The organism is Frondihabitans sucicola (genome assembly GCF_030296615.1).
GTDB lineage: Bacteria > Actinomycetota > Actinomycetes > Actinomycetales > Microbacteriaceae > Frondihabitans > Frondihabitans sucicola.
In genome coordinates, this window is record NZ_AP027732.1 from 1578108 (window position 1) to 1635778 (window position 57671).

48 protein-coding genes, 1 tRNA gene and 8 pseudogenes (2 of these 57 cut by a window edge) are annotated in these 57671 nt (G+C 69.0%); 28 read left to right on the forward strand and 29 right to left on the reverse strand.

What is annotated here, in order from left to right; genetic code table 11:
* From QUE79_RS08245 to QUE79_RS08255, 3 genes are all read right to left on the reverse strand, one after another.
* Positions 1-2168, reverse strand: the 5' portion of a protein-coding gene (locus QUE79_RS08245) for a glycoside hydrolase family 2 protein (protein ID WP_286346241.1). The gene continues 334 nt to the left of window position 1, outside the view; 2168 of the gene's 2502 nt are visible here — the first part of the coding sequence; the start codon lies at positions 2166-2168; the stop codon falls past the left edge of the window.
* 87 nt (positions 2169-2255) lie between these two features.
* Entirely contained in the window at positions 2256-3281 is a 1026-nt protein-coding gene (locus QUE79_RS08250) for a LacI family DNA-binding transcriptional regulator (protein ID WP_286346242.1), read from the reverse strand.
* Between the two features lie 117 nt (positions 3282-3398).
* Positions 3399-4076 (reverse strand): hypothetical protein, encoded by a 678-nt coding sequence (locus tag QUE79_RS08255; RefSeq protein ID WP_286346243.1) that lies wholly within the window; start codon positions 4074-4076, stop codon positions 3399-3401.
* A gap of 154 nt (positions 4077-4230) precedes the next feature.
* On the opposite strand from QUE79_RS08255, the gene QUE79_RS08260 reads away from it, so the two are divergent.
* From QUE79_RS08260 to QUE79_RS08270, 3 genes are all read left to right on the forward strand, one after another.
* Positions 4231-4557, forward strand: a complete 327-nt coding sequence (locus QUE79_RS08260; protein WP_286346244.1) for an L-rhamnose mutarotase — start codon at positions 4231-4233, stop codon at positions 4555-4557.
* A 74-nt stretch (positions 4558-4631) separates the two neighbouring features.
* Positions 4632-5603, forward strand: coding sequence for an SGNH/GDSL hydrolase family protein (locus QUE79_RS08265; RefSeq protein ID WP_286346245.1), 972 nt, complete (start codon positions 4632-4634; stop codon positions 5601-5603).
* Positions 5600-5854 (forward strand): GAF domain-containing protein, encoded by a 255-nt coding sequence (locus tag QUE79_RS08270; RefSeq protein WP_286346246.1) that lies wholly within the window; start codon positions 5600-5602, stop codon positions 5852-5854. The genes QUE79_RS08265 and QUE79_RS08270 overlap by 4 nt, the downstream gene beginning before the upstream one ends.
* 111 nt (positions 5855-5965) lie before the next feature.
* On the opposite strand, the gene QUE79_RS08275 is transcribed toward QUE79_RS08270, so the two are convergent.
* From QUE79_RS08275 to QUE79_RS08290, 4 genes are all read right to left on the reverse strand, one after another.
* Complete coding sequence (locus QUE79_RS08275; RefSeq protein WP_286346247.1) at positions 5966-6946, reverse strand: epimerase; 981 nt, start codon at positions 6944-6946, stop codon at positions 5966-5968.
* Positions 6939-7670, reverse strand: coding sequence for a DUF4166 domain-containing protein (locus tag QUE79_RS08280; RefSeq protein ID WP_286346248.1), 732 nt, complete (start codon positions 7668-7670; stop codon positions 6939-6941). Before QUE79_RS08280 ends, QUE79_RS08275 begins: the two co-directional genes overlap by 8 nt.
* A 26-nt stretch (positions 7671-7696) precedes the next feature.
* Positions 7697-7885: a YegP family protein gene (locus tag QUE79_RS08285; protein WP_286346249.1), complete on the reverse strand. Its 189-nt coding sequence runs from the start codon at positions 7883-7885 to the stop codon at positions 7697-7699.
* A 136-nt stretch (positions 7886-8021) separates the two neighbouring features.
* Positions 8022-8378, reverse strand: a complete 357-nt coding sequence (locus QUE79_RS08290; protein ID WP_286346250.1) for a hypothetical protein — start codon at positions 8376-8378, stop codon at positions 8022-8024.
* Between the two features lie 206 nt (positions 8379-8584).
* Between QUE79_RS08290 and QUE79_RS08295 the strand changes: the two are divergent.
* Positions 8585-12447, forward strand: a pseudogene (locus QUE79_RS08295) (AAA family ATPase).
* 7 nt (positions 12448-12454) lie between these two features.
* On the forward strand, positions 12455-12658 hold the full coding sequence (locus tag QUE79_RS08300) for a hypothetical protein (protein WP_286346251.1): 204 nt from the start codon (positions 12455-12457) through the stop codon (positions 12656-12658).
* A 118-nt stretch (positions 12659-12776) separates the two neighbouring features.
* Here QUE79_RS08300 and mscL read toward each other — a convergent pair whose 3' ends face one another.
* The 3 genes from mscL to QUE79_RS08315 all read right to left on the reverse strand — a co-directional run bounded on the left by mscL (position 12777) and on the right by QUE79_RS08315 (position 14334).
* Positions 12777-13280, reverse strand: coding sequence for a large conductance mechanosensitive channel protein MscL (gene mscL / locus QUE79_RS08305; RefSeq protein WP_286346252.1), 504 nt, complete (start codon positions 13278-13280; stop codon positions 12777-12779).
* A gap of 69 nt (positions 13281-13349) precedes the next feature.
* Positions 13350-13736: an FmdB family zinc ribbon protein gene (locus QUE79_RS08310; RefSeq protein WP_286346253.1), complete on the reverse strand. Its 387-nt coding sequence runs from the start codon at positions 13734-13736 to the stop codon at positions 13350-13352.
* 16 nt (positions 13737-13752) lie between these two features.
* Positions 13753-14334 carry a 5-formyltetrahydrofolate cyclo-ligase gene (locus QUE79_RS08315; RefSeq protein WP_286346254.1) on the reverse strand — a complete coding sequence of 194 codons (582 nt, stop codon included), beginning with the start codon at positions 14332-14334 and terminating at the stop codon, positions 13753-13755.
* A 51-nt stretch (positions 14335-14385) separates the two neighbouring features.
* On the opposite strand from QUE79_RS08315, the gene galU reads away from it, so the two are divergent.
* From galU to QUE79_RS08335, 4 genes and pseudogenes are all read left to right on the forward strand, one after another.
* Positions 14386-15279, forward strand: coding sequence for a UTP--glucose-1-phosphate uridylyltransferase GalU (gene galU, locus QUE79_RS08320; RefSeq protein WP_286346255.1), 894 nt, complete (start codon positions 14386-14388; stop codon positions 15277-15279).
* Positions 15280-15310: 31 nt separating this feature from the next.
* Positions 15311-15947: pseudogene (locus QUE79_RS08325) on the forward strand (GNAT family N-acetyltransferase).
* 201 nt (positions 15948-16148) lie between these two features.
* Positions 16149-17252 (forward strand): hypothetical protein, encoded by a 1104-nt coding sequence (locus tag QUE79_RS08330; RefSeq protein ID WP_286346256.1) that lies wholly within the window; start codon positions 16149-16151, stop codon positions 17250-17252.
* Positions 17253-17475: 223 nt separating this feature from the next.
* Positions 17476-17548: transfer RNA gene (locus QUE79_RS08335), tRNA-Ala, on the forward strand.
* Positions 17549-17833: 285 nt separating this feature from the next.
* Here the strand turns inward: QUE79_RS08335 and QUE79_RS08340 are convergent.
* Positions 17834-18238: an ASCH domain-containing protein gene (locus QUE79_RS08340; RefSeq protein ID WP_286346257.1), complete on the reverse strand. Its 405-nt coding sequence runs from the start codon at positions 18236-18238 to the stop codon at positions 17834-17836.
* Positions 18239-18330: 92 nt separating this feature from the next.
* Between QUE79_RS08340 and QUE79_RS08345 the strand changes: the two are divergent.
* The 4 genes and pseudogenes from QUE79_RS08345 to QUE79_RS08360 all read left to right on the forward strand — a co-directional run.
* Positions 18331-18462: pseudogene (locus tag QUE79_RS08345) on the forward strand (ABC transporter ATP-binding protein); the annotation flags it as partial.
* Between the two features lie 202 nt (positions 18463-18664).
* Positions 18665-19237, forward strand: a complete 573-nt coding sequence (locus tag QUE79_RS08350; protein ID WP_286346258.1) for an AAA family ATPase — start codon at positions 18665-18667, stop codon at positions 19235-19237.
* Positions 19234-20025, forward strand: a complete 792-nt coding sequence (locus QUE79_RS08355; protein ID WP_286346259.1) for an ABC transporter permease subunit — start codon at positions 19234-19236, stop codon at positions 20023-20025. The genes QUE79_RS08350 and QUE79_RS08355 overlap by 4 nt, the downstream gene beginning before the upstream one ends.
* A 122-nt stretch (positions 20026-20147) precedes the next feature.
* Positions 20148-20435 carry a hypothetical protein gene (locus QUE79_RS08360; RefSeq protein WP_286346260.1) on the forward strand — a complete coding sequence of 96 codons (288 nt, stop codon included), beginning with the start codon at positions 20148-20150 and terminating at the stop codon, positions 20433-20435.
* Positions 20436-20605: 170 nt separating this feature from the next.
* On the opposite strand, the gene QUE79_RS08365 is transcribed toward QUE79_RS08360, so the two are convergent.
* Both QUE79_RS08365 and QUE79_RS08370 read right to left on the reverse strand, forming a co-directional pair.
* Positions 20606-22567: an ABC transporter ATP-binding protein gene (locus tag QUE79_RS08365; protein ID WP_286346261.1), complete on the reverse strand. Its 1962-nt coding sequence runs from the start codon at positions 22565-22567 to the stop codon at positions 20606-20608.
* On the reverse strand, positions 22564-24297 hold the full coding sequence (locus tag QUE79_RS08370; protein WP_286346262.1) for an ABC transporter ATP-binding protein: 1734 nt from the start codon (positions 24295-24297) through the stop codon (positions 22564-22566). Before QUE79_RS08370 ends, QUE79_RS08365 begins: the two co-directional genes overlap by 4 nt.
* Positions 24298-24388: 91 nt before the next feature.
* Here QUE79_RS08370 and QUE79_RS08375 point away from each other — a divergent pair, with 91 nt between their 5' ends.
* Together QUE79_RS08375 and QUE79_RS08380 are read left to right on the forward strand one after the other, a co-directional pair.
* Positions 24389-25930, forward strand: a complete 1542-nt coding sequence (locus QUE79_RS08375) for a DUF7059 domain-containing protein (protein WP_286346263.1) — start codon at positions 24389-24391, stop codon at positions 25928-25930.
* Between the two features lie 315 nt (positions 25931-26245).
* Positions 26246-28806: pseudogene (locus QUE79_RS08380) on the forward strand (DEAD/DEAH box helicase).
* Positions 28807-29433: 627 nt separating this feature from the next.
* Here the strand turns inward: QUE79_RS08380 and QUE79_RS08385 are convergent.
* The 8 genes and pseudogenes from QUE79_RS08385 to QUE79_RS25385 form a co-directional block, all read right to left on the reverse strand.
* Positions 29434-29961 (reverse strand): ribonuclease H family protein, encoded by a 528-nt coding sequence (locus QUE79_RS08385; RefSeq protein WP_286346264.1) that lies wholly within the window; start codon positions 29959-29961, stop codon positions 29434-29436.
* Between the two features lie 171 nt (positions 29962-30132).
* Positions 30133-30963, reverse strand: a complete 831-nt coding sequence (locus tag QUE79_RS08390) for an aldo/keto reductase (protein WP_286346265.1) — start codon at positions 30961-30963, stop codon at positions 30133-30135.
* Between the two features lie 148 nt (positions 30964-31111).
* Positions 31112-32322 (reverse strand): annotated as a pseudogene (locus QUE79_RS08395) (MFS transporter).
* 30 nt (positions 32323-32352) lie between these two features.
* Positions 32353-33312, reverse strand: coding sequence for a DUF5054 domain-containing protein (locus QUE79_RS08400; protein ID WP_286346672.1), 960 nt, complete (start codon positions 33310-33312; stop codon positions 32353-32355).
* Positions 33261-33593 (reverse strand): annotated as a pseudogene (locus tag QUE79_RS08405) (DUF5054 domain-containing protein); the annotation flags it as partial. The pseudogene QUE79_RS08405 and the gene QUE79_RS08400, both read right to left, overlap by 52 nt.
* Positions 33594-33835: 242 nt before the next feature.
* Positions 33836-34381: pseudogene (locus QUE79_RS26295) on the reverse strand (glycoside hydrolase family 38 N-terminal domain-containing protein); the annotation flags it as partial.
* On the reverse strand, positions 34378-36348 hold the full coding sequence (locus QUE79_RS08410) for a glycoside hydrolase family 38 C-terminal domain-containing protein (protein ID WP_286346266.1): 1971 nt from the start codon (positions 36346-36348) through the stop codon (positions 34378-34380). The pseudogene QUE79_RS26295 and the gene QUE79_RS08410, both read right to left, overlap by 4 nt.
* A gap of 268 nt (positions 36349-36616) precedes the next feature.
* Positions 36617-37147, reverse strand: a pseudogene (locus tag QUE79_RS25385) (glycoside hydrolase family 38 N-terminal domain-containing protein); the annotation flags it as partial.
* Between the two features lie 977 nt (positions 37148-38124).
* Here QUE79_RS25385 and QUE79_RS08425 point away from each other — a divergent pair.
* Both QUE79_RS08425 and QUE79_RS08430 read left to right on the forward strand, forming a co-directional pair.
* Positions 38125-38709 carry a substrate-binding domain-containing protein gene (locus QUE79_RS08425; protein WP_286346269.1) on the forward strand — a complete coding sequence of 195 codons (585 nt, stop codon included), beginning with the start codon at positions 38125-38127 and terminating at the stop codon, positions 38707-38709.
* A gap of 142 nt (positions 38710-38851) precedes the next feature.
* On the forward strand, positions 38852-40633 hold the full coding sequence (locus QUE79_RS08430; protein WP_286346270.1) for a class I mannose-6-phosphate isomerase: 1782 nt from the start codon (positions 38852-38854) through the stop codon (positions 40631-40633).
* Positions 40634-40686: 53 nt separating this feature from the next.
* Here QUE79_RS08430 and QUE79_RS08435 read toward each other — a convergent pair whose 3' ends face one another.
* Positions 40687-41601: an ROK family protein gene (locus tag QUE79_RS08435; RefSeq protein ID WP_286346271.1), complete on the reverse strand. Its 915-nt coding sequence runs from the start codon at positions 41599-41601 to the stop codon at positions 40687-40689.
* Positions 41602-41708: 107 nt separating this feature from the next.
* Here QUE79_RS08435 and QUE79_RS08440 point away from each other — a divergent pair, with 107 nt between their 5' ends.
* The 8 genes from QUE79_RS08440 (at position 41709) to nrdF (ending at position 50125) form a co-directional block, all read left to right on the forward strand.
* Positions 41709-42701, forward strand: a complete 993-nt coding sequence (locus QUE79_RS08440; RefSeq protein ID WP_286346272.1) for a Gfo/Idh/MocA family protein — start codon at positions 41709-41711, stop codon at positions 42699-42701.
* A 141-nt stretch (positions 42702-42842) separates the two neighbouring features.
* Positions 42843-44099 (forward strand): ABC transporter substrate-binding protein, encoded by a 1257-nt coding sequence (locus QUE79_RS08445; protein ID WP_286346273.1) that lies wholly within the window; start codon positions 42843-42845, stop codon positions 44097-44099.
* Between the two features lie 3 nt (positions 44100-44102).
* A complete protein-coding gene (locus tag QUE79_RS08450; protein ID WP_286346274.1) occupies positions 44103-45017 on the forward strand; it encodes a carbohydrate ABC transporter permease in 915 nt (304 codons plus the stop codon).
* On the forward strand, positions 45017-45838 hold the full coding sequence (locus tag QUE79_RS08455; protein ID WP_286346275.1) for a carbohydrate ABC transporter permease: 822 nt from the start codon (positions 45017-45019) through the stop codon (positions 45836-45838). The genes QUE79_RS08450 and QUE79_RS08455 overlap by 1 nt, the downstream gene beginning before the upstream one ends.
* Before the next feature lie 371 nt (positions 45839-46209).
* Complete coding sequence (nrdH, locus tag QUE79_RS08460) at positions 46210-46443, forward strand: glutaredoxin-like protein NrdH (RefSeq protein ID WP_286346276.1); 234 nt, start codon at positions 46210-46212, stop codon at positions 46441-46443.
* Positions 46444-46465: 22 nt separating this feature from the next.
* On the forward strand, positions 46466-46882 hold the full coding sequence (gene nrdI / locus QUE79_RS08465; RefSeq protein ID WP_286346277.1) for a class Ib ribonucleoside-diphosphate reductase assembly flavoprotein NrdI: 417 nt from the start codon (positions 46466-46468) through the stop codon (positions 46880-46882).
* 38 nt (positions 46883-46920) lie between these two features.
* Positions 46921-49026 (forward strand): class 1b ribonucleoside-diphosphate reductase subunit alpha, encoded by a 2106-nt coding sequence (nrdE, locus tag QUE79_RS08470; RefSeq protein ID WP_286346278.1) that lies wholly within the window; start codon positions 46921-46923, stop codon positions 49024-49026.
* 97 nt (positions 49027-49123) lie between these two features.
* Positions 49124-50125, forward strand: coding sequence for a class 1b ribonucleoside-diphosphate reductase subunit beta (nrdF, locus tag QUE79_RS08475; RefSeq protein ID WP_286346279.1), 1002 nt, complete (start codon positions 49124-49126; stop codon positions 50123-50125).
* 437 nt (positions 50126-50562) lie between these two features.
* On the opposite strand, the gene QUE79_RS08480 is transcribed toward nrdF, so the two are convergent.
* From QUE79_RS08480 to QUE79_RS08510, 7 genes are all read right to left on the reverse strand, one after another.
* Complete coding sequence (locus QUE79_RS08480; RefSeq protein ID WP_286346280.1) at positions 50563-51435, reverse strand: hypothetical protein; 873 nt, start codon at positions 51433-51435, stop codon at positions 50563-50565.
* Positions 51435-51911 (reverse strand): hypothetical protein, encoded by a 477-nt coding sequence (locus QUE79_RS08485; RefSeq protein ID WP_286346281.1) that lies wholly within the window; start codon positions 51909-51911, stop codon positions 51435-51437. Before QUE79_RS08485 ends, QUE79_RS08480 begins: the two co-directional genes overlap by 1 nt.
* Before the next feature lie 95 nt (positions 51912-52006).
* Positions 52007-52318, reverse strand: coding sequence for a winged helix-turn-helix domain-containing protein (locus QUE79_RS08490; protein ID WP_286346282.1), 312 nt, complete (start codon positions 52316-52318; stop codon positions 52007-52009).
* Positions 52315-52761, reverse strand: a complete 447-nt coding sequence (locus QUE79_RS08495) for a hypothetical protein (RefSeq protein ID WP_286346283.1) — start codon at positions 52759-52761, stop codon at positions 52315-52317. Before QUE79_RS08495 ends, QUE79_RS08490 begins: the two co-directional genes overlap by 4 nt.
* 104 nt (positions 52762-52865) lie before the next feature.
* Positions 52866-53591, reverse strand: a complete 726-nt coding sequence (locus tag QUE79_RS08500) for an MgtC/SapB family protein (protein ID WP_286346284.1) — start codon at positions 53589-53591, stop codon at positions 52866-52868.
* Positions 53592-53628: 37 nt separating this feature from the next.
* Entirely contained in the window at positions 53629-54948 is a 1320-nt protein-coding gene (locus tag QUE79_RS08505) for an MFS transporter (protein WP_350271689.1), read from the reverse strand.
* A complete protein-coding gene (locus QUE79_RS08510) occupies positions 54906-55097 on the reverse strand; it encodes a hypothetical protein (protein WP_286346286.1) in 192 nt (63 codons plus the stop codon). Before QUE79_RS08510 ends, QUE79_RS08505 begins: the two co-directional genes overlap by 43 nt.
* A 194-nt stretch (positions 55098-55291) precedes the next feature.
* Here QUE79_RS08510 and QUE79_RS08515 point away from each other — a divergent pair, with 194 nt between their 5' ends.
* The 3 genes in view from QUE79_RS08515 to QUE79_RS08525 are tightly spaced (at most 55 nt apart) and all read left to right on the forward strand, a layout consistent with a single transcriptional unit that may run on beyond the window.
* A complete protein-coding gene (locus QUE79_RS08515) occupies positions 55292-56632 on the forward strand; it encodes an extracellular solute-binding protein (RefSeq protein ID WP_286346287.1) in 1341 nt (446 codons plus the stop codon).
* Positions 56633-56663: 31 nt separating this feature from the next.
* Positions 56664-57566 carry a carbohydrate ABC transporter permease gene (locus QUE79_RS08520; protein WP_286346288.1) on the forward strand — a complete coding sequence of 301 codons (903 nt, stop codon included), beginning with the start codon at positions 56664-56666 and terminating at the stop codon, positions 57564-57566.
* A gap of 55 nt (positions 57567-57621) precedes the next feature.
* Positions 57622-57671: the beginning of a carbohydrate ABC transporter permease gene (locus tag QUE79_RS08525; RefSeq protein WP_286346289.1), read on the forward strand. The gene runs 856 nt beyond the window's last position; the window shows 50 of its 906 coding nt (coding positions 1-50); its start codon is at positions 57622-57624; its stop codon lies off the right edge, out of view.

Genomic DNA, 57671 nt, shown 5'->3' on the forward strand with positions numbered 1-57671 from the left:
ACACCGGTCGCCGTCTCTGCGGCCAGGAGCTCCGCCCCGGGGTCGCCGGGCGTCGCCACCTCGGCCGGGATCCGCGCTCGGGCGGCACCGAAGCGATCCGCGATCAGCCGCACGGTGAAGCTCGCCTTCTCCGCTCCGTCGAAGCCGATGCGTCGGACGATGACCGATTCGCGCCACGTCTCGCCGCCGTCGTTCACGGCGATCACGTCGAGACCGTCGTCGTGCGGCTGGATCGTCAGGAGTCGGGTGCGCTGCGCCTCGCGCTGCCCGTACCAGGCCGGCTTGAGGCGCCCGTCGCCGTCGACCGTCGCCCAGCTCGTCACGGGCCAGCAGTCGTTGAGCTGCCAGACGATCGTGCCGAAGTTGCGCGGCCGCAGCGACCGGAACCACTCCACGCCCGCGCGCACCGCCCACGCCTGATTGAGCTGCATGGCGTAGTGCCAGTCGGCCATGTCCTGCGGCACGGGCAGGTGCGGCTCCAGCCCGCGCCGGAGCTTTCCGTTGCCGTCGTTGGCCTTCTGGTGGTGAAGGACGCCCGGAGACGTCGGCGTCATCGGATCGTCGCGCACCGATCGCCGGAGGGTCGACCAGGTCGGCGGAGCCTGCCAGCCGAACTCGCTCGCGAAGCGGGGCCGGTAGTCGCGATAGACGCTCCAGTCGCGCTCGTTCCAGACGTCCCAGATGTGCTGGAGGGCGTGATCCGGATCGTTCGGGTGGATCTCCATCGACCCCGAATACGGGCTGCCCGGCCAATACGGGCGAGCAGGATCGACCGTGCGGACGACGTCGGGAAGGGCGTCGAGGTAGTACCACGCGCCCCAGGGCCGATCACCCAGGAGGTCTTTCCAGCCCCAGTCCTCGTGCCCCCAGATGTTCTCGTTGTTGCCGTTCCAGAGCACGAGGCTCGGGTGCGGCATGAGCCTCGCCACGTTGTCGCGGGCCTCGGCGACGACCTCGTCGGCCAGAGCGGGATCCTCCGGATAGGCCGCGCAGGCGAAGAGGAAGTCTTGCCAGACGAGCACACCGAGTTCGTCGCAGACCCGGTAGAACTCGTCGCTCTCGTAGACGCCGCCGCCCCAGACGCGCAGCAGGTTGGTGTTCTGGCCGACGGCCTGCGTGATGCGCGCCCGCAGGCGCGCTTCGTCGACGCGCGGCAGGAAGCAGTCGTCGGGGATCCAGTTCGCTCCTCGAATCGGTACGGTCGCCCCGTTGACCTCGAGCACGAAGGCGGTGCCCTCGGCGTCGGGAGATGCGTCGAGCCGAATGGACCGGAAGGCGATCGTCGACGACCAGCGGTCGATCTCGTCGCCGGCGGCGTCGCGGAGCACGACGGTCAGGTCGGAGAGGGGTTGGTCGCCGAGCCCGTGGGGCCACCAGAGGCGGGGGCGGTCGACCGTGCCATCGACGGCCACGGAGGTGCCGCCCGCGAGAGGGGCCGAGCTCAGGAGGGAGCCGTCGACGGTCAGCTCCGCCGTCGCGCCCTCGACCACTCCGTCGATGTCGACGTCGACGTGGACCGCGCCCGTGGGACCCTCGACGGTGACCTGCGGGCGCACCTCGGCGATGCGGGCTCCGTCGTCGAGAAGCAGCCAGGCCTGCCTCCAGATGCCCGCCGTCACGAGGGTGGGCCCCCAGTCCCACCCGAAGTTGCAGGCGGACTTCCGGAGATAGTTGAAGGGAGCAGGGTAGGCGTTCGGGAGGCGTCCGATCCGCTCTCGCTCGGCTTCGCCGTAGGCCCACGCCGAGGCGACCCGCACGTCGAGCCGGTTGTCGCCCTCGACGAGGTGCCGGGTGACGTCGACGCTGTAGCGGCGGTGCATGTTGCGCGTGCGGAGCACTTCGGCGCCGTTGACGAAGACCGTCGCGACCGTGTCGAGCCCGTCGAACGCGAGTGTCGCTCGTCGACCGTCGGGCGAGTGCTCGACGACGCTCGACCAGACCCACTCCTGTCGCCCGATCCAGTCGAGGGACAGCTCGTTGCGATCGAGGTAGGGGTCGTCGATGAGCCCAGCGCGGAGGAGGTCGGTGTGCACCGTTCCGGGCACTTCGGCGGAGATCGGGAGGGCGTCGCGGACGTGACGCGGAACGGCCTCGTTCGGGATCGTGTCGGACGTCGTCTCACCGAGACTCACGGTCCACCCCTCGGTCAGGGGAATTCGCTGCTTCATCGCACCACCTGTCGCTTGATTGGAATGACTATACCGATAAAGTAGACGTGGAGCGACCGCAGGCATCGCGCGAATCGAGCGACACGGTCAGCTCGGCACCCGGGCCGTCGTCCCGCCGATCCGGAGGACGGGAGACGAGAAGTCGTGGCCGTCCTCGACGAATCCCGGTGCGAGATCGCCGTCCGCCGCACGGAGGAGGCTTCTCCCCGCTGCCGCGCCGAGAGCGAGGATGTCTCGCTCGATGGCCGTGATCGGAGGCTCGGCATAGGCGCTCAGCGCCGAACCGTCCCACGCAACGACCGAGAGCTGTGCCGGGACATCGAGACCGTGCCGCCTGGCGACCTGCAGGCCGATCACCGCCTGGAGGTCGCTGTCGAACACGATCGCCGTCGGACGATCCTCCCGTTCGAGGAGCGCCGCGGTGACCGCAGCCGTCGACTCGACGTCCTCCCCGCTGACGACGCGCGCCTCCATGCCCCGTTCCTCGGCGCCCGCGAGAAGGGTTTCGGTGCGGCGCTGCGTGTGCTGGAATCGGGCGGGCCCCGTCACGCGTGCCACGCGGCGATGGCCGAGCGACCCGAGATGCTCGAGGACCTCGGCCATCGCGCCGCCGTCGTCGCTGGCGAGGACAGGCAGACCCGGCGCCTCCGCTCCGAGCACGACGGCCGGGACGCCGAGCTCCTGCACGAGGTCGACGCGCGGGTCGTCGTGAACGAGGTCCGTGAGCAGCACGGCGTCGACGCGGCTGCCGCCGACGATGGTCCGGTAGACCTCGGTCTCGTCGGCGGGATCGCTCACCACGTGCAGGGCGAGCGTGGTCCGGCTGCCGACGAACGACGACTCGATGCCGGCGAGGAGGCGCATATAGAACGAGTCGTTTCCGACGTCCTCGGCGGGCCTCGTCAGGACGAGCCCCATCGCGTTCGCCCGACGCGCCGTCAGCGACATCGCTGCGGCGTTGCGCCGCCAGCCCAACTCGTCGGCGAGCTCTCGGATCCGGGCTCTGGTCGGCTCGGAGACGCCGGGTCTGTCGTTCAACGCGAACGAGACCGCCATCTTCGAGACGCCCGCGCGGGCTGCGATGTCTGCGATCGTCGGTCGTCTGCTCGCCATGCGCCGAGCGTAGCCGCCCGCGTGTGCCGTCAACGAAGTCCGCCGACCCCGGAACAGCTGTCGCGACGAACGCGGCGTGCTGTTCGGGAGTCGGCGGACTCGGTGGAAGGGGTACCGCTACTGCGCGATCTGAGCCGTGATCGTTGCGACTCCCACGAGCAGGTCGGCCTTGACGGCGTCGGTCTTGAAGGTCGTGTCGAGCAGCTTGGCCGCGTCGGCGGACACGTGCACGGTTGTGCCGGTCAGGATCGCGTTGTTGCCCTCGACCTGCAGCGGCTTCAGCGTGCCACCGTGCAGCGAGAACAGGTACGCCTGCGTGACGGCGACCTTGCCGTTGACCGAGACGTCACCGTAGAGCTTCGAGTTGCCGGGGTTCACGGTGAAGTTCGCCAGGGTGACCGTGGTGGATCCTGCGGTCAGCGTCAGGCCGGAGCCGTCGTGCTCCAGGATGCCCTGAACGTACGGGCGGTAGTCGCCCTTGGGCGACCAGTAGACGACCGAGCCGCCCGTGATCGGGAACTGGACGGTCGAGCCGTTCAGCTTCGCCGTGCCAGAGACGCCGGGGGTGAGGCCGAGGCTCTTGAGGGCGGCGAGGAAGTTGCTATCGAGAGCGACGCCGGTGTTTCCGCCGAAGATCTGCGGGACGGCGGCGACCGGGGCGGGGATCTTGGACGAGGAGGCGGCCAGGTGGACCGTGGGCGAGGCAGTGGCGGCGGTGACGCCGACTCCGGCGGCTCCTGCAATGAGGAGTCCTGCGGCGGCGAAGCTGATACCGGCTTTGGAGAACTTGCGCATTTTCTGTTCCTTCGTTGGACGAGAAGTGAACGTTCCAGCTACGTTCGGTGGGCGTTTGCCCGATGTCATGTATTCGCCACCGCCCTTTCTGCGGTTTGGTGTCGTCTCACCTCGTTATCGTTTCGTGACCCCGGCCCTGTGAAAGGATTCATCCATGACGACGCAAAGCTGCTTCCTCCTCCGCGTGCGACCCGACAGACTCGGCCCCTATCTGCAGGATCACCAGAACGTCTGGTCCGAGATGGAGGAGGCCCTGCGGCAGGCCGGCTGGTCGAACTACTCGCTCTTCGTCGACCGGGCCACGGGGCTGTGCGTCGGAACGGTCGAGACCGACGACCTGGAGGCCGCCCAGGCCCGCATGGCCGAGACCGAGGTCGACGCTCGCTGGCAGGCCGCGATGGCCGACTACTTCGAGCCCGTCGACGATCGCGTCGCTCCGGGTGAGAGCGTCGTGCTCGAGCGCTACTTCCACCTCGACTGAGCGGTTGTCCCCTCAAGAGCGGACTCCCCTTGGGGGATTGTCCGCTGGACGCCCCCGGGGCGAGACTCGGCCTCGTGCAGTCGTTTCTTCATCACGTCGTCCTCCCCTTCGTCCGAGGTCGCTACAGCGCCGTCGGCGGTCGGCTCAGCCTGCCCCGCCCCGACGACGCACCGCAGGCGCACGCACCGGGCATCGACCCGGACCGCCTCCTGATCTTCGGCAACGGAGCGGCGGTCGGCTGGGGTGTTCGCAGCCACGATCTCGCCCTGCCCGGCCAACTGGCACGCCGCCTCTCGGCGCTCACCGGTCGCGGCGTCGACGTCGACGCCGTCGCGGATCCGACTCTGACCATCGGTACGGCGGCCGCAGCCCTGCCGACCGAGCGTCTGGGCGAGTACGACGGGATCGTGATCGTCCTCGGGGTGAGCGACGCCCTCCGCCTCACCTCGGAGCGACGCTGGCGGCGCGGACTCCTGGCCCTGTTCGACGCGCTCGCGGCCGGCGCCCACGAGTCCGCGGAGATCCTCCTCGTCGGGATCCACCGACCCAGCTCGATCGCGGCCTTGTCCGTGCGAGAGGGCAGCATCCTCGACAAGCACGCCGCTCGCCTCGACGCCGTCACCCGCGAGCTCTGCGACGCTCGCGAACGTACCCACTTCGTCGTCCCGCCGGAGCTTCCCGAGGCGGCGGAGAAGGGCGCCTCGGCCGATCACGGTCGCGCCCGCGAGGGCTTCCGCCTCTGGGCCGAGGGCCACGCCGAACTCCTCGCGCCGCTCCTCGATCGCCACGTCGGCGAGGGGCGAACGGCCCGCACGGCGCGCCACCGACCGCAGAGCGACGAGACGCGCTTGGCCGCCATCCGCGCTCTCGGGCTGCTGGACTCGCCGCCCGAGAAGCGGTTCGACGACATCACCGAACGGGCGCGGATCCTCCTCGGCACAGCGGGCGCAGCCTTCTCGATCGTCGACGAGGACCGGCTCTACAACAAGTCGTTCTCCGGCGTCGGCAAGGTCGAGGTCCGCTCCGCGGGGCGATGTGCGCCGTGACGATCCAGAGCGGGATGCCCTTCGTGGTGCCGGACGTCTGGCACGACGACCGCTTCGTGACCCACCCGGCCGTGCGCTTCTACGCGGGGCACCCGGTCGAGACGCCCGACGGGATCCGAATCGGGGCGCTCTGCGTCACCGACCCGCACCCGCGCGGCGCCGACAGCGTCGACCTGGTGCTGCTGCGCGAGCTCGCGCTCTCGGTGCAGCGGGAGCTCGCCGCCACCGTCGCCCCCGGGGTCGCCGCCTGACCCCTCCCGAAATCGAAGGGGATTTTCGGGCAGGCTGCTTGAAGCCCGCATGCTCCGGCCCTCCCCGCGCGGATCCCCTTCGATTTCTGGCGGGGGAGGCTCCTGGGGCGTTTACGCAGCGGCGGAACGCTCGGCGACGATCGACTTGAGGGTCTCGTCGAGGTGGGGGTGCTCGAACTCGTAGCCGGCAGCCACCAGGCGTTCCGGCACGACCCAGCGGCTCTTCAATACCAGCTCGACCTCGGTGCGGATGGCGGCCGTTCCGAGCTCGAGCATCCAGCGCCAGGCCGGCAGCCCCAGCCGGACGCCGAGGGCGTGGCGGAGGTCGCGCATCATCGTGCGGTTGTCGCTCGGGTTCGGCGACGACAGGTTGACGACGCCTTCCAGCTCGGGGTGCGCGCGCAGGAACCGGATGCTGCCGAGCACATCGTCGATGTGGATCCAGCTGAACTTCTGCAGGCCGCCGCGCGCGCCGAACGCGTGGTATGTCCCGGCAGCCCGCCGCGCGGACGACGCCGGCCAGTGTCCGTCGATCTGCGGGCCGCCCAACCCGAAGCGGGCCAGGGTGATGAGCGGCACGAGAGCGCTGCCGTCTCCCAGCACGATCGCCATGCGCAGCGCCACCTTCCGGGTCTCGGGCAGGGACGATGCGAAGAACTCCTTCTCCCAGGTCGTGGCGATCGACACCGAGAAGCCCGTGCCGATCTCGCCGGTCGACTCCGTCATGGGGCGGTCTTCGGCGTGGCGGTAGATGGTCGCGGTCGACGAGTTGAGCCACAGGGGAGGAGGGGACGCCGCTGCCGCGATCGCCGTCGCGAGTTCCCGGGTGGTCTCGATCCTGGAGCGCAGGATCTCCTGCCGGTTCGCCTCGCCGTAGCGGCAGTCGACGCTCTTGCCCGCGAGGTTGACCACCAGGTCTGCTCCGTCGACCAGTCGGGTGATCGCCGCTGTGTCGCCCCAGGACGCGTCGGGCCCGCGACGACCGATCAGCTTCACGTCGGCGCCGTCCCGACGGAACGCCTCGGTGAGGGACGAACCGATGAATCCGCTCGCCCCGGCCAGCACGATGCGATCCTGCTTCTTCTCACTCATGCTGTCGTCCCCCTGTGGTGCCACCCGCGCGGTCGTCGGTGACGGTGTAGTCGAAGTGGCCCGCGTACTCGTAGATTCTGCCGATGACGGGCAGGCGCAGCACGACCGAGACGTGCTGTCGTCGCACGCCGTCGTCGAAACGCTCGACGAGTTCGACCGTGGGAGCGAGGGCGGGCAGGATCACGACGCGGCGCGGCCCGATCCGGACAGCGACCTCGTCGGAGTGCATCGTGAGCGCGCCGCCCTCCACGGAGGCGCGGAGCCGCGTGGTCAGGCGGCTCGCCCCGCCGAGCGTGTCGACGAGCTGCGGTCGGGCGTCCCCGGCCTGCCCACGGCCCGCGCCCGGTGCGCTCGCCGCCGTCGGCGCGACTCCCGCAGGCGGTTCCGCGGGCGTGACGGCCGTGATCGCGTCCAGCATCCGCCGCTCTCCGCGTGCGAAGTGGAAGGTCCGTACCGCCCTCACCCCCGTGACTCCCGCGGCATCGACCATCGGCCGGTTCTCGACCGTGAACGCGACGTCGCCCTCCCACGCCGGGAAGGCGATTCCGGCGCGCCCGAGCAGCCAGAGCGCAGGCCAGAGCCAGCGTCTCGGGGTCCCCGCCCGGTCGAACGTGCCCTGGCCCCGGCCCACGCTGCCCGCCGGGATCTCACCGAAGTAGGCGCGGAGTCTCGGGTGCAGCCCGTCGATCTCGGCCCCCAGGACGATCTCGTAGGGAGAAGCCATGCCCTGACGCTAACGCGCGCAGGGACTCAGGAGCGCGGGGTCCGGTCGTCGACGATCGCGTCTGCGGAGACTTTGCGGACCGCGTCGATACCGTTCTGCGCGGCGCCCTTGGTCGTGTAGCTCTCGGACGTGGCGATGATCTCGCCATTGGACGCCACCAGGTTGAAGTGGAACGAGCCCGACTCGGACTTGGTGAGAACGAATTTTCCAGCCATGTGTAAAACCCCTGTCGTTCGACGACCGGCCTCGTGAACCGGTGGAGCATCAGCATAGAGCCGCATCATGCCCCGTTGGGCTTTCTATTTCACAATTGTCGTCGTCAGTCGGAGAGCAGGACGGCGAGGGCGCTCTTCAGAGCCTCGCGGTCGCGGCGAAGCTTGGCGACCTCGGCCTCCAGCTCGGTGACACGAGCGTCGGCGCCGGCCGCGCGCGCGGGGAGCGGCGCGCGGGTGCCTCGGGCGGAGTGGGCGACGGTGCGGCCGACGTGGCGACACTCGCCGGGGCGGCTGCGGCGACGGGCTCGTCGGCCGGCGCGTTCGCTTTCTCCCAGGCGCGGATCCAGCCGCGCAGCGACTGCTCGCCGACCTCGAACTCGTCAGCCGTCTCGCGGATGATGCTGCGGTTGCCCGGCTCGGCCGAGCGTCGTTCGAGAACGCGTGCCAAGGAGGCGTCGCGTGTCTCGGACGTGTACTTCTGTTCGAAAGGCATGGTGAGTCTCCTGGTCGTTGTGACATGCATTCGGCTCGGGTTATATGCGCATATTATGCCCGTTAGCGGTATGGAAACGCCTGAGCGGCGAGAGCGCGGCGCGTTCGGGCCACGCGTGCCGCCGCGAAGGGCTCCCGAGCCCGGGCGACTGGGAAAAACCGCCCGTCCTCCCGGCATTCCGAGCTCGAACGCCTTAAGGTCGAGGTGTGTGGCGCGTGGACAGACAGCAGGACGACGGCGACGGAATCGATTCCGACGTGCCGCTCCGCGCGCCCGACAACACGACCGCCCCGCACACCCTGAGCCTGGGCGATCCGACACTTCAGGTGGGCAACGTGGCCGAACCGGTCTGGGACTCCTGGCGCAGCCGGCTGGCGGGCGTCGGCGGCGGTTCGACGCTGCTGCACTTCCGTGACGCGCCGCGGACGCGCATCGAGCTCAGCACGACCCATCCCGGCGGTCTGGCGCAGTTCATCACCGGCAAGACCACCCTCCTGTCGAGCCTCATCCGCGACGACCTGGCCCTCCGGACAGCGCGTCTCGCGGCCGGCGAGATCGCCGCCAAGGGCCTCGAACTCTCGACCGTGCGCGGCATCGACGCGATCCACCTCGCGATCGGCATCGCGCACTGGACCTTCTCGGGAGAGTCGTTCCGAGCGCCGCTCCTGCTTCGTCCTCTCGCGATCCGGCGCCACGGCCGCGATTTCGAGGTGAAGCTCCTCGGTACGCCGTTCCTCAACCCGGCCCTCGCCGACGCCCTGCGCGACCAGTTCGGCATCGCGCTCGACGCCTCGGCCTTCGTCGCTCTCGCCGACCGGGAGGGCTCGTTCACGCCCAACCCGGTGATCGATCGACTCCGCGGCCTCACCGCGCACCTCGACGGCTTCACCGTCCAACCCCGCCTCGTGGTCTCGTCGTTCGCCGACGTCGCGACCGACATGGTCGCCGACACCCGCGAGCTGAGCCACCCGGTGCTCGACGCGCTGGCCGGCAACCCGACGTCGCTGCAGCAGATCAAGGCCTCCTACCGGCCCGTCTCGCCGACTCCGCAAGACGAGCGGAGCCCCGAGACCGACACGCTCCTCCTCGACGCCGACAGCGAGCAGGAGAACGTGGTCGCCCAGATCACGGCCGGCAACTCGCTCGTCGTCAAGACGCTGCCCGGCACCGGCGGCACCCAGACCATCGTCAACACCATCGGCACGCTCGTCGCGCAGAACAAGCGCGTCCTGGTCGTCTCCGCCCGTCGTGCCACCCTCCGCGGCATCTCCGCCCGTCTGACCGAGATCGGCCTCCCCGGGGTCGCCGTCTCTCCCGACACCCTGCGCCGCGACGTCATCAAGGCGATCGGACGAAACGAGAAGGCGAAGCAGGCCGGAATGGCCGAGGTCGACGACGCCCTCGTGCGCCTTCGCCGCGTCCTGGTCGACTACCGCGGGGCCCTCAGCCGCAAAGATCCCGTCCTCGCGGTCTCGGTGCTCGACTGTCTCACCGAGCTCGCCCGTCTGGCGCTCCTCCCGTCGGCGCCGGCCACCACCGCGCGCCTCAGCAGGCACAGCGTCGAGTCGATGGTCGAGGGCGCGGCCGCGTCGCCGAGACCATGGTCGGTGCGGCGAACCTCGGCGAGTTCCGCTACGGCCCGGGCGACTCGCCCTGGTACGGCGCCCGGTTCGACGACGGCAACGGCACCGGCACGGTGACCGCGGGTCAGGCCCACCAGCTCGCGAAGAACCTGTACCACCGGGACGTGCCGCACCTGCTCGAGCGGGCGAACGAGGTCGTGGGTTCCACCCGGATGCGCCCGTTCGTGAGCATCCACGAGCTCGGCATCTACCTCCGGCTGCTCGCCGACGTCGGCGACACGCTGGACAAGTTCCTCCCGGTCGTCTTCGACCGCTCGGTCACCGAGCTGATCGAGGCGACCTCCGGGCACCGCGACGGCGACATGAGCGGCGCCAACCGGCGACGCCTGAAGAAGCTGGCGCGCGAATACGTCCGCCCCGGCATGCACGTCCCCGATCTCCACGAAGCGCTCGAGCGCGTCCAGCAGCAGCGAATCCTCTGGCAGCGCTATGTCGCGGCCGGCACCCCGCCCGAAGTGCCGACGGGCGTCAGCGACACCATCGCGCTCTACGGCCACGTCAGCGCGGACCTCGCGCAGCTCGACCGTCCGCTCGGCCTGTCCGGGGACGACCTCCTCGAGCAGATCGGCATCGACGAACTGCAGCAGAAGCTCGAGGTGCTGGCGGCCGAGAGCGACGTGCTCAACAACCTCCAAGAGCGCACCCAGCTGATGACGACGCTCCGCGACCTCGAACTCTCGCCGCTCATCACGGATCTGGCGAACCGCCACGTACCCGAGGCCCAGGTGGCCGCCGAGCTCGAGTTGGCCTGGTGGCGCTCGGCCCTCGAGTCGCTCCTCGAGGCCGACCGAGCGCTCCTCGGTGCCAACACCCCCATGCTCGACCGCCTCGAAGCCGACTTCCGGCTCGTCGACGAGGCGCACGCGGCGGGCAGCGCTCAGTCGCTGGGATGGCAGCTCGCCGAGAACTGGAAGCTCGGCCTCGTCGACTGGCCCGAAGAGTCGGCTCAGCTGAAGCAGCTACTGCGCCACGACCGGGTCAGCAGCCGTCTGCTGCAAGACGCCGCTCCGCATCTCTCGCGCGCCGTCGCCCCGGTCTGGATCGCGTCCCCGTACGAGGTGCACCGGATCGCCGACACCGTCCCCTTCGACACCGTGATCCTCGTCGACGCCGGCGCGACGACGCTCGCCGAGAACGTGGGCGCCATCCGCCGCGGTCGGCAGACGGTCGCCTTCGGCGACCCGGTGACCGAGACGCCCTCCGACTTCTCCATCGCGGTCACGCCGTTCGTCGACGATCAGCCGCCCGTCCGTCCGGCGCGGTCGGCCTCGAGCCCAGACGCCGACGACGAAGCCGACGGCGAGCACCACGACGCCGACTTCGACGCGGTGGCCACGGCCGAGTCGCGCCTCGAGCAACTCCACGAAGAATCCGCTCTCGCGCGCCTCTCCACGATCCTGCCCACCCTGTCGCTCACCCGCAGCTACCGCGCCGGCGGGGAAGACCTCGCCGAGCTCGTCAACCGCCGCTTCTACGGCGGCCGAATCGAGTCGCTGCCGTGGGCGGGCAGCTTCCTGGGGCACGGCAGCATCTCCCTCGACTACGTCTCGGGCGGCACCGCCGTTCCCGACCCCGAGTCCGGTGCCGTCGAGAGCGTCGACGCCGAGGTCGACCGGGTGACGGCGCTCGTCCTCGAGCACGCCCGCGTCCGTCCCACCGAGTCGCTGATGGTGCTGACGGCGTCGTCCAAGCACGCGATCCGCGTGCAGCAGGCTGTCCTCACCGCTGTCTCCGGGCACAAAGACCTGACCGAGTTCGTCGTCGGTGACCGCCGCGAACCGTTCATGGTCGCGACCCTCGAGCAGAGCGTCGCCCAGAGCCGCGACCACGTCATCTTCTCCATCGGCTACGGCCGCACTCCGCACGGCCGCGTCCTCAGCGACTTCGGCGCCCTCGGACAGCCCGGCGGGGAGCGCCTGCTCGCCGTCGCGATGACGCGCGCGCGCCGCTCCATGGTGATCGTGACCTGCTTCCAGCCGAGCGACATCGACGCCGACCGGATGGGCCACGGCACGGTCGCGCTCTCCGAGATCCTCAGCGAGGTGCAGGTGCGCACGACGGCCGAGCACGTCCCCGACGACAGCGACCCCATGCTGGTCGACCTGGCCAGGCGGCTCGAGGCCAAGGGAATCCCGGTCGCCCTGGGGCACCGCGGCAAGCTCGGCCTCGTCTGCGCGAACGACGGCGTCTGCGTCACGATCGAGACCGACTCGACCCTCGTCGAGTCGAGCCTTCGGGAGTCCCTGCGCGCGCGCCCCGAGATCCTGCGTCGCCTCGGCTGGCACTACGTCCGGGTGCACGCGTTCCAGCTGTTCACCGACCCCGACGCGGTCGCGACCAGGATCGCCGACGTGCTCGGCCTCGGAGCCTCCCACACGCAAGAGATCCCCGTGGTGTCCGCGCGGCAGCACGTCAACACGCACTAGAGGCGTCGTGAGCGACGAAAAGCAGGGGACGCAGGATCCTGCCCCCGCTTCTCCGGCGGAGGCTCCTCGCGGGGCGCGCCGCCGCGGCCGCCGCGTGACGACGGCACCGGTGCCGGGGAGCGACCCGACTCCTGCGCCCCTCGACCGCCGCGTCGACACGCACGACAACGACGCGCGGCTGAAGGCCGACAAGCCGCCGCACTGGGGCTGAGTGCGGGGCGTGCCGCGATACGTTTTGTGGACATCGATACCGGCCGCGGCCGGTATCGATGTCCGCAAACGCGTTGCGGCACGCCCCGCAGCCTCCGGCGGCCGGAATCACAGCAGGATCAGGCGGAGGGGATTCCGGGGACGCCGGTGGTGCCGGTCGGCGTCGGCGGGTCGACGGGCCCGGCGTGCGAGCCGTGCGTCTCGCCCAGCGAGCTGTTCTGCGCACGGAGCAGGTCGCGGATCTCGCTGAGGATCTCGACATCGGTCGGCGGGACGTCCTGCGGGGTGCCCTCGGTCTCTTTCTGCTTGGCGAACGCCGTCTTGAGGAGGTGGTTGATCGGCAGCACGAGGCAGAAGTAGACGACGGCGGCGATGATGATGAAGTTGATGGCAGCGCCGATGACGGCGCCGAACTTCAGCTCGGCGTGGCCTCCCGACACCGTCGGGATGGCGACCTTGAGGGCGTCGTCGAGCATCGTGGCGTTGAACAGGGCGCCGATCAGCGGGTTGAAGATGTTCGTCACGAGCGAGGTGACGATCGCGGTGAAGGCAGCACCGATGACCACAGCGACGGCCAAGTCGATGACATTGCCGCGCAGGATGAACTCTTTGAAGCCCTTCACGGGTACTCCTTCTTCTCGAGTGACGAAGTGTGAATCACCGTCGACTCAACCAGAAGCAGCGTACCGGCGCTAGGAGGAGGAGCTCGACCCGCCGGTGGACGGGCTGCTCTTGGCCGGCTTCGACGGGGAGGACGAGGCCGCCGCGGGGGAGGAGGTGGAGGCCGGTTTCGAGTCGCCCGACGACGAACCGCCCGATCCTGCGCCCTCGCTCTTCGACCCGCTGCCCTCGCTCCTCGACCCGGACGAACCGGAGCCGGAGTCTGCGCCCGAGGCAGGCTTCGCCCGCGAGTCGGTGCGGTAGAAGCCGGAACCGTTGAACGTCACCCCGACCGGGCTGAAGACCTTGCGGAGCCTGCCGCCGCAGACCGGGCAGACCGTCAAGGTGTCGTCGGTGAACGACTGGTGGATGTCGAAAGCGTTGTCGCACTCGGTGCAGCGGTAGGAATAGGTGGGCACGGGAACCTTTACAGGGCTAGAACCGGTGGATGCCGGAAGGAGTGACGACCCCGTCGACCGCCTGGTCGTGCCGTTCGCTCGGCACCGACTCGACGTACTCGGTGTCGAACACCACAGCATAAACCGGCGGCCGCTTCTCCATCGAACCGAGCGTCTTGTCGAAATAGCCCTTGCCCCAGCCCATCCGCATTCCCGAGTGGTCGATCTGAGCGGCGGGCACGACGATGAGGTCGACGTCGTTGATGGCCATCGGGCTCAGGACCTCGCCGACCGGCTCCGGCAGGCCGAACAGGCCCTCGGTCTCCGACTCGAAGTCGGTCGAGACCGCCCAGTCGAGCAGGCCGTCCTCGCGCGTGATCGGGAACAGCACCCGGATCCCCTGCTCGTTCGCCCAGTTGAGGAAGGGGCGGGTGTTCGGCTCGAACGCCGCCGAGAGGTACGCCGACATCGACGTGATGCCCAGCTCTTTGGCCAGCGAGACGAGGTTCTCGGTCAGCGTCTCGGTCGACGCGGAGGCCTCGGTTTCGGTCATCGCGCGGCGGCGGGAGCGGAGCTCTTTGCGGAGAGCGCGTTTGGCATCGCCAACGAGATCGGTCATGCCCGCAATCTTAACCGCACCGTAACGCCACAAATAGATACGCTGAGCGGCATGGGATTCACCATTTCTAAAGCCGTCATTCCCGCAGCAGGGTTGGGAACACGCTTCCTTCCCGCAACCAAAGCCATTCCGAAGGAGATGCTCGCGGTCGTCGACAAGCCGGCGATCCAGTACGTCGTCGAAGAGGCGGTGTCAGCCGGGCTCACCGACGTGCTGATGATCACCGGCCGCAACAAGAACGCGCTCGAGAACCACTTCGACCACGTGTCGGAGCTCGAGGAGAGCCTTCGCAAGAAGGGCGACCACGACAAGCTCGCGAAGGTCAACCAGTCCACCGACCTCGCCGACATGCACTACGTGCGCCAGGGCGACCCGCTGGGGCTCGGACACGCCGTGCTCCGCGCCAAGATGCACGTCGGGCGCGAACCGTTCGCCGTCCTTCTGGGCGACGACATCATCGACGCCCGCGACCCGCTCCTCAGCCGCATGATCGAGGTGCAGGGCACGAAGAACGCCTCCGTCGTGGCCCTCCTCGAGGTTCCGGAGTCGATGACCCACCTCTACGGTGTGGCCACCGTCGAGGCGACCGACGAAGACGACGTGGTGAAGATCACGGGCATGGTCGAGAAGCCGGCGCAGGGCGAGGCACCCTCGAACCTCGCCATCATCGGCCGCTACGTGCTGCGCCCGGAGGTCTTCGACGTTCTCGAGAAACAAGCACCCGGCAAGGGTGGCGAGATCCAGTTGACCGACGCCCTCGAGAAGATGGCGGGCGCCGAGGAGTGGACCGGAGGCGTGTACGGAGTCGTGTTCCGTGGCCGTCGGTACGACACGGGTGACAAACTCGACTACATCAAGGCGATCATCCAGCTCGCGAGCGACCGGGACGACCTCGGCTCGGAGCTCAAGCTGTGGCTCAAGGAGTTCACGGCCGGGCTGGAGTAGCCCGCCGGAAGAGTTAGGTAGAGACGAAGAAGTGACCACCATCCCCACGCTGGTGTCGGGTCGGGTCGGTATCCGGCCGCTGCGCCTGCGTGATACACGCGACCTCGATCGCGCGCTGGCGGAGAACCGCGCCTGGCTCCGCCAGTGGGAGGCCACGAATCCCCACGGTTTCACCACCATCGACGTGAGATCGAGCATCCGCTCACTGCAGACCAATGCGCGAGCGGGCTCGGCCTCCCGTTCGCCATCGAACTCGACCAGCGGTTCGTGGGGCAGCTCAACGTGTCCGGCATCACCTACGGTTCGCTCGCGTCGGCGACGATCGGGTACTGGGTGACGCAGTCCGCGGCGGGCAACAACGCCACCCCGACCGCTGTCGCGCTGGCGACCGACCACTGCTTCCAGCGGCTCGGGCTGCACCGCATGGAGATCTGCATCCGGCCCGAGAACGGGCCGTCGCTCCGCGTCGTCGAGAAGCTCGGCTTCCGCTACGAGGGCTGCGCCGCCGCTACATCCACATCAACGGCGACTGGCGCGACCACTTCTGCTTCGGCCTCGTCGCCGAAGAGGTGCCCGAGGGCGTGCTGCGCCGCTGGCACGAGGGCCGCGTTCCTCCCGGTCAGGGAACGGTGCCGCCCGAGGCGTTGGCTGAGGCTGGGCGCCGCTGAGTCGATGGGCGGCTGCGCCGCGCGGTCACCCTCGGGCCGCGGGAGTGCTCCCAGGCCTTCGGCCCGTCGTACCGACGTCTGCGTCGTGCCGAAGGGCGGCGGCGCCGCGCGGTCGGCGTGGGGCCTCGGATGCGCGGCTTCGACGCAACACACCCCGCGATGGGCGCGGCTCGGGCTGCTCGTCCTCCTACCCTTGCCAGCATGGGAATCGGGTCATGGGGTGGAGGCATCGTCCTCGGACTGGTCGCCGTGCTCTGGCTGGTGTACCTGATCCCGTCGTGGGCGAAACGCCAGCAGTACCTCGCGACCGAGCGCAACGCCGTCCGGCTGCAGCAGACGCTCCGCATCCTCGCGCAGACCGCCGAGCTGCCCGAAGAGGTCCGCGTCGAGGCCAACGCCAAGTCGGTCGCGAGCGCGCAGAAGATTCTTCGATCCGAAGAGGCAAAGCGCGAGACCATCCGCCGCGCCCAGGAGGCCGCCCGCCAGCGCGCCATCACCCGCGAACTCGCGGCGACCGCCCCCGCCCTTCGCGCCGCCGACGCAGAACCCGCACTCGCCGCCCGCCGCCTCCGCCGCACCCGGCTCGCCTCCACGCTCGTCCTCCTCGCCGGAGTCGTCGCGTTCGTCACGGGCCTGACCGTCTTCGGCTGGCTGATCGCGGTCGCCGGTGCCGTCGCCGGAGTCGGCTCCGTCGTGGTCCTGGCGCAGCTGGCGGCCGTCTCGAAGGCTCGTGCCCGCCGCGCGGTCGTCCAGCCGGTCCTCGCCGACGCTCCGGCCGCGCAGCCGTTCCAAGACTTCGCACCGCGTCAGAGCGCCGCCGACGACGAAGACGGGGCGCAGGATCCTGCCGGCTCGGCTTCCGAGCGCACCGCACGGCAGTGGACGCCCGTCGCCATGCCGCGGCCCCTCTACCTCCGTCGTGGCTCGGCGCGAGCCCTCGCCCGCTCCTCGGCGGTCGCGTCCTCGCCGACCTCCGACGCCGACTCCGACGCTCTGCGCGACGCCGCCACCCGGTCGGCGGAGGCGCTCCGAGCCCGCCAGGAGGCCGCGCGAGACGAAGCCCAGCGCCAGGCCCTGCGCGAGGTCGCTCGCGCGGAAGCGGCGCTGCAGTCGCACCGCGAGGTCGAGGCCCCTGCCGCTCCCGCCGCTCCCGCCGAGCCGGTCCGCATCGCCCCGGCGGCCCCCGCGGCCGTGACGCCGCCGCCTGCCCCGCAGAGTCGGTTCGCCCGCATGGGCTACGTCGACGAGGGCGACCTCGAAGAACTCCGGATCGACGAGATCCTGCAGCGCCGCCGCGCCGTCTGACGCTCTCCGTCGGCGTCGTGAGCGGGGAAGCGGCGTCGGCCGCTGATCGGGGTGCTCGGCATCCTGTTCGTCTTCACGTTCATCCGGAGACGCGAGGGCCTCTCTGCACGACAGCGAGGTGCACCTGCGCGAGGACCCAACGACCGGCGTAGCGTCCGCGAACGACCGAGACGGACGGTGGTCGGGGCGGGTCGCCGCGGGTGCTATCGTGGAACCGCAGTTTGGGGCTATGGCGCAGTTGGTAGCGCGTCTCGTTCGCAATGAGAAGGTCAGGGGTTCGAATCCCCTTAGCTCCACCGCACACAGCAGAAGGCGTGCCCGCCAGGGCGCGCCTTTTGTTGTGTGCGGTCGTGGCACAGCGATTCGAGGAGGAGAGAGGGCTTGCCCGAACGACGGGGTCCCCTTAGCTCGTGGCAGATGCTAGGGCGCGTCTCTCACCTCGCCGCGGGCCGTGTGTGCCCTGGATCGCGCAATCTGCGGCGGCGGATTCCTTGAAGGCCGCGGGCGGCCTCCTGCGTCACCCGCCGTGCAGCTCACGAGACCAGACCACACACGACCTGCGGCCAAGTGGGAGACACACCCTAGGGCGCAGCCGCCAAGAGCTCGAAGCGCAGGCAGACGATGAGTTCGTCGTCGGAGACGGGGGCGCCGGAGGCTCGGGACCAGAAGGCGCGGTGCTGGGCCCGCCAGTCGGCGAGGTCGACGAAGCCCTCGCCCTCGGCGTCGGCGAACTCCCACGGCACGTCGGCGAACGGCACGACGTCGACGCGCGTGATCCTGATCGAGGCCACGGGGGATCCTGCGTCATCGACCACCACGAGGACCTCGCCGAGGTGCTCGAGCTCCTCGCCCTCGTCGGCGTACTCGGCGAGGCGGCCCGCCGTCGCCGTCTTGGCGCCCGCGACGACGAGGCCGACGAGCTGCTGGCGCAGGGGGCCAGGGGTGCCGAACTCCATCACGCGTTCGTGGCCGCTGCGGGGAAACATGGTGCCACCGTAGCCCGGCGTCGCCGGCGAGACCGGGGCTCCACGCCGGATGGCGGACGACGTGGTAAGCCTGCGATCAGGAGGCGGAAGCGATGGTGCAGGAGCAGGGCCCGACCGCTGCGAGCGTGTCCGGGCTGGTGAAGTCCTTCGGGCGGACCGAGGCGCTCCGCGGCGCGACGTTCGAGGTTCCGAACGGGAGCGTGGTCGGCCTGATCGGGCCGAACGGCGCCGGGAAGACGACGGTCATGCGGATCCTGCTCGACATCGTCCGGGCCGGGGAGGCCGAGCGACCGTGCTCGGTCGCCCCTCGACGGACGCAGGATCGCAGACGCGTCGGCGGATCGGTTACCTCCCGGGGATCTCCGGCTGGAGGGGCGCATCTCGGGCCGGAGCCTGCTCGAACACTTCGCCGAGATCTCCGGGCCGGTGTCGCGCGGGGCCGCCGCCGGCCTGGCGGACCGGCTGCGGGTCGATCTCTCGGCGAGCGTCCGGTCGCTGTCGAAGGGGAACCGGCAGAAACTCGGGATCATCCAGGCCTTCCAGCACGCACCCGCCCTGCTCGTGCTCGACGAGCCCACGAGCGGCCTCGATCCCCTCATGCAGCGGGAGTTCCTCGCGCTGGTGAGGGAGGCGAGGGACGCGGGGTCCACGATCCTGCTCTCGTCGCATCAGATCAGCGAGATCCAGCAGGCGGCCGACGAGGTCGTCCTCCTGAAGGACGGTGAGGTCGTCGCGCGCAGCACCGTCGACGACTTGAGGGCGGCGGCGCCGAGGCACGTCGTCGTGCGGGCGGACGGGATCGACGCGGACGAACTGCGACTGAGGCTCGGGGCCTCGCTCACCGACGCGACGTTCGAGGCCGGGCGGGCGTCCGGGATCCTGCACGGCCCCGTCGCCGCGCTGGTCTCGTCGGTCGGCGCGCTGCCGGTGACCGACCTCGTCGTCGAGGAACCCGACCTCGAGCAGGTCGTGCTGGGCCGCTACGGAGGTGCGTCGTGATCGCGCTCTTCCGCAAGGTGTTCACCGACAGCGGGCTCGGGCTCCTGCTCTGGTGCGTCGTCATCGCCGCGCCGGCGGCCCTGTACCTGCCGCTGTTCCCGTCGATCGGCGGCAACGCGCAGATGCAGAAGCTGATCGACGGTCTTCCGGCCGCCCTCACCAAGACGATCAACTACCAGTCGATCAGCACCGGGTCCGGTTACACGCAGTCGACCTACTTCGGGTTGATCGGCTTCGTCCTGGTGAGCGTCGCCGCCATCCGGTGGGGCGCCTCAGCCATCGGAGGTGACGAGGAGACGGGGATCCTGGAGCTGACCCTGGCCCACGGGGTCACTCGCAGCGAGGTGATCGTGGCCCGCTACGCCGCCCTTCTCGTGCGGGTGGCGGCTCTCGCCGTCGTTGCGTTCCTCGTCGTCCTGGCGTTCGACGCGCCCGGAGACCTGGAGCTCGACCTCGGCCACCTCGCGGGCACCGCCGTCGTGTTCGGCGCCCTCGCCCTCGTGGCCGCGAGCGTGGCCTTCCTGTTCGGCGCCGCCTTCGGTCGCAGCGTCTGGGGAGTCGCCGCGGGCGCGCTGGTGACGGCGCTCGGGTACGTGTTCAACGCTCTCGGCAACCAGGAGGCGCGGCTCGAGTGGCTGCATCACCTCTCGCCGTACTCGTGGGCGTTCGGCGGTCAGCCGCTGTCGTCCGGGAGCTCCCTGGCGGGACTGCTCGGGCTGCTCGCCCTGTCGGCGGTGGCGTTCGTCGTCGCGCTCCTGGTCTTCCGGCGTCGCGACGTCGGGGTCTGACACCGCGCTGACTGCGGTCGTGGCGGCGGGGCGGCTGCATGCCCGCGACTCGTGGCGAGTCTGTGCGCCGGGCGTGTGCCCCCGGGTCGTCGGGCAGCGGGTTCCGCCCGTAGGCTGGCCGGGTGCCCGAAGACGAAGCGCAGCCCGCCCGAATCGAACTGATCCTCAGCCGTCCGCCCGTCGGCTGGTTCCCGAAGCCGACCGTCGTCGTCGGCGGGCGCGGACAGCCGGCTCAGTGGGGCACCGGCACCTGGCAGGTCGAGCCGGGTGCGACCATCGGCGTGTACCTGTTCAACCGAGTGTGGAGGTTCGGCGCAGCCGAGCTCGTCGCCGGCGGGCCGGGCACGACGCTCCGGTACCGCGCGCCGTGGCTGCCGTTCGGCCCGGGGCGCCTCACGTCCGTCGCCTGACCCGGCCGCCCTGTCGTCCTGCCCCCTGCCCCCCTGCCCCCCTGCCCCTCCTGAAATCGAAGGGGATTCTCGCCGACGACCCCCGCACTGCGGCAGAACAGGCCGTCCAGCGAAAATCCCCTTCGATTTCGGGGGAGGGAGGGAGGGAGGGAGGGTGGGGAGGAACGCGGCTACTCCTCCGCCACCGCACCCGCGAACTGCGCGTTGTAGAGCGAGTAGTAGGCGCCGCCTGCCGCGAGCAGCGACAGGTGCGTTCCCTGCTCGACGATCGTGCCGGCCTCCATGACCAGGATCAGGTCGGCGTCGCGGATGGTCGACAGCCGGTGGGCGATCACGAAGCTGGTGCGTCCCTGTCGGAGAGCGCTCATGGCCTGCTGCACGAGCAGCTCGGTCCGCGTGTCGACGGACGACGTCGCCTCGTCGAGGATCAGCACGCTCGGCCGGTTCAGGAACGCCCGGGCGATCGTGAGCAGCTGCTTCTCGCCGGCACTGACGTTCGATCCTTCGTCGTCGAGGACCGTGTCGTAGCCGTCGGGCAGCGACCGCACGAACCGATCGACGTAGGTGGCCTTCGCCGCGGCGACGATCTCGTCGTCGGTGGCGGTCGGCCGACCGTAGGCGATGTTGTCGCGAATGGTTCCGGCGAAGAGCCAGGTGTCTTGCAGGACCATGCCCATCCGGCTCCGCAGGTCGAGACGCGACAGGGAGGCGATGTCGACGCCGTCGAGCGTGATCCTGCCGGAGTCGACCTCGTAGAAGCGCATCATGAGGTTGACCAGCGTCGTCTTGCCGGCACCGGTCGGCCCCACGATGGCGACGGTCTGGCCGGGTTCGGCGACGAGCGAGAGGCCGTCGATCAGCGGCTTGTCGGCGACGTACCGGAACGAGACGTCGTCGAAGGCGAGGCGCCCCTCGGTGGGGCCGAGACGCACAGGATCCGCGGGATCCTGCGACTGCTCCTCGGCGTCGAGCACCTCGAAGACGCGCTCGGCCGAGGCGACCCCGGACTGCAGCAGGTTGGCCATCGAGCCGAGCTGCGTCAGCGGCTGCGTGAACTGCCGCGAGTACTGGATGAACGCCTGCACGTCGCCGATCTGCATCGCACCCGACGCCACTCGCAGGCCTCCGACGACGGCGATGGCGACGTAGACGAGGTTCCCGACGAACATCATCGACGGCATGATGATGCCCGAGACGAACTGCGCGCCGAAGCTGGCCTCGTAGAGCTCCTGGTTCTTCTGGCGGAACCGCTCCTCGACCTCGCGGTGCCGGCCGAAGACCTTGACGAGGGCGTGTCCGGTGAAGGCCTCCTCGACCTGCGCGTTCAGGGCGCCGGTGTGCGACCACTGAGCGACGAACAGCTTCTGCGACCGCTTCGCGATGACAGTGGTGATCAGGATCGTGAGGGGGATCGTCACGAGGGCGATCACCGCGAGCAGCGGGGAGACGACGAACATCATCACCAGGACGCCCACGACGGTCAGGAGCGACGTCAGCAGCTGGCTCATCGTCTGCTGGAGCGTCTGAGAGACGTTGTCGATGTCGTTCGTGACGCGGCTGAGCAGCTCGCCGCGGGGTGTCTTGTCGAAGTACGCCAGCGGCAGCCGGTGGATCTTCTCCTCGACGTCGGCGCGGAAGCGGAACACGGTGCGCTGGACCACGCCGTTCAGGAGGTACGACTGCAGCCAGCTGAACACCGATCCCGCGACGTACAGCGTCAGGACGAGCATCAGGATGTGCGACAGGGCGAGGAAGTCGATGCCGACGCCCGGCGTGAGGTGCATGCCGCTGAACAGGTCGGCGAGCTGGCCCTGGCCGCGGGCTCTCATCGACTGGATGACCTGGGCCTGGGTCTCGCCCGAGGGGAGGTTCTTCGAGAACGCTCCGGCGACGATGAGGTTCGTTCCGTCGCCGAGCAGGCGGGGGCCGAGGACGGAGAAGAGGACGCTGCCGATGGCGAGCAGGACGACGAGGGCTATCTTCGCTCGCTCGGGGAGGAGCCTGCGGAGCAGCCGCTTGGCGCTCGGGCCGAAGGCGAGCGACTTCTCGGCGGGCATCTGGCCGGCGAAGGGGCCGCCGCCGCCGGGCCCGCGTCGGGCGGGAGGACGCTGGGACGAGGAGGTGGTGCTCATGCCGCCTCCTCCGCGGTCAGCTGCGACGAGACGATCTCGGCGTAGGTCTCGTTCGAGGCGAGGAGGTCGTCGTGGGTGCCCTGCCCGACGATCCTGCCGTTCTCCAGGACGACGATCTGGTCGGCGTCGATGACGGTCGAGACCCGCTGGGCGACGATGACGAAGGTGGCTCCGTCTTCGTGCTCGCGGAGCGCTGCTCGGAGGCGGGCGTCGGTGGCCAGGTCGAGCGCCGAGAACGAGTCGTCGAAGACGTAGATCTCGGGACGCTTCACGAGGGCGCGGGCGATGGCGAGGCGCTGCCTCTGGCCGCCGGAGACATTGGTGCCGCCCTGGGCGATCGCGGCGTCGAGGCGGTCGTCCATCTTCTCCACGAAGTCGCGTGCCTGGGCGATCTCCAGCGCCCGCCAGAGCTCGGCGTCTGTCGCGTCGGGCTTGCCGTAGCGGAGGTTGGTCGCCACCGTGCCCGAGAACAGGTAGGGCTTCTGCGGGACCAGCCCGATCGTGGCCCAGAGCACGTCGGGGTCGAGTCGACGGACGTCGACGCCGTCGACGAGCACCTGGCCGTCGGTCGCATCGAACAGGCGCGGCAGCAGGTTGACGAGGGTCGTCTTCCCCGAGCCGGTCGACCCGATGATCGCCGTCGTCGTGCCGCGTCGGATGTCGAGTTCGACGTCACCGAGGACGGGTTGCTCGGCACCGGGGTAGGCGAATCCGACGCCGCGGAGCTGGATGGCTCCGCGGCCGGTGAGCTCGGTCACCGGGTCCGGATCGACGACGACGCTCGGCTCCGTGCGGAGCACCTCCGAGATGCGGTCGGCGCAGACGGCGGCGCGCGGTACCAGGATCGCCATGAAGGTCGCCATCATCACCGACATCAGGATCTGCAGGAGGTAGCTGAGGAACGCGGTCAGGGTGCCGACCTGAATCGACCCGTCGTCGACCCGGTAGGCGCCCAACCAGATCACGGCGACGCTCGAGACGTTCAGCACGAGCATGACGGTCGGGAACATGAGGGCGAACAGCCGCCCGGCTCGCAGGGCGGTGTCGGTCACCGCCGTGTTGGCGTCGGCGAACCGATTGCGCTCGATGTCTTCGCGGACGAAGGCCCGGACGACCCGGATACCGGTGAGCTGCTCCCGGAGGACCCGGTTGACCGTGTCGATCCTGGCCTGCATCTTGCGGAACTGGGGCACCATGCGGGTGATGATCAGACCGACCGCGATCAGGAGGACCGGCACGCTGATGGCGATGATCCAGGACAGCCCGGGCGACTGCTGGATCGCCAGGATGATGCCGCCGATGCAGAGGATCGGCGCCGAGACGAGCAGTGTGCACGACATCAGCACGAGCATCTGCACCTGCTGGACGTCGTTCGTGTTGCGCGTGATGAGCGACGGTGCGCCGAATTTCGTGACCTCGCGCTCCGAGAAGGCGGCGACGCGACCGAAGACCGCACCGCGGAGGTCGCGCCCGGTGCCCATGGCGGCCCGCGCGCCGAAGTAGACGGCGGTGATGGCGCACGCGATCTGCGCGAGAGTGATGAGGAGCATGATCAGGCCGAGCCGCAGGATGTAGCCGGTGTCGCCCGTGGCCACGCCGTTGTCGATGATGTCGGCGTTGAGCGTCGGCAGGTACAGCGAGGCGATCGACGAAGCGAGCTGGAACACGACGACTCCCGCGAGCAGCCGCCAGTGCGGCCGGAGGAATTGCCGGAGGAGAGGGAGGAGCATGGAGAACCTTTCGCGCGGGGTCGCACCGCGGATCCTGCGGGGGAGCCTAGTGAGGGCCGATCCCGGCCACAAGGTCGGGCAGGATGGTCGGGTGCGTTCCGATCTCCCCACCCGTCTCCGCCACGACCTCGACCGGTCGCTCTTCACGGTCGCCCGGCTGTCCGGCGCCGGCGCCTGGGGCGCCTCCGGCGGTGCGGCACTCTTCCGCGGAGAGCGGATCGCGGCCAGGCGAGCCCTCGCGAGCAGGATCCCCGCCACCGGCGAGGAGCGCGCGTCCGACACGCTCGCGCTGCTCTTCGTGCTCGGCTACCCGCAGTCCCGAGCGGACGTCGACGCCGCCCTGCCCACGCTGGGTCTCGGCGGGGCGGAGGCGCTCTCGCTGATCCAGGTCGACGGCGACACCGTGCGGCCCCTCGTCGACCTGCGGCCCTACTCGTTCGTCGACAGCGCCGGCGAGGTCACCTGGTGGATCGCCTCCGACCTCGGCGAGCTCGCCCTCCAGGGGCCGCTGCGCGAAGACCACGTGCTCGGCATCGGGGGCGCCTCGACGACGCTCAGCGGGCTCATGATCCCCCGCGCGGTCGACCGGGCCCTCGACCTCGGCACGGGCTGCGGCATCCAGGCGATGCACGTCGCCCGACACGCTCGTCACGTCGTGGCGACCGACATCTCCTCCCGCGCTCTCGACTTCGCCCGCTTCAATGCCGAGCTCAACCTCGTCGACGGCATCGAGTTCCGTCTGGGCGACCTCTTCGAGCCGGTCGCCGGCGAGACCTTCGACCACATCGTCTCCAACCCGCCGTTCGTGATCACGCCGCGGGCCGAGGGCGTGCCGGCGTACGAGTACCGCGACGGCGGCATGGTCGGCGACGCTCTCGTGGCGACGGTCGTGGAGCAGGTCGGCGCGCATCTCGCACCGGGCGGCGTCGCCCAGCTGCTCGGCAACTGGGAGACGGGCGGCTCGGGCAAGCGCGGCGCCTTCTCGGTCGCCGACTGGGTGGCCCGAGGCGGAGCCGACCTCGACGTGTGGGTCGTCGAGCGAGAGGTGCAGGACGTCGCGAGCTACGCCGAGACCTGGATCCGCGACGGAGGCACCCGGCCGGGCTCAGCCGACTTCGAGCGCCTCTACGAGGTCTGGCTCGACGACTTCGCCGCGCGTCAGGTGAGCGAGATCGGCTTCGGCTACGTGACCCTCCGCAGGCCGCAGGATCCCGAGGCGGCCACCACCACGACGATCGAGCGTCTCGCCGGCTCCCTCGGGTCGAACGACACCGGGCTCGGCGCGCACCTGCTCGAGGGCCTCGACGCGGTGGACGCCCTCCGTTCGCTCACCGACGACGAACTGCTCCTCACGACGCTGCGCGTCGCCGGAGACGTCACGGAGGAGCGCCACTACTGGCCGGGAAACGACGATCCCACGGTCATCAGCCTCCGCCAGGGCGGCGGCTTCGCCCGCACCGTCGAGTCGGGGACCGCGCTCTCGGCGCTCGTCGGCGCCTGCGACGGCGACCTCGGCGTCGGAGCGATCGTCGGGGCCCTGGCACAGCTGCTCGAGGCGTCCGAGGCCGACCTTCGGGCGGAGCTCCTGCCGCGCGTGCGAGAACTCGTCCGCGTGGGCATCCTGCGCCTCTGACGTCGCGTGCCCTGAACTGGGTCGTCTATCACCCACGAATCACCCCCGCTACCTATGCAAAGGCATATAGCCTAGGGATCGCTCTCGGCTGGTTACCGAGGCACCACGTCCAGTTCCGAACCGATCGCGCGGCAGTCACCTGATCCGATTCCGCTCGGTCGGCCTCGAGGACGTGCTGATGCGCCCCCAGTCCGCCTCGCGGCGTCGACGGGGGCGCATCTCTGTATCGCGGGACGAACGCGCGCTCCTGGCCACGCGCCGCCGGCCAAACACCTGGTCTCGCCCGCAGGCGCAGTAGGGCAGGATCGATGCATCATGTCGAATGCGCCTCTCGCCGCCCTGCTGTCCGAGTACTACGGGCCGAACGACACCACCGGCGACGGCACCTTCGACCCCGACACCGTCTACACCGACTTCGCCGCGTGGGCCGAGTCGCGCGGACTCCCGCTCTACCCGGCCCAGGACGAGGCCATGATCGAGCTCGTCTCCGGTGCTTCCGTGATCCTGTCGACGCCGACGGGCACGGGCAAGTCGCTCGTGGCCGCGGGCGCTCACTTCGTCGCGCTCGCCACGGGCAGGCGCAGCTACTACACCGCACCCATCAAGGCTCTCGTCAGCGAGAAGTTCTTCGCGCTCGTCGACCTCTTCGGCCCGGAGAACGTCGGTATGGTCACCGGCGATTCGTCCGTGAACGCCGATGCGCCGATCATCTGCTGCACCGCGGAGATCCTGGCCAACCTCGCTCTGCGCCACGGTGCGGCTGCCGAGGTCGGGCAGGTCGTGATGGACGAGTTCCACTTCTACGCCGACCCCGCGCGCGGCTGGGCGTGGCAGGTGCCGCTCCTCCTGCTGCCCGACGTGCAGTTCCTGCTCATGTCCGCCACCCTCGGCAACGTCGAGAAGATCAGCGACGACCTCGGCCGTCGAACCGGCGAGCCGGTCGCTCTCGTCACCGGCGTCGAGCGCCCGGTGCCGCTGCACTACTTCTACGCGACGACTCCCGTGCACGAGACCGTCGAAGACCTGCTCTCGACCGGCGAGGCTCCCATCTACGTCGTCCACTTCTCGCAGGCCGCCGCCCTCGAGCGGGCGCAGGCGCTGTCGAGCATCAAGATCGCCAGCCGGGAGCAACGCGACGAGATCGCCTCCCTGATCGCGGGGTTCCGTTTCTCCACCGGCTTCGGCAAGACTCTCAACCGCCTCGTGCGCGCGGGCATCGGCGTGCACCACGCCGGCATGCTGCCCAAGTACCGGCGGCTCGTCGAGCAGCTCGCCCAGCGCGGTCTGCTCCGGGTGATCTGCGGCACCGACACGCTCGGCGTGGGCATCAACGTGCCGATCCGGACGGTCCTGCTCACGGCGCTCACCAAGTTCGACGGCACCAGGATGCGCCAGCTCACCGCGCGCGAGTTCCACCAGGTCGCCGGGCGGGCCGGGCGGGCCGGTTACGACACCGCCGGAACCGTCACGCTCGAGGCCCCCGAACACGAGATCGAGAACCTGTCGCAGATCAAGAAGGCCGGCGACGACCCGAAGAAGAAGCGCAAGATCATCCGCAAGAAAGCCCCCGACGGCTTCGTGTCGTGGGGCGAGCCGTCGTTCTTCAAGCTGATCGAGGCCGAGCCGGAGCCCTCACCTCCAGCATGCAGATCACCCACGCCATGCTCCTCAACGTGATCGCCCGCGGCGGCGACGCCTTCGCGAACGTGCGGACGCTCGTCTTCGACAACCACTCGTCGAAGGCGCAGCAGTTCGCCCTCGCCCGCCAGGCGATCTCGATCTACCGGGCGCTGCGCGAGTCGGGCGTCGTCGAGCAGTTCCCCGGGATTCCGACCGCGGAAGACCCGGATCCTGCGCCCTCCATTCGCCTCACGGTCGACCTGCAACCGAACTTCGCCCTCAACCAGCCGCTGTCGCCGTTCGCGCTCGCCACGTTCGAGGTGCTCGACCCCTCGTCGGATTCGTATGCCCTCGACATGGTGTCGGTCGTCGAGTCGACCCTCGACGATCCGCGGCCGATCCTGTCGCAGCAGCAGTTCAAGGCCCGGGGCGAGGCGGTGGCGGCGATGAAGCAGGAGGGCATCGAGTACGACCAGCGCATGGAGCTGCTCGAGGAGGTCACCTGGCCGAAGCCGCTCGACGAGCTGCTGACGGCGCTGTTCGAGACGTACAAGGCGTCGCAGCCGTGGATCGGCGACTTCGAGCTCTCGCCCAAGTCGGTCGTGCGCGACCTGTACGAGCGGGCGATGACGTTCGGCGACTACGTGAACTTCTACGGGCTCGCCCGGTCGGAGGGACTCGTGCTCCGCTACCTGTCCGACGCCTACCGGGCGCTTCGACAGACCATCCCGAACGAGTCGAAGACCGACGACCTGCTCGACATCATCGAGTGGCTCGGCGAGCTCGTGCGGCAGGTCGACTCGTCGCTGCTCGACGAGTGGGAGGAGATGGTCAACCCGACGGAGATCGCGGCGGAGCAGGCCATCGTGCCGCCCGTTCTCCGGACGCTCACCGGCAACCACCGGGCGTTCCGCGTGCTCGTACGCAACGAGCTGTTCCGGCGGGTGCAGCTGGCGGCGCTCGACGACGCCGACGCTCTGGGCGAGCTCGACGCGGCGGCCGGCTTCGACGCGGACGCGTGGGGCGCGGCCCTCGACGGGTACTACGACGAGTACGACTCGATCGGCACCGGCCCGGGGGCTCGGTCCGCGGCGATGCTCGTCGTCACGGAGGGCCCGACCGCGTGGGAGGTGCGCCAGATCTTCGACGATCCCTCGGGCGACCACGACTGGGGCATCACCGGCACCGTCGACCTGGCCGAGTCGAACGAGCAGGGCCTCGCCGTGCTGCGCGTGACGGCCGTCGGCCCCGTCTAGCCCGGCCCCGCCGAGCCCGGCCCTGCCGTAAGACGTTTCCCGGACGATTCAACCTGCCGCGGCAGGGCGATTCGTCCGCAACTCGTCTCGTTTTTGCAGGATCGGTGTCCGGCGGCGAACACTTCGACGAGGATTCGGAAGAAGGACGCCGATCCCATCGGCGTGAGGGCGGATCGGCCGGGTAGGTCGCCCGGGGCGCGGTGCCAGTACCCGGCGCTCCCGAGGTCGAGGACGCGGAATGCCGCGCCGGCGACCACAGCGGCGCCCTCGAGGAAGCGCCACGTCTCCGACCACGCGCGCGAAGACGGGCGGGGCGGTCAGCGATCCGGGTACCGGGGCGGCCGCATCGCGCAGCCGCGTCTCGATGACGGCGTCGTCGAATTCGACGGGCTCCGGACCGTCGGCAAGCAGCCACGCCGGAGCGATGCCGTGCCACGAGACGCCTCGGCCGATGGCCCGGTTGGCGGGCAGGATCTCGATCAGCCGGCCGTACCCCTCGCGGCCGCACGTACTTCAGAAGGTCGCGTGCGCCTCGGAAGGCGGCACGCGCCTCGGAAGGCGGCACGCGCCTCGGAAGGCCGCACGCGCCTTGGAAGGCGGCACGCGCCTCAGAAGGCCGCACGTGCTTCAGAAGAGGGCGGGCGGCTCCGCAGCGGGAGCCGCGGCTTCGGCCGAGACGGTGGTGACAGGCTTACCGGGCCAGCCGGGGCCGGAGGGCACGGGCCCACGCCGCTGGAACGCCTCGGCGGCCGTGCGCGCGCGGATGTCGGCGGCCTCGTTCATGACGTGGCCGACGTGGCCGCGCACCCACTCGAACGTCACGCGGCGTCCCTGAAGAGCCTCGTCGAGCTCCTTGATGATCTCGACGTTCATCACGGGCTTGCCGTCGGCCTTGCGCCAGCCCTTGCGCTTCCAGCCGGCCATCCACTCGGTGCAGGCCTTGATCGCGTACTGGCTGTCGCAGAGGATCAGCAGGTCGTCGTCTTCATCGGCGGTCGCCCGGAGCAGTTCGAGCACGGCCGTCAGCTCGCCGACGTTGTTCGTGTTGCGGGGCCAGCCGCCGGCCGCCCAGCGGTCGTCGTCGACGTACCACGCCCATCCTGCGGGGCCGGGGTTGCCGAGGGCTGATCCGTCTGCTGCTGCTCGAATGGTCACCCGCCAACGCTACCGGGTGTCCCCTCCTCCCGAAATCGAAGGGGATTTTCGGCCGGGGGCCCGTCCTGGCCCGAGAACCGTGCCCCGTGCCCGAAGTCTCCTTCGATTTCGGGCGGGGCAGAGGGAGGGGCAGAGCAGGGGGCAGAGGGAGGGGCAGGGCGGGGCGCAGGATCAGCCGACCTCGTCGGGGTGCGACCCCACCCGCTCGCCCGAGTCGAGCGCATCGATCACGCCGATGTCGTCGGCGTCGAGCTCGAAGCCGAACACGTCGAGATTCTCGGCGATGCGCGAGGGCGTGACCGACTTGGGGATGACGACGAGCCCCTGCTGCAGGTGCCACCGGATGACGGCCTGGGCGGTCGAGACGCCGTGCTTGGCGGCCAGCGCCAGCAAGGCCGGGTCTTCCAGGATGCGCCCGCGCGCGAGGGGCGACCAGGCTTCGGTCACGATGTGGCGGGCGTCGCCGAAGGCCCGGAGCTCCCGCTGCTGGAGCCAGGGCTGCACCTCGATCTGGTTGATGACGGGCACGACGTCGGTCTCGCCGAGGAGCCGCTCGAGGTGGTGCGTCTGGAAGTTCGAGACGCCGATCGACCGGGTGCGCCCCTCCTCGCGGATCTTCTCCAGGGCGCGGTAGGTCTCGATGTAGAGGTCTTGTCTCGGCGCGGGCCAGTGGATGAGGTAGAGGTCGACGACGTCGACGCCGAGTTTGGACAGGCTGAGGTCGAACGAGCGGAGGGTGGAGTCGTACCCCTGCTGGTCGTTCCAGACCTTGGTGGTCAGGTAGACGTCGTCTCGCGCGAGGCCCGATGCCGCCAGCGCCCGGCCGACGCCGGCCTCGTTGCCGTAGTACTCCGCGGTGTCGAGGTGGCGGTAGCCGGCTTCGAGAGCGGTCGCGACGGTGCGCTCGGCCTCGTCGTCGTCGACCTTGTAGACGCCGAGTCCGAGCTGCGGGATGGAGTTGCCGTCGTTGAGTCGGATCCGGGGGACCGCGTCGAGAGTCATGTCTCGATTATCGGCCTCGCGCCTGTCCGCTCGGTGCGCACGTCGCAGCCCCGCGAGGGCAGCTCGCCGGGATCGGTGCGGGCTCCGTGTCTGCGAGGCGAGGGCAGCTCGCCTGGATCGGTGCGGGCTCCGTGTCGGCGGGGCGAGGTCAGCTCGCCTGGATCGGCACGGGCTCCGTGTCGGCGAGCGGGCTCGCGTCGGAGCCGCGCAGGTCGGGCAGCACGCGCTTGAACACGAGGGGCACCAGGATGCCCAGCAGCGCGAACGCGGACGCGACGAACAGCCCGCCCACGGTGCCGGTGCGGTCGATCAAGGCGCCGGCGATGGCCGAGCCGATCGCCGCCCCGATGAGCTGCCCGGTGCCGGCCCAGCCGTACGCCTCGGCCGTGTCGCTGAACCGCACGCTCGACGAGATGATCGCGAACATGACCGCCAGGGCCGGGGCGATACCGACGCCGGCGATCAGCAGGGTCACGCAGAGCCAGACGAACGAGGTCGGGATGAAGACGGTGAGCGCGATGCCGACGAACACGATGGCCATGCGGATCGGCAGCGACCAGGGGCCCACGGCGAGGTGTCCGAGCAGCAGGCCGCCGGCCAGCGACCCGATCGCGAACACTGCGAGCACGAAGCCCGAGGCGGGGCTGCCGTCACCGAAGGCGCTGATGACCCCGGCCTCGACGGCGGAGCAGGTGCCGATGAGGAGGAAGCCGGTGACCGTGGAGAGGAGCACGGTGGGGCGGGCGAGTACCTTCCCGAACGACCGCTTGCTCTTCGGGATGCGGACCCTGCCGACCTCCGGAGACGCGATGAACCAGATGCCTCCGCCGATGAGGAATAGGGCGGCGACCAGGATCGCGTAGACGGTGCCGATCTGCGTTCCTACGAACGTCGTGATGACGGGACCGGCGACCCAGATGATCTCCTGCGCCGAGGCGTCGAGCGAGAACAGCGGGGTGAGCTGCTTCGAGTTGACCATCTTGGGATAGATGGTGCGGACCGCCGGCTGGACCGGTGGCACGCTGAGCCCCGCGACGAACCCGACGACCATGTAGAGGGGAGTGTCAGGTCGGCGAGCGCGAACACCACCAGGCTCACGACGCAGATCGTCAGGGTGAGCAGGAGCACGGGGCGCATGCCCCAGATGCCCATCCAGCGGCTCGTGAGCGGGCCCGAGATCGCCTGCCCGACACTCGTCGCAGCCAGGACGAGACCGGCCGCGCCGTACGAGCCGGTGTTGTGCTCGACGTGCAGCAGGAAGGCGAGCGAGAGCATGCCGAAGGGGAACCGGGCCGTCAATTGTGCGGCGATGATCCGCGCGACGCCCGGCGTCTTCAGAAGATTCGAATAGGCGCCCACGAGGGAACAAGTCTACGGAACCCGCGGGGTTCAGGCGATCGCGAAGCGGAAGCGGTAGGTCAGGTCGTCCTCGAACCACTGCGGGAAGTTCGTCGGCCAGAGATTGTCGTGCAGGATCACGTGGGCTCCCGCCTCAGGATCGGGCAGAGCTCGGTCGAATCGGAGCAGTTCGGGCTTCCCGAGGGCCACCACGGGAGCGTCCAGAGAGGTCACGGTCAGTGCCCCGGCGTCTCCGGTGAATCGGAGGCCGTCGACGGCGTGCACGCGGCGGGCCCCGCCCCGGACGACGCGCTGGGGATCGACCTCCGTACCGAGCTTGTCGAGGGTCCAGCGTCCGGGGATCGCGGGGACGATCGCCAGGAGGCTCGCCTCCGGCAGGCGCGTGGCGCGTTTGCCGTGCGTCGTGAGCGAGAGATCGACGCGCCGGTTGGATCGGGAGAAACGGTAGACGAGCGTGAGCCGCTGCGGGGCCCCGAACGGGGAGATCGCTTCGTCCGGCAGGGTCAGGTGGATCGTCACGACGTCGGCGTCCGGCGTGGCCGAGAACTCGCGAGCAGACACCCGCGGCGCGAAGTCGGTGTGCCGCGCCGTCGCGGAGGACTCGCGGAGCCCGAGTCGCGTCTGGTCGGGGAGCGCCCACTCGGCGTTCGCGTCGACGTCGCGGCAGTACTCGGCCACCCAGGTGTCGTAGTCCGTGGCGTCGTAGGTCAGATAGACGAACCGGCCGGCGACGTGGTCGCTGTCGAACCACGCGGTGCCGCGATCGTCCACGAGCTCGGCCACGGCGCCGGTGTCGTCGAACCGAGCTCGGAAGAGGCCGAGTCGTTCGGGCACGGTGGCCGCGCCGGCGGAGATCTCGGAGGGCGTCGACGCGACCGCTTGGGTGAGCTCTGACGCGACTGTTCGGGTGAGCTCCGCCTCGGCTGCCGCCCGGTTCGCGGGGAGAGCGCGGCCAGCGCCTGGTCGATCCGGTCGCGCTGCTCCTGCCAGGACGCTTCGAACGCTGCGAACGAGAACGCGGTGCCGGGGACGAGATCCTGTGCTCTCGCCCGCTCGAAGTCGGGTCGGTCGTAGCTCGAGAAATCGGGCAGGAACGTCTTCTGGTCTTCACCCCAGGTGTGCTCGGCGACGAGCAGGAGGGGGTCGCTGAACGAGGTGTACTCGGCGTCGCCGACGGCCAGGCCGCCATCGTCCACGAGCGCCGATCGCGCTCGCAGAAGCGAGCGGAACCGCGAGAGCAGAAGGGGTCGGACGCGGGCCCGTGGATCCAGGTGTCGCCGATCTCGTCCTCGAGAGTGGGGAGGGTGTCCCGGATGCCGTCGACGGCCTGCGCGAACGCGTCGAACGTGGAGGCCACGATCCTCGCCCCCGGGTACTCGTTCCGGAGACGGGCGAACAGCGCCACCACGGCGTCGCGCGAGGGCGGCCCCAGATTGTCGTTCGTGTGGGCGACGTACAGGGCGTCGCGAAGCCCGGGCGCGGTGAAGGCTTCGCCCTGGGCCGTCGAGCCGTACTCACCCTGGTAGTGGACGACGACCTCGGAGCCGTCCGGCGCCCGCCAGACGAACAACTCGGGAACGTCGGGGAGCGCCGAGACGGGGTTCACGCCCAGGTGGAGATAGCGGACGCCCGCCCGGGCGAGGAACGGGACGAGACCGATCGTGTGACCGGGAACGTCGGTCATCTTGGCGGCGATCCTGGTGGTTCCGAAGCGTTCGTCGAGGCGCTTCGAGATCGACAGCGCGTACTCGACGAGGGGCCCGTCCATGAGCTCCGTGTGCGTCGAGCAGGCGAGGGCGTGCCAGACGATCCGGCCGCCCGCGATCGCCTCCTCCATCCGCGCCACTCCGTGAGGGTCGGCTCGATCGAGAAAGGCCTTCACGAGCCAGGATCCCGTCGTCCAGACGAACGAGGCGTCGGGCGACTCGGCGAGCTCCTCGGCCAGGTCGAGGGCACGCGGGATCCAGTGCTCGACGTACTCGTCGAGTACGGCGTCCGCGCGCCCCGTGAACCCCAGATCGAGATGCGTCTTGAAGACGACGTGGACCGTCTCGATCACGGAGTGGTGACCTCCCGCCGGAGAGCGACGGCCGCGGTCTCGTAGGGGCGGAGCCGGATCGCGACCCGACGGCCGTCGACGGCGAGCGGCTCCCGCTCGTCTCCGAGGTAGGTGCTCCGGGCGGCGGAGCCGATCTCGATTCCGAAGGTCAGCGTCGCGTCGATCTCCTCGCCGGCGAACGACTGCAGTCGGACGATCGACGCCGCGGGCCCGTCGCCGGCCACGACCGACACCAGCTGCACGCGCTCGTCGTCGATCTCGACGAGCGACGCTTCGGCGGTGCCGTCGGCGGCGTGCCCGCGCGCCTCGGCCACGGCCACCGGGTGGACGACGTCGGCGCCGGTCGCGATCGCCGTCGCCTGGGTCGGTTCGTCCGCCGTCGCGCGCACGCCCACGGCGTAGGTGAACGTGGCCGTGAACGCCTGCTCGATGGGGAAGTTCGTGTCCCAGACGTTGTTGTGGAACCACGAGAAGACGGTTGCCGGCTCGACCGGGCTCGTGCTCGCCGGGAACGGGGAGTACGGAAGCGCGATGCTTCCGACCTGGACGAGCGGGGCGTCCTTCGTCACCCAGACGACCGCGTCGTCTCCATCGTCGATGGTCACCCAGTTGCGGACCGCGCGCATGTGCTGCGGCGCCCCGGGGATGTGGGCGATGCCGTCTCCGGTGACGCCGCCGGAGACCTCGAAGTGGACCACGGGGTCGGACGCCGCGAACGGGAACGCGAAGTAGCCGCTCTCTTTGATCAGGGTGGTCTTCTTGGTCACGCGGTTCTCGATCACGAGCCTCGGCGACCCGTGTCGAAGGCGCAGGGTGACCTCGACCCGGTCGACGCCGTTCGCCGTGTACTCGTAGACGAGCCGTTCCTCGACGGCGTCCCTCGCCCGCTCGACGACCACGGAGGGATTCGCGACCGTCCGCGAAGCGAGCAGTTCGAGGCGGTCCGAGACGGAGAGCTTGTTGGCGAGGTGGTTGAAGCCGGCGCCCGACGACCCGTACTCGTCGTACAGGTAGGCGTTGAACCCCGCCACCGATGCGGAGTTGACCAGGTCGCGACCCGTGCGCTTCTCGACCAGGGACGAGATCGACGAGGTCTGCTCGTCGACGACCACGCGCAGGTGCTCGTTCTCGAGCGTCAGGAGATCCTGTCGGGGCGTCGAGTGGAGCGAGAGCGACTCGGTCTCGGCGTCCGCGTCGGCGCGCGACACGTCGAGGCGTACGAATCCGAGCGCGGGAAGATCCGGCACGATCACGCTCGCCCATCGACCCGATTCGCGGTGCGGCTGATTGCCCTGGTCCTTGACGGAGTGGGGCAGGATCGCGCCGCTTCGGCCGTCTCGGACCACGAACCCGGTGTCGAGGGGGAGGTGCGCCTCCTTGACGAGGAGCTGGACGACGGCGTCGCGCCGCCGCCCCGTGGCGTTGGCGGCGACGTAGCTCGTCACGGAGTCGGGATCGGGCGAGACGCCCTCGGCCAGGTACGCCATCGCGTGCTCGCGGAACTCGAGGGCCCGCTGGTGGGCGGCGATTCCCTGGCCCACCTTCCACTGCCACTGCAGCTCGCCCGACTGGAAGCCCTCGTCGCCGTGCGTCCACGAATCGCCCGCGCCCCAGGTGTGCTCGTTGAACATCGAGATCGCGTCGTAGACCTCGCCGCTCTCCCGCCTGGCATCGGGGACGCCGGTGCCGCCCAGCCAGGCGGCCACCTCCGAGATCGAGGCGGCATCGGTCACGGCCGCCTGGCCCTGGCGGCTGAGCGCCAGCGGCACGGCGGCGGAGCCGACGCCCTCGACCCACCAGTCGCCCCAGTCGCCCTCGACCGTGATGAGTTCGTCGCCGTAGCGGCGTTCCGCCTCGGCGAAGAAGTCCTCGTTGCGGGAGACGCGCAGCGTGGGCGACGTCCAGTTCTCGTTCCAGCGCCTGACCAGCTCGGAGACGTGGAGACGCGCCGGCCCGTTGTCGCCCATGAAGCCCTGGGTGCGCAGATGCAGGACGTCCCACGGGTAGCCGTCGCGGCCCTCCGCGGTCTCGCCGTGGGCGCCGAAGATGCCAGGGGGTACGGGTAGCCGCGAGTGGCCAGGGCCTGCAGGTAGGCCGGGAAGAGGGCGTCGACCTCTTCGTAGCCTTCCGTGAAGCCGACGTTCGGCCCCTCCATGTAGGCGAGCCCGTGGGGGAGTCCGTCATCCAGACGATCACCGAGTTGCCGGCCGGGGTCTTCCAGCGGAACATCCGAGGCAGGTTCAGAGCACCCGACGTGTGCGGCTGCGACCGGCCCGCCCAGTTGTGCGCCACGGCGAGGTACTTCACCCCGACGTCGCTGAGAGCATCGGGGAGACCGGCCACCTGACCGGGGACGTCCGTCTGCATGGCGGTCGTGAAGTCGATTCCGTAGGTGTCCCGGATCCTGCGCGCCTCCCGAAGCAGCTCGTGCAACTCGTCCGTCGAGCAGGTGTCGGTGTGGAGGTTGTAGGGCATGGCGCTGAGACCGATCGAGCCGTCTTTCACCAGCTGGACGAACTCGTCGATCCGGCTCGCGGGTCGGTGCTTCTCCCAGTCGCTGAAGGCCCAGAGCGCTTCGGCGTTCCAGCGGAAGCGGGACTCCTCGGGCCAGTCGGCCGTCGTCTCGGCGAGGTCCATGGCCGTGTCGAGATAGGAGCGCTGCTGCGCGATCACGGACGCTTGCGGGTCCGTGTAGCCGAAGTCGAAGTGGGAGTGGTGGACGATGTGGACCGACCACGCGCGCTGCGGCGTGAGAACGAAGTCGATTTGCTCGTCGCCGAAGGCGGAAGGACGAGGAGGCGGGAGTGTCGGTGTCGACGACCCGGATCAGCAGACGGAGCGACTCCGCGTCGGGAGCGTCGCTCAGGCCGGCGACCCGGTCGGAGCCGTCGACCAGGACGCGAGGGTGCCCGCGCTGGTCGCGCTCGCGGCATCGTCGAACAGGATCCGGACGGCCTGCACCTCGACGCCGTCGAGCGTCTTCCGCAGGGGCTCGGGAAGAATGCGGACGCGGTGGCCGCCGATGGCGCCCTCCGAGGAGATGGCCCGCTCGATCAGGCCTCGGCGGGCGGCCGGGCGACTCCACGGCTCGTTGGCGATCAGCGCCGGGCGAGGAGTGGTCGGACTGTCGTTCCGTGATTCAGGCACGCGGGCCCCTTCGATCGTCGTTGATTTGATAACGTTACCAAGAGACGGTAGCACCGAGTCGCCGCGTCCGCCACGGTGAGCCGCCACGAAGTCACCCGCCCTCGCGTCCTGTATACCTGAGGTCATGGCGAGTGCGGAGGGGAGAAGGCTCCGGCCCGTCGATCCGGTTCGGCGCCCACCGTGAAGGACATCGCGAAGGCCGCCGACGTCAGTCCGATGACCGTGTCCCGCGTCCTCTCCGGCGGCAAGAACGTCCGCCCGCAGGTGCGCGAACACGTCGAGAGGGTCATCGCCGAGGTCGGATACCACCGCAACGAGAATGCCAGGCGCCTGCGCCAGGGAGAGCGTTCCGGCCTGATCGGCGTGCTCATCACGAACATCGGCAACCCCTACTACGCCGGCATGCTGCAGGGCGTCGAGCGCGTCGTCGCCGCGACCGGGCGCCGGGTCATGGTGGGCGTGACGAACGAAGACGCCGACCTCGAGAAACAACTCGTCCTGGACTTCCTCGGCCGGCAGGTCGAAGGGCTCATCGTCGTCCCGGTCGGTCACGATCCCGTGCGCTTCGCCCCGGAGCGTCTCGGGGTGTACCGCTCGTGCTCGCGTCCCGATCGTTCGACGGCGCGCTCGCCGACGCGGTGCTGCTCGACGACGTCCGCGGCGCCCACGACGCGACTCGCGCGATGCTCGACGAGGGTCACCGCCGCATCGCCTTCCTCGGAAACCGGGTCTCCGTCGCGACGGGGCGCCGCCGCTTCGACGGGTTCGAAGCGGCGCATCGCGAGCTCGGGCTCGAGCCGGCTGCCGACCTCGTCCGGCTCGGGCAGCAGGACGCCGACTCCGCCGAGCAGGCCATGGACGACCTCCTCGCTCTCGCCGACCCGCCGACGGCGGTCTTCGCGGCGAACAACCGCAACAGCGTCGGTGTGATCAGGTCGATGAACCGTCGCCGCACGGCGGCCCGGCGCGACGAGCGCGAACTCCCGTCCCTGCGACTGTTCGGCTTCGACTCGTTCGAGTTCGCCGACATGTCGCCCATCCCGCTCTCGATCGTCGACCACGATCCCTCCGAGTTGGGCCGGATCGCCGCGGGGCTGCTGTTCGATCGACTCGAGGGGCGGGAGCAGGGCGCCGCGCCGCGCCTCGTCGAGCTCCCGGTCCGTCTCGTCGACTTCTCCTGACGTCGGGCCGACCTGGAGGCGTGCGTCTCGGTGTGGTTCCCTCTTCCGGGATCTGATAACGTTACCAACCGGTGGGTGGATCAGTCCGCCACCGGGGTGCTTCAGCGAAGGTGCGGAGCAGCTCGCCCGCGAAAGGAAAAACATGTCGAAGTACCTGCCGAAGGGGATCGTCCGAGGTGCGTACGACAAGGCTCCCTCCGTCGCGGTGGGCGACGGGCATCCGGCCTGGAGCGGGAGCGGCGCCTGGGCGCGGCTCGCCGAGGAGGCGACCCCGGGGCGGGTCGTCGCGATCGACACCTACCCGGGCTCCGATCTCCCCGGCCTCCAGCGCGAGCTTCGGCGGGCGGCCCCCGCAGCGCTCGTCATCGACGTCGAGGACGCGGCCGCGCTCGCCCCGGAGGCGATCGAGTCGCTCATCGCCGACAACCTGACCGACGACCGCGTCTTCGGCGTGCTCGACCATCGCGTGCTCGGCGACTTCTACGATTCCGAGCGCCTCCGGCGGGTCGCCGAGCTCGTCCGCTCGACGGACGCGCCCGTGATCCTGATCGGCTGGGGAGCCACGCTCGTCCCGGTCGAGCAGGATCTCGTCGTCCTGGCCGATCTCGCCCGCTGGGAGATCCAGAAGCGCCAGCGCGCGGGGGCGCCCAACTGGCGGGCCGGCAACGGCTCCGACGATCAGCTCCGCAAGGTGAAGCGCGGATTCTTTGTCGAGTGGCGCGTCGCCGATCGCCACAAGCGCCCTCTCTTCGATCGCGTCGACTACGTCCTCGACGCGAACGCGTCGATGCGGGAGGCGAAGCTCATCACCGGCGACACGTTCCGCAGAGGTCTCGAGATCGCCGCGACGAGGCCGTTCCGGGTCGTCCCGTTCTTCGACCCCGGCGTCTGGGGCGGGCAGTGGATGAAAGACGTCTTCGAACTCGGCGACGAGGAGAACTACGCCTGGTGTTTCGACTGCGTTCCGGAGGAGAACAGTCTCCTTCTCGACGTGGGCGGCACCGTCGTCGAGCTGCCGTCGCTCGACCTCGTCTTCCGGCACCCGCGCGAGCTGCTGGGTGAGAAGACCTTCGCGCGGTTCGGCGCCGAGTTCCCGATCCGGTTCGACTTCCTCGACACCATGGCCGGAGGCAACCTCTCCCTGCAGGTGCATCCGCTGACCGACTACATCCAGAACGCCTTCGGCATGACGTACACCCAGGACGAGAGCTACTACCTCCTCGACGCCGGTGACGATGCCGTCGTCTACCTCGGTCTGAAAGACGGTGTCGATCCCGCCGCGATGGAGCAGGCGCTCCGGACCGCGACAACGGGCGCGGCTCCCTTCGAGGCCGACGACTTCGTGAACGCGTACCCCGCGAAGAAGCACGACCACTTCCTCATCCCCGCCGGGACGGTGCACTGCTCGGGGGCGGACTCCATGGTGCTCGAGATCTCGGCGACGCCGTACCTGTTCACCTTCAAGATGTGGGACTGGGGGAGAGTCGGTCTCGACGGCATTCCGCGCCCGATCCACCTCGACCACGCGGTCGCCAACATCCAGTGGGCGCGTGACTCCGAGTGGACCAGGGCGAACCTCGTCGACCAGGTCACCGAGGTCGCGCGGGGCGACGGCTGGGTCGAGGAGCAGACCGGTCTGCACGAGTTCGAGTTCATCGAGGTGCGGCGGCACTGGTTCGACGCTGCCGTCGACCACGACACGGCGGGCACCGTCAACGTTCTCAACCTCGTCGAGGGCGCCGAGGCCAAGGTCGAGAGCCCCGACGGTGCCTTCGAGCCGTTCGTCGTGCACTACGCCGAGACGTTCATCGTGCCGGCCGCGGTGGGCCGCTACCGCATCAGCCCCCACGGCGCCGGCGTCGGTCAGCGGCTCGGCACCGTGAAGGCCTTCGTCCGAGGGACGGAGCGCGCGACCGACGGCTAGGGTGTGTCTTCCACTTCACCGCGGGCCGTGTGTGGCCAATCGGGAGACACACCCTAACCCTGCGCGCGCCGCGCCCACTCGGCGGCGCCGAGAAGGGGCGCGTCGTCGAGCAGCCGACTCGGCCGCACCTCGAGAGCCCGCCCCGAGAGCGACTCGGTGAGACCCGCGTGCAGGGCGCCCTCCAGCAGCGACCAGGATCTCGACATGGCGCCGCCGACGACGAGCACGGAGGCCCCGAAGCGCGCCAGCCAGGGACCGATCGTGCGGCCCAGGGCGTCCATCGGCGCGGTGAACGCCGCCGCTGCCGCCGCATCGCCCGCGCGAGCGCGCTGCGCGATCTCGGCGACGCCGATGTCCTCGCCCGACCGCGCGGCGTAGCCCGCCCGGATGGCTCGCGTCGAGACCGTCTCCTCGAGGGGCTTCCCGTCGAATGCGAGCGTGTAGGCGCCTCCGTCGAGCGGGACGTCGTCACCGTCGTCCACGGCGACGCCCTCCCGGACGAAGGCCGACCCGACCCCGGTCCCCAGCGTCACGCAGACCAGCCGGTCGGGCCGGGGACCGGCGTGTCCGAACGCCCACTCACCGATCCCGTAGGCGTCGGCGTCGTTGAGGAAGCCGACGCCGTCCGGCCGGGTGCCGAGGCGGTCCGCGAGGGCGCCTCGCAGGTCGAGCCCCGCGATGGCGCCGAACTTGCCGATCCCCTCGAACGACCCGGTGCCGAGGGGGTAGTCGAACGGCCCGGGCATCGCGACGGACCACGGGGCGTCGCCGATCGCGAGCGGGCGGGCGGCGGCCTCCAGGGTGTCGAGGATCTCGGCCCGGCTGCCCAGCGAGTCGAGCTCCACATCGTTCCGCTGCAGGATCTCGGCGCGACCGGACGAGAGCGCGACCCGGGCCGCGGTCACGTGGCTACCGCCGACGTCCATCACGAGCTGCGAGGAATCGGCCGGGTGGAGGTCGGGGATCATGTCGTGGCTCCGTCGTCGTGGACCTGTCACTGGAGGATGTTCCGGGCCAGGATATCGTTACCAAGACAGTCGTGGCCTCGGAGCCGCGCACACCGAGGAGCATCGCCGTGGTGGAGAACCCCGTCAGCGTCCTGAGGATCGGGATCCTCGGCGCGTCGTCCATAGCCCCGTCGGCCATCGTCGAGCCCGCAGCGCGACGAACCGACGTCGAGGTGGTGGCGGTGGCGGCGCGGAGGCCGGGCGCGGCCCGCAGTTTCGCCGAGCGGTGGCGGATACCGCGAGCCGAGGGGTCCTACGAGGCCGTGCTCGACGATCCTGCGATCGACGTCGTGTACGTGTCGCTGGCCGCGAGCGATCACGCCCGCTGGACCATCGCGGCCCTCGAGGCAGGCAAGGACGTCCTCTGCGAGAAGCCCGCCTCTCCGTCGGCGCAGGAGGCGCTGGAGATGGTCGGGGCTGCCGAGAGGGCCGGCCGCCTGCTCGTCGAGGCGTTCCACTACCGCTGGCACCCGCTCTTCGCCCGCGTTCGGGAGATCGTCTCGGCCGACTCCTTCGGCTCGATCGAGTCGATGACGAGCGCCGTCATCGGCCGCCGGCCGTTCGTCGGCGGATCCGTCCTGCACGACCCTGCCCTGGGCGGCGGGGTCCTGCGGCACTCGGGCTGTTACGCCGTGCACTGGATGCGCCTGCTGGCGGCCGGCGAGCCTCGGGTCACCGGGTTCGCCCAGCAGAAGGGCCCCCTCGGCGCGGACGCATCGTCTGTCCTGGACCTGACGTTCCCGGGCGATGCCCGTGGCCGGATCACGAGTTCGTTCGAGCGCGACCGCACCGATGACGATCCGCCCGACCTCGTCGTCGAATCGGCGACGAGCAGGATCGACGTGCGCGGCCTGATCTCCCCGCACCACGGGCACTCGGTGCGGCTCGAGCGTGAGGGAGCCGCCTCCGAATCCTTCACCGTCGGAGGTCGGACGAGCTATGACCACCAGCTCGACGCGCTCGTGGCGGCCCGCGCGGATCCGGGTGCAGCCGCTCTGTTCGCCCGCGACCTCGTCGCGCAGGCGGCGGTCCTCGGCGCCGCCTACGCGCGCTCCGCCTGACGCCGAGGATCGCGCCGCTTCTTGTCACGGGTCAGACGCCGTGTTACTGTTCCTGAGTTGGTAACGATACCAACACCTCGCACCGATCAGCGAAGCGCTGGTCAGATCGACTCGCCCAAGTCGAGAACAAAGGAGTTCAGCGTGAAAATCCGCAGACTGTTGCCTGTTGTCGCCATGGCCCTCGCGGCCTCCGCCGTTCTGGTGAGCTGTTCGTCCTCGACCACGTCGAGTGCCACCACCGGAACCCTGAATTTCGTCAACGACAAGTCATGGGACTTCAAGTCGTTCTCGAAGGTCTCCCAGAAAGACATCAAGGTCAGCCTCAACTCGTCGACCTACGCCGATCAGCCGGCCTTCCAGGCCTTCGTCAAGCAGTCCTTCCGGACCAACAAGAGCCCGGGCCTCTTCACCTGGCACACCGGCGACCAGCTCGATCAACTGGTGAAGCAGAACCTCGTCGCCGATACGTCGAGCATCTGGAAGAAGGCCGTCGCCAACGGACAGATCGCGAAGAGCGTCGAGGATCTCTACACGGTGAAGGGCAAGCAGTACTGCACGCCGATCAGCGTCGACGACTGGGTCATGTACTACGACAAGAAGACCTTCGCCAAGTACGGCCTCACGGCGCCGACCACCTGGACCGAGATGATGTCCGACGCGGCCGTCCTCAAGAAGAACGGAATCGCACCCTTCTGGAGCTCCGGTGGCGACCCCTGGGCGTTCGTGTGGTTCCAGATCCTGCTCGCCGGCACCGACCTCCAACTGTACAAAGACCTCTCGACGGGCAAGGCCTCCTACACCGACCCGAAGGTGGTCGCGGTCATGAACGTGTGGCTCGACATGGAGAAGAAGGGCTACTTCAGCGACCCGGGTTCCAAGACGGCTCCCGAGACGCAGATGAAGGACGGCAAGCTCGCCATGATCCCGTTCGGCACCTGGTACGCGTCGACCATCGACCAGGTCGGCCTCAAGCCGGGCAGCGACTGGGGAGTGTTCACCATCCCTGCCATCAACCCGAGCCAGGGCAAGACGCCGGTCGCCATCGAGACCGCGCCCGCGTGCGTCGCTCAGAACTCGTCGCAGAAGGCGCTCGGTCTCAAGTACTCGGCGTGGTGGATGACCTCCGAGGCGCAGACGGCGTGGTCCAAGCAGCAGAACAACCTGCCCTACAACCCGAAGGCGACCGCGGCCACGCAGACGTTCGTCGACGCGGGGAAAGAGCTGGCGACGCCCGGCAAGTACGAGACGTACCTCCGCTACTACGAGGCGACGCCACAGGTGATCCTGACCGAAGCCCTCGACGAGTTCACCGGCTTCATGACCAACCCCGGTGATCCGACGAAGTACCTCGAGGGCATCCAGAAGGTGGCCGACACCTACTGGAAGAGCAACAAGTAGCCGATGACGACCACGACCTCGCACAAGGCGACCAGCTACCAGCGCTCCGCCTGGGCCTTCCTCGGCCCGGGCGCGGCGGTGGTGGTCCTGGTGCTCTACCTCCCCGTCCTTTACACCGTTTACCTCAGCTTCACGACCTACTCGGGTCTGGGCAGCCCCGTCTTCGCGGGCGTCGCGAACTACGTCGCCCTGGTGCAGGATCCCGTCTTCGTCACCTCGCTCGTGAACACGCTGATCTGGGTTGCCGGCTCGCTACTGATCCCGGTCGGCATCGGCCTGGTCGTCGCGTACCTGTCGTTCGGACTGAAGGGTGCGGCCTGGCTCCGCGTCCCCTTCCTCATCCCGTACGCGCTCTCCGGCGTCGCGGTCGGCATCGTCTTCGGCTTCGTCCTCCAGAACGGGGGAGCGCTGTCACAGGCGCTGGCCTTTCTGCACCTCCCGGGATCGGAGACGCGGTGGCTGCAGGAGGCGCCGCTGAACACGGTCGTCATGATCCTGGCGGCCTCGTGGCAGGGGATCGGCGTCAACGCCCTGCTGTTCACGGTCGGGCTGCAGTCCATCCCCAAGGAGCCCCTCGAAGCGGCTCGCGTCGACGGAGCGTCCGGTTGGCGGCTGTTCCGCTTCATGGTGTGGCCGCTGCTCCGACCGTCGACCACGATCGTCGTCGGCCTCTCCATCGTCAACAGCCTCAAGACCTTCGACATCGTCCAGGCGATGACGCAGGGCGGCCCGAACCGGGTCTCCGAGACCCTGGGAGTCTCGATGTACCGCGACACCTTCTCGAACAGCGACTACGGGCTCGGATCCGCCGTGGCCATCTTCCTCAGCATCATCACCGTCGCCGCCAGCGTCATCTACGTGCGTCGGCAACTGGCGATCGGCGACTCGTCGGGCGACACCGCGAGCAAGGACGCCTGATGGTCTCGAAGGTGCTCCGCTACGGGATCCTGGGGATCATGGGGCTGATCTGGCTCCTCCCCATCTATCTCCTTCTCGCCAACGCCGGGAAGTCGACCGCCGACTACTCCGGCGACGCCCTCTGGACGCCCGGATCGGTCACGGGCCTGGTGGACAACGTCGTCGCGGTGTTCCAGACGACGGACGTCCCTTCCGGTCTCGGGATCACGTTCGTCTACGCGATCGTCGCTCCGATCATCGCCGTCGCCCTGGGTGCCGGAATCGCCTTCGCGGTGATCGTGCTGAAGGTCAAACACGGCTTCTTCTGGTTCTTCGTGATCTTCTGCGGGACCGTCTTCCCGCTCCAGATGATGCTCATCCCCTGGTTCTCCGTCTACGCGAAGATCGGCCTGTTCGACACCGTGCCCGGCATGATCATCATCTACTCGGTCGTCGCGCTGCCCTTCTCGGCCTTCGTGATGCGGAACTTCTTCGCCGGCATCGCACCGAGCGTGTTCGAGGCGGCCGTCGTCGACGGGGCGGGCACCTGGCGGATCTTCACGCGGATCTTCCTGCCGATGTCGACGAGCGCGCTGGTGGTCGTGTTCATCCTCCAGGCGACCTGGGTCTGGAACGACTTCCTGATCTCGCTGATCCTGACCCAGAGCCCGTCGACCAGACCGGTCATGCCCCTGCTGAACGCGCTGCAGTCGGTCGAGGGAGGCGGGCCGGGCTACACGGTCATCCTCACCGCGGCGCTCGTCGTCTCGATCCCGACGGCTCTGCTGTTCGGCTTCACGCAGAGGTTCTTCCAGCGCGGATTGTCACTCGGTCAGTACTGATTCGCAGCGCCGATTCGCGACACGCCGTGCTCCCGAAATGGGGGCACGGCGTTTTTATCCACAGCACGAGTGTCGGGGGTGTGGAGGATGCTGTGCAGACAGGCGATTTTCCGGGGATAACCCTCCCCGGGAGAGCGAAAACCTGTGGATAATCCGGCTCTCGTAATTACACGGCTGTAACACTGCATCTAGTTGTGCCTTCCAATGTCGGCCCCTAGATGTAGTATCGATCCACACCAACAAGCACTACTGTTCGAGAGCGTCGGCGGCGGATTCCAGGGGAATCTGACACCCCACCCGAGCGTTGTTCCTATTAGTCGAAATCGCCGCAACTCGTGTGCTTCGAGCCGGTCACTACAAGGGGAAAACCAATGGCAATCACCGTCTACACCAAGCCGTCCTGCGTCCAGTGCACGGCCACGTACCGTGCGCTCGACAACAAGGGCATCGAGTACGAAGTCTTCGACGTCTCGGTCGACGAGAAGGCCCTCGAGACCGTCAAGGCCCTCGGTTACCTGCAGGCGCCGGTCGTCGTGACCGACGAAGACCACTGGAGCGGCTTCCGCCCCGACAAGATCGCCGGCCTGGCCGCCGCCATCGCGTAGGCGAGACTCGGGAGGGTCCGTCGTGACACACCTGATCTACTTCTCGAGCGTGTCGGGCAACACCGCACGTTTCGTCGAGAAGCTGGGTGTCCCGGCCGAACGCATTCCTCTCTTCCCGAGCGACGAACCGCTCCACGCCCGTGACCCCTTCGTCCTCGTCCTGCCGACCTACGGCGGTGGCGAGGGCCGAGGCGCCGTCCCGAAGCAGGTGATCCGGTTCCTCAACGACGAGGGCAACCGATCCCTCATCCGCGGCGTGATCGCCACGGGCAACACCAACTTCGGAGAGGGCTACTGCCTCGCCGGCGACATCGTCGCCGACAAGTGCCGAGTGCCCCTGCTCTACCGTGTCGAGGTCTTCGGCACGCCAGACGATGTTTCAGCAGTACAAGACGGATTGGACCAATTTTGGACGCAGCAGTCGACGACCTCGAGGTAATCGCAGGTCCCGCAGGGCTTTCTGGAACATCCCAAGGCATGGATTACCACGCGCTCAACGCGATGCTGAACCTGTACTCCGCCGACGGAAAGATCCAGTTCGACAAGGATCGCGAGGCGGCCAAGCAGTACTTCCTGCAGCACGTCAACCAGAACACGGTCTTCTTCCACAACTTGAAGGAGCGCCTCGACTACCTGGTCGAGAACGAGTATTACGAGCAGGCCACCATCGACCTGTACGACTTCTCCTTCATCGAGAAGCTGAACGATCTCGCCTACTCCAAGAAGTTCCGGTTCCAGACCTTCCTCGGCGCGTTCAAGTACTACACGTCCTACACGCTCAAGACCTTCGACGGGAAGCGCTACCTCGAGCGCTTCGAAGACCGCGTCGTCATGACCGCCCTCGGCCTCGCCCAGGGCGACGAGAAGCTCGCCGTCGACCTGGTCGAAGAGATCATCGCCGGCCGCTTCCAGCCCGCGACCCCGACGTTCCTCAACACCGCGAAGGCCCAGCGCGGCGAACTCGTCTCCTGCTTCCTGCTCCGCATCGAAGACAACATGGAGTCGATCTCCCGCGGCATCAACTCGTCGCTGCAGCTCTCCAAGCGCGGCGGCGGCGTCGCCCTGTCGCTCTCCAACATCCGCGAGGCCGGCGCCCCGATCAAGCAGATCGAGAACCAGTCGTCCGGCATCATCCCCGTCATGAAGCTCCTCGAAGACAGCTTCAGCTACGCGAACCAGCTCGGTGCGCGCCAGGGCGCGGGCGCGGTGTACCTCTCGGCGCACCACCCCGACATCCTGCGCTTCCTCGACACCAAGCGTGAGAACGCCGACGAGAAGATCCGCATCAAGACGCTCTCGCTGGGCGTCGTCGTGCCCGACATCACGTTCGAGCTCGCCAAAAAAGACGAAGACATGTACCTCTTCTCGCCGTACGACGTCGAGCGCGTCTACGGTGTGCCCTTCGGCGACATCTCGATCAGCGACAAGTACCGCGAGATGGTCGACGACTCCCGCATCAAGAAGACCAAGATCAACGCTCGCGAGTTCTTCCAGACCATCGCCGAGATCCAGTTCGAGTCGGGTTACCCGTACATCGTGTTCGAAGACACGGTAAACAAGGCCAACCCGATCAAGGGCCGGATCAACATGTCCAACCTGTGCTCCGAGATCCTGCAGGTCAACACGCCGACCACCTTCAACGAAGACCTCTCGTACAACGAGATCGGCAAAGACATCTCCTGCAACCTCGGCTCGATGAACATCGCCCTGTCGATGGACTCACCCGACTTCGGCCGCACCGTCGAGACCGCCATCCGCGGCCTCAGCGCCGTCAGCGACATGAGCCACATCACCTCGGTGCGTTCGATCGAGGTCGGAAACGACTCCTCGCACGCCATCGGCCTCGGGCAGATGAACCTGCACGGCTACCTCGCTCGTGAGCACGTCTACTACGGCTCCGAAGAGGGCATCGACTTCACGAACATCTACTTCTACACGGTGCTCTTCCACGCCCTGCGCGCCTCGAACACCATTGCGATCGAGCGCAAGCAGAAGTTCGGCGGCTTCGAAGACTCCACGTACGCGTCGGGCGAGTTCTTCGACAAGTACACCGACCAGGCGTGGGTGCCCTCGACCCCGCGCGGCGCCTCGCTGTTCGCCGACGCGAACGTCGCGATCCCGACGCAAGACGATTGGCGTGCGCTCAAGGCCAGCGTCATGGAGCACGGCCTCTACAACCAGAACCTCCAGGCCGTTCCGCCGACCGGTTCGATCTCGTACATCAACCACTCCACGTCGTCGATCCACCCGATCGCCTCGAAGATCGAGATCCGCAAGGAGGGCAAGCTCGGCCGCGTCTACTACCCGGCTCCCTTCATGTCGAACGAGAACCTCGACTACTACCAGGACGCGTACGAGATCGGCCCGGAGAAGATCATCGACACGTACGCTGCGGCGACGCAGCACGTCGACCAGGGTCTCTCGCTCACGCTGTTCTTCAAAGACACCGCGACCACGCGCGACATCAACAAGGCGCAGATCTACGCGTGGCGCAAGGGCATCAAGACGATCTACTACATCCGTCTCCGTCAGCTGGCGCTCGAGGGCACCGAGGTCGACGGCTGCGTCAGCTGCATGCTGTAGAGCTCGTCCGGTGCGCCGCCCCTGCGGCGGCGCACCACCGGGCTTCGGCCCACCCGCCCACGACGGGCCCGTAACCACCGATTTTCAGGAAGACACCATGACCGTGACAGACCCGGCGCACGCCACCGGCAAGGCCATCCCGCTGATCCAGGCCGTGCAGGCGATCAACTGGAACCGCATCCAGGACGACAAAGACGTGGAGGTCTGGAACCGCCTCGTCAACAACTTCTGGCTGCCCGAGAAGATCCCGCTGTCGAACGACGTCCAGTCGTGGAACACTCTGACGCCGGCAGAGCAGCAGCTCACCATGCGCGTGTTCACGGGGCTCACGCTCCTCGACACGATCCAGGGCACGGTCGGCGCCATCAGCCTCATCCCCGACGCCATCACGTCTCACGAGGAGGCCGTCTACACGAACATCGCGTTCATGGAGTCGGTGCACGCCAAGAGCTACTCCTCGATCTTCTCGACGCTCGCGTCGACGCCCGAGATCGACGACGCCTTCCGCTGGTCGACCGAGAACGTCAACCTCCAGAAGAAGGCCCAGATCGTCCTCGACTACTACACGGGCGACGACCCGCTGAAGCGCAAGGTCGCCTCCACGCTGCTCGAGTCGTTCCTCTTCTACAGCGGCTTCTACCTGCCCATGTACTGGTCGTCCCGCGCCAAGCTGACGAACACGGCCGACATGATCCGCCTGATCATCCGCGACGAGGCCGTCCACGGGTATTACATCGGCTACAAGTTCCAGAAGGGGCTCGAGGGCGCTTCCGACGAGCGCAGGCAAGAGATCAAAGACTATACGTTCAATCTCCTGTTCGAGCTCTACGACAACGAGGTCCAGTACACGCAAGATCTCTACGACGGCGTCGGCCTGACCGAGGACGTCAAGAAGTTCCTCCACTACAACGCGAACAAGGCGCTGATGAACCTCGGCTACGAGCCGATGTTCCCCAAAGACGTCACCGACGTGAATCCGGCCATCCTTTCCGCACTCTCCCCGAACGCCGACGAGAATCACGATTTCTTCTCTGGTTCCGGCTCGAGCTACGTCATCGGCAAGGCCGAGACCACCGAAGACGAAGACTGGGACTTCTGACGCGTCAACGGCCTCAGCCGTCACCCTTCTCGAGAGCGGCGTATCGGCTCGCTTTCGATGAGGCGCAACCGAGATGGGCACCTCGCTTCCCGTTCCAGGGGAATGGCGCAGGTCGGGCTCCGGCACAGGCTGACACAGGCGCAGGCGGCGAACAGCAGGCGACAAGCGCCGACCCCCGAGAGACCGGACCGTGACGTAGAGCGTCGCCGGTGTCCGGCTCGGGCGTCTACGATTGGGGGAGGCGCTTTCACCCACCGCCGAGCGAACCGAGGCGTCACGTCTCGCTCGCGCACAACGACCCCTGAGAGAGTCCAAGGATTTGGGATCAGGGGATAGATACCGCATCACCTAGCAGAGAAGGGCGTCGACCTCCGGGTCGGCGCCCTTCTTGCGTGCTCGCGCGGGTCACGCGTCCGTGCCCGAGAGCTGCGCGGGAATCAGCCCGCGAGGCGCGGCCGAACCAGGGCCCAGCGTCCGAAGACGCCTGCCAGAGCGACCGCCGCGGCTGCCGCGACGAGCAGGAGCGACGCACCTCGGAGCTCGGCCGTCATGACCAGCGCGAAGGCGGCGGCGAGCTCGTCGGGCAGACGCAGCAGGGCCCGGGATCCTGCCGCTGCGGCCAGCCCGCCGAGGGCCGCGGTGCCCACCCACAGGAGCGCGAGCGCGGAGGAGGCGGCGATGATCCTGCGCACCGTTCGGAGGCCGCCCGACGCGACGGCGGCGCCGACGGCCACCGCCGGAGCCCAGTGGGCGACCAGCAGCCCGAGCGGGCTCGGCGAGACGTCGGTGATCGGCGCGACGAAGCCTCTCAGCCAGGGCCCGAGGACGACCGCCGCGATGCCGATCGCCAGCACGACGGGGGAGGCGGAGGTGCGCGTGAGCAGGAGGAAGACGGTGGCGCCGACCGCGATCGAGAGCAGGATCCACGCCACCACGATCAGCAGGTAGGCGGTCGAGTCGTCGATCAGCCGCACGACTCCGCCGGGGTGGGCGAGCCCTGCCGACACCCGCGTGCCCGTCTGCGCGAGCGCGGCCACCTGACCGGCGAGGAGACCTGCGCCGATCGGCAGCGCTGCGCCAGGGTGACCCCGTCGCGCCAGAACCCGCGCGGCGAGACCGGCGACCGCCGATCCGACGATGATCGTCCCGGCCACGAGGTCGAGTTGGTACTGGCTGAAGGGGAGCAGCACGAGGGGCATGTCGGCAGGATCGACCGTCGGCGTCGCCCACAGGTTCTGGAGCGTCAGGTGCGCGCCGTGGACCAGCCAGGGAAGGAGGCCGACGGCGGCCCCCGCGAGCCCGACGAGCATCAGCGCGACGAACGATGGAGGGTGAGGCCGTCGGCCTGTCGCCGCGGCCGGGGTGCCTCGACGAGCGTCTCGACGGCCCAGTCGGGGCGGCCGGATCGCGTCGCGGCGGGCCTGTCCCCGAAGGCCAGCACGACCAGGGTCGAGACCGCGGCGACCGCGCACGCGCCGCCCACGGCCAGGACTCGCGACCACAGGACCCAGGTGTCCATCAACCCTTGGGTCGTCGCGGCCGGGGTGACGGACACGCCGCCGCAGGTGACACGGGGTGGCCAGAAGGTGCTGCCGAGAGGCGGTTGCAGCCTGTAGCCCGCACAGAACTCGGCGGGGTCGAAGGTGCCGAAGGTGGTGGTCAGGTAACCGACCCGGAGGAACCAGACCGCGAGGACCACGAGGGCGGCGACGATGACGAGCGCGCCGGTGACGAGGACGGCTCCGGCGACGACGGCGATCGGGCGACGGCGGGTGGGGTTCAGCACCCGATCGACCCTACGGGCGGTCGAGTCGCGCCCGCGTCCCTCCACCAGATGACGGCTTCGACTCGAGGATGACCCGCACCGGCACCCAGCGGCGTCTACTGGCCGTCGACGATGGCGCGCAGCGCCGCGAGGTGATGTTCGAGCGCGACCCGCCCCTCCGCTGTGATCGACACCCAGGTGCGGGGGCGCTTTCCGACGTAGCCCTTGCGCACTCCGACGTAGCCGACGGACTCCAGGTGCCCGATCTGCTTGCTGAGCGCGGAGTCGCTGATCTCGATGCTGTCGCGCAGGGTGCGGAAGTCGAGCTCGTCGACGCGGCTCAGGGCCGCCGCGATGCTGAGGCGGATGGGAGCGGTCAGCTGGTCGTCGATCCGGTGGCGCGGGTGGAGCTGCTCGCCGGTCGTCATCGGCGGGCCCTGGTCGAACCCAGGATCGCGATCGGGAGCGCCGTCGCTACCGCCAGGGGGACCCAGAGAGCCGCCGAGCGCTCTTCGACCAGGAACGACAGCGCCAGGGCGACGGCGAAGACGCCGCAGGAGAGCGCGAGCCCCTTCTGGTAGCGCTGCAGCCACCCCGTCGGGGTCGCGCGGCGCCCCACGTTGTACGCCGTGACGCTCGCCAGGATGCCGACCGCGTAGCCGCCGCTGATCAGCAGGCCCTGCAGAGGGGTCGCCGTCGGGAAGAGATAGATCGAGGCCAGGAGGAAGGCACCCAGGAGAAGCCCGATGAACGCGCTCATGGCGGGCCCGAGTAGCGCACGACGGCTGATGTCGTCGCCCCGTTCGCGGGCGGCGTCGGCCACTGTCAGGAGATCGCGGGCGGCGTCGGGAGTCAGATCTGCGTCGGTCATGGTGGTCGCCTTTCACATCGTCGTCGTGTTCGTCCTTCCACTCTCTCATTAACTTTCCACTTCGGCAACTACTTTCCAAAGTGGCGCGGGACGCGATCCGTCTTCTAGTCGAGATCCTCCTGCGCGACGAAGTTGACGGACCGGATGCCGCGCGCCTCCGAGACGGTGGTGACCAGGTCGGCCGGGTCGCCGGATCCTGCGACATCGAGGGTGACGTGCACGACGTTCTTGCTGCCGTCGTCGTCCTGCGGCTCACCGACGCTGAGCCGGCTCACCGTCCAGTGAGCCTCGGTCACGAGGGACAGGACCTCCCGCAGAGCCCCCTTGCCGTCTTTGTAGGCGAGCTCGAGTTGAACGGCGGTCTCCGGGGATCCTGCTATGCGATGCGTCACGAGCGAGTAGCCGTAGGTCACGATGAAGTGCAGGGCCGTGACGACCACGGCGAGGAGCCACAGTCCCGTGCCGGCCGCCATGCCGATCGCGGCGGTCTCCCACACGGCCGCCGCCGTCGTGAGGCCGCGGACGGCCCCGCGGCGCGTCAGGATCAGCCCCGCCCCGAGAAACCCCACTCCGGAGACGATCTGGGCCGCGACACGCGACGGGTCGAGCACGATGTGCCCTGCCACGAGCACGTCGGTGAAGCCGTACTTGCTGACCAGGATCAGGAGAGCGGACGTGGTGCCGACGATCGCCTGCGTTCGCAGCCCCGCCGCCTTGTGGCGCAGCTGACGCTCCAGCCCGATGAGCGACGCCAGCGCGAACGCCAGCAGGAGTTCGCCGACCTGCAGGATCCCCTGCCCCGAGAGGGAGGCGAGAGTCGGGTCGGTCATGGGAGACAACGGTAGTCCGATGCGTTCCGGGGCGTCGTCAGTGCGAGGTCACGACCGGGGTGGGTGCCGTGGGATCGTCGGAGAGGAGTGCCTTGATCCGGTCGGTGGACCGCTGCGCGAGGCCGGAGTTGGCCAGGAAGGCCAGCCCGAAGATGACCGCCGCGAAGCCGATGACGACGAACCAGAGGGCGTGCGTCGCGGCGACGAACCCCGCTCCGGCACTGGCGGCGCCGCTCGCGCCGGTGATGGTGCCGGCGAGGGCGACCCCCAGCGAGACGCCCGTCTGACGCGACGTCGACGCCACCCCGGCCGCCGCACCCGAGCGGTTCCGCGGCATCCCCGACACGGCCGTGTTGGTCAGCGGTGGGTTGATGAGCCCGAGACCCGCGCCGAGAATGAGGTACGTGATCACGAGGTACCAGGTCGGCGTGGTCGCCCCGATGAAGAGCAGCAGGATCGCGCCCACCCCGAGAGCGGAGGCGCCGAGGGCGAGCGGCCGTCTCGTCCCCGTCGACGAGACGAGACGACCGGCGATCGGGGCGGCCACGAGTTGCGCGAGACCCAGCGGGAGCGTGTGCAGGCCCGCGACGAACGGCGAGAAGCCGCGCACCTCCTGGAGGTAGAGCGCCGTCACGAAGATGAAGGCGCCCTGCGACGCGAAGGCGAAGACCGCCGTGGCGATCGCGGACGTGAACGGGATGCTCTTGAAGAAGCGGAAGTCGAGGAGGGGATCGTCCCGGGTCGCCTCGAAGCGCTGCAACCCGACGAGCGAGAGGGCTCCGACGACGAAGAGCCCGATCGTCAACGGGGACCCCCAGCCGAACCTCGGTCCTTCGATCAGCCCGGTGACGATCGAGGCGAGCAGCAGGATCACGAGGAGCTGGCCGACCGGGTCGACCTTCCGCACCGTGGACGACTTCGACTCGGGCACGAAGGCGAAGGTCAAGGCGATGGCCGCGAGCCCGATCGGGATGTTGATCCAGAAGATGGAGCGCCAGCCGACCGAATCGGTCAGGGCGCCGCCGATGAGGGGCCCGAAGCCGGTGGAGATTCCGACGACGGCTCCCCACACGCCGACGGCCTTCGCTCGCTCCGCTCCGTTCGTGAACGTCGCCGAGATGATCGACAGCGCGACGGGGTTGAGCATGGAGCCGCCGATCGCCTGAAGCATCCGGCAGGCCACCAGGATCGGGATGCTGGGTGCGAGCGAGCACAGGAGCGACCCGACCACGAACACGACCAGGCCGACCTGGAAGATCCTGCGTCGGCCGAAGCGGTCGGCCGTCGAGCCCGACAGCATCAGGAAGCTCGCGATCACGAGCGTGTAGCCGTCGATCGTCCACTGCAGACCGGAGATCGTCGAGTGGAACTCCTCCCGATGGACGGGAGGGCGACGTTGACCACCGTGGCGTCCATCGATGCGATGAACAGGCTCATGCAGCAGATCGCGAGGATGCCGTAGCGATGCGTGTAGCGGGACGGGAGGCTCGTGGGGGCAGACGACACGGCTCCATTCAACGCCTTCCGGGCCGCGAGAGGCGACGCGGGAATCGCTCGCGGCGGAGCTTGATTCCAACGTTGGAATCGGATTACTATCAGGACACCCGGGCCACGCCTGTCCCCCCAGATGGCCCGTTACAAGCAAGTGAGCGCTAACTTACCGACCCGGTGAGTTGGTCCCGTCACGATGGAGTGATCAAATGCCCGCAAACAGCTCATTCACCCGCCGAAGTTTCCTGGGCGGAGGCCTCGCCGGGGCCGCCACCCTGGCGCTCGCCGGCTGCGCGACCAGCCCGATCGGCGCCGGCCTCGTCGGCAGCAAGCTGAATCCCGAACAGCTGATCTTCTGGAACCTCTTCGGCGGAGGCGACGGCAGCCGCATGCAGACGATGGAGGCCGGCTACCGCAAGACGCACGGTGGCGCCGGATCCCTCCAGGCCACCGTCTTCACGTGGGGCAACCCCTACTACTCCAAGCTCACGCTCGCGACGGTCGGCAACCAGCCGCCGGACGTCGCCATCTCCCACCTGACCCGGGCCAAGCCGCTCTTCGACGGAGACATCCTCGAGCCGATCACCGAAGCCGACCTCGCCTCCGTCGGCCTGTCCTCCAGCGACTTCAACGCCAAGTCGTGGGCGGCCCAGAAGACCGACGGCAAGAACATCGCGATCCCCCTCGACACCCACCCGCTGGTCATGTTCTTCAACGCCGACGTCTGCAAGAAGGCCGGGCTCCTCGAGTCCGACGGCAAGCTGAAGAACCTCGACGGCATGGACACCTTCGAGGCGGCCCTCGCGGCGGTCAGCAAGGTCACCGGTGGAGCGGCCATCACCTACGGCAACGTCGCCGAGACGGCCACCCCGTGGCGCGTCTTCACCACGCTGTACCACCAGATCAAGGGCTCGACCCCGTTCATCTCCAACAACGGCGGCAAGCTCACGGTCAACGAGGACGACTTCATCGAAGTCACGAACCGGATCCAGTCGTGGGTCAAGAAGGGCTGGCTGAACAAGGGCCTCGATTACGCCGGCGCGGAGTCCGCCATGTTCGCCGGCAAGTCGGGCTTCTACCTCGAGGGCGAGTGGGAGATCACGGTCGCCCAGTCGGTCAAGGGGCTCAAGTTCGGCATGGTGCCGGTTCCGACGCTGTTCGACGTGCCGGCCGCCCAGGCCGACTCCCACACCTTCGTGCTGCCCCGCAAGAACCGGACGCCCGAGCAGCGCAAGCAGGCGATGAACTTCATCAAGTCGATGCTCGAGCAGAGCTACACGTGGGCCCAGGGCGGCCACGTTCCGGCCTATCTGCCCACGCTCGACAGCGACAAGTACAAGAAGCTCGAGCCGCAGGCCGACTACGCCTCCGCCGCGAAGTACGCCGTCTACGACGATCCGGCCTGGTACGGGGGCTCGGGCTCCACCTTCGAGAACACCGTCGGCGCCCAGCTCGGGCTCGTGCAGCAGCTCGCCATCACGCCTCAGGGCGCTCTCTCGGCCATCAAGCAGCAGTTGAAGGTCTACCTCAACACTCCCAGCCCCCTCTGACTCCGCCCCTCATATCTGGAGGTACAAAGACGTGACCGCCGCACCCGCCGTGTCCCGTGCCACACGCACGAGCCCGCACACCCTCTCGAAGAAACGACGCTCGCCGCTGTCCGGCGGCGACTCCCGAGGCGCCTGGCTGTTCCTGGCGCCCTTCGGGCTCTTCTACCTGGCCTTCCTGCTCGGGCCGACGATCTGGATGATCATCACGAGCTTCTTCAACACCTCGACCGTCAAGGCAGGACTCGGCTCGTTCGCCGGGTTCAAGAACTACGGCGAGATGCTCGGCCGGGCCGATTTCTGGAGCGCCATGTGGCACACGCTCCAGTTCACGATCTACACGACCCCGCCGCTCGTGATCCTGGCCTTCGTGTTCGCGATCCTGACGAACCGGGTGCGCCGCGGGCAGTGGTTCTTCCGCCTCGCGTTCTTCCTGCCCTACATCCTGCCGTCGGCGACGATCTCCCTCATCTGGGTGTTCATCTTCACGCCGGGCACCGGCCTCTGGGCGTCCGCCCAGCAGGCGGTCGGACTCACTCCGGGTGCAGGCATCCTCGCCAGCCCGAACACCGCCATGATCGGCATCGCGATCGCGACCGTGTGGTGGACCCTCGGCTTCAACTTCGTGCTCTACCTCGCCGGTCTCCAAGAGATTCCGCGTGAACTGTACGAAGCCGCCGCCGTCGACGGTGCGACCACGTGGGAGCAGATCCGCTACATCACGCTGCCGCTCCTGGGTCGCACGACCACCCTGGTGGTCCTGCTCCAGATCATCGCCAGCCTGAAGATCTTCGACCAGGTCTACCTGATGACCTCGGGGGCCCCGGCATCTCGACGCAGGTCGCCCTCGGCCTCGTCACCGGGACCGCGTTCACCGACAACCGGGTCGGCGCAGCCTCTGCGGCCTCGGTGCTCCTCTTCATCGTCATCGTCGTGATCGCCGTCGTGCGGCAGATCATCGACCGCTCGCTGGCCCGAAAGGCGGCCTGATCATGGCCCTCACCGAAACCCGTCCCCGCACCAAGTCACCGATCTCGGGTGC

Coding starts and splice junctions, on each gene's coding strand:
- QUE79_RS08250 (WP_286346242.1), bottom strand. CDS start 3,281: ATGGCGAGCAGACGACCGACGATCGCAGACATCGCAGCCCGCGCGGGC.
- QUE79_RS08255 (WP_286346243.1), bottom strand. CDS start 4,076: ATGCGCAAGTTCTCCAAAGCCGGTATCAGCTTCGCCGCCGCAGGACTC.
- QUE79_RS08260 (WP_286346244.1), top strand. CDS start 4,231: ATGACGACGCAAAGCTGCTTCCTCCTCCGCGTGCGACCCGACAGACTC.
- QUE79_RS08275 (WP_286346247.1), bottom strand. CDS start 6,946: ATGAGTGAGAAGAAGCAGGATCGCATCGTGCTGGCCGGGGCGAGCGGA.
- QUE79_RS08280 (WP_286346248.1), bottom strand. CDS start 7,670: ATGGCTTCTCCCTACGAGATCGTCCTGGGGGCCGAGATCGACGGGCTG.
- QUE79_RS08285 (WP_286346249.1), bottom strand. CDS start 7,885: ATGGCTGGAAAATTCGTTCTCACCAAGTCCGAGTCGGGCTCGTTCCAC.
- QUE79_RS08290 (WP_286346250.1), bottom strand. CDS start 8,378: ATGCCTTTCGAACAGAAGTACACGTCCGAGACACGCGACGCCTCCTTG.
- QUE79_RS08315 (WP_286346254.1), bottom strand. CDS start 14,334: ATGACCGATCTCGTTGGCGATGCCAAACGCGCTCTCCGCAAAGAGCTC.
- galU (WP_286346255.1), top strand. CDS start 14,386: ATGGGATTCACCATTTCTAAAGCCGTCATTCCCGCAGCAGGGTTGGGA.
- QUE79_RS08330 (WP_286346256.1), top strand. CDS start 16,149: ATGGGAATCGGGTCATGGGGTGGAGGCATCGTCCTCGGACTGGTCGCC.
- QUE79_RS08340 (WP_286346257.1), bottom strand. CDS start 18,238: ATGTTTCCCCGCAGCGGCCACGAACGCGTGATGGAGTTCGGCACCCCT.
- QUE79_RS08365 (WP_286346261.1), bottom strand. CDS start 22,567: ATGAGCACCACCTCCTCGTCCCAGCGTCCTCCCGCCCGACGCGGGCCC.
- QUE79_RS08370 (WP_286346262.1), bottom strand. CDS start 24,297: ATGCTCCTCCCTCTCCTCCGGCAATTCCTCCGGCCGCACTGGCGGCTG.
- QUE79_RS08390 (WP_286346265.1), bottom strand. CDS start 30,963: ATGACTCTCGACGCGGTCCCCCGGATCCGACTCAACGACGGCAACTCC.
- QUE79_RS08410 (WP_286346266.1), bottom strand. CDS start 36,348: ATGGGCGACAACGGGCCGGCGCGTCTCCACGTCTCCGAGCTGGTCAGG.
- QUE79_RS08430 (WP_286346270.1), top strand. CDS start 38,852: ATGTCGAAGTACCTGCCGAAGGGGATCGTCCGAGGTGCGTACGACAAG.
- QUE79_RS08435 (WP_286346271.1), bottom strand. CDS start 41,601: ATGATCCCCGACCTCCACCCGGCCGATTCCTCGCAGCTCGTGATGGAC.
- QUE79_RS08450 (WP_286346274.1), top strand. CDS start 44,103: ATGACGACCACGACCTCGCACAAGGCGACCAGCTACCAGCGCTCCGCC.
- QUE79_RS08455 (WP_286346275.1), top strand. CDS start 45,017: ATGGTCTCGAAGGTGCTCCGCTACGGGATCCTGGGGATCATGGGGCTG.
- nrdH (WP_286346276.1), top strand. CDS start 46,210: ATGGCAATCACCGTCTACACCAAGCCGTCCTGCGTCCAGTGCACGGCC.
- nrdE (WP_286346278.1), top strand. CDS start 46,921: ATGGATTACCACGCGCTCAACGCGATGCTGAACCTGTACTCCGCCGAC.
- nrdF (WP_286346279.1), top strand. CDS start 49,124: ATGACCGTGACAGACCCGGCGCACGCCACCGGCAAGGCCATCCCGCTG.
- QUE79_RS08480 (WP_286346280.1), bottom strand. CDS start 51,435: ATGCTCGTCGGGCTCGCGGGGGCCGCCGTCGGCCTCCTTCCCTGGCTG.
- QUE79_RS08490 (WP_286346282.1), bottom strand. CDS start 52,318: ATGACGACCGGCGAGCAGCTCCACCCGCGCCACCGGATCGACGACCAG.
- QUE79_RS08495 (WP_286346283.1), bottom strand. CDS start 52,761: ATGACCGACGCAGATCTGACTCCCGACGCCGCCCGCGATCTCCTGACA.
- QUE79_RS08500 (WP_286346284.1), bottom strand. CDS start 53,591: ATGACCGACCCGACTCTCGCCTCCCTCTCGGGGCAGGGGATCCTGCAG.
- QUE79_RS08515 (WP_286346287.1), top strand. CDS start 55,292: ATGCCCGCAAACAGCTCATTCACCCGCCGAAGTTTCCTGGGCGGAGGC.